General features: G+C 56.7%; 46 protein-coding genes, 1 tRNA gene and 5 pseudogenes (1 of these 52 running past the window's edge). 25 read left to right on the plus strand and 27 right to left on the minus strand.

The features are described 5' to 3' along the window. Positions 1–183: hypothetical protein (locus CKW23_RS26815; protein ID WP_095068318.1), on the plus strand; the 183-nt coding region annotated here is incomplete at its 5' end. An 853-nt stretch (positions 184–1,036) separates the two neighbouring features. Here CKW23_RS26815 and nadE read toward each other — a convergent pair. Next, positions 1,037–1,561, minus strand: a pseudogene (nadE, locus tag CKW23_RS21745) (NAD(+) synthase); the annotation flags it as partial. 27 nt (positions 1,562–1,588) lie between these two features. Then, positions 1,589–2,812, minus strand: coding sequence for a nicotinate phosphoribosyltransferase (gene pncB, locus CKW23_RS21750; RefSeq protein ID WP_025258314.1), 1,224 nt, complete (start codon positions 2,810–2,812; stop codon positions 1,589–1,591). Positions 2,813–3,375: 563 nt separating this feature from the next. On the opposite strand from pncB, the gene CKW23_RS21755 reads away from it, so the two are divergent. From CKW23_RS21755 to CKW23_RS21780, 6 genes are all read left to right on the plus strand, one after another. Continuing rightward, entirely contained in the window at positions 3,376–4,512 is a 1,137-nt protein-coding gene (locus CKW23_RS21755) for an ABC transporter substrate-binding protein (protein WP_025258315.1), read from the plus strand. Between the two features lie 164 nt (positions 4,513–4,676). Next, positions 4,677–5,591, plus strand: coding sequence for a branched-chain amino acid ABC transporter permease (locus CKW23_RS21760; protein WP_025258316.1), 915 nt, complete (start codon positions 4,677–4,679; stop codon positions 5,589–5,591). Between the two features lie 2 nt (positions 5,592–5,593). Further along, positions 5,594–6,895: a high-affinity branched-chain amino acid ABC transporter permease LivM gene (gene livM, locus CKW23_RS21765; RefSeq protein ID WP_025258317.1), complete on the plus strand. Its 1,302-nt coding sequence runs from the start codon at positions 5,594–5,596 to the stop codon at positions 6,893–6,895. Beyond that, positions 6,892–7,767 carry an ABC transporter ATP-binding protein gene (locus CKW23_RS21770; protein WP_025258318.1) on the plus strand — a complete coding sequence of 292 codons (876 nt, stop codon included), beginning with the start codon at positions 6,892–6,894 and terminating at the stop codon, positions 7,765–7,767. Before livM ends, CKW23_RS21770 begins: the two co-directional genes overlap by 4 nt. Continuing rightward, entirely contained in the window at positions 7,764–8,480 is a 717-nt protein-coding gene (locus tag CKW23_RS21775; protein ID WP_025258319.1) for an ABC transporter ATP-binding protein, read from the plus strand. The genes CKW23_RS21770 and CKW23_RS21775 overlap by 4 nt, the downstream gene beginning before the upstream one ends. Before the next feature lie 743 nt (positions 8,481–9,223). Beyond that, positions 9,224–9,988: an SDR family oxidoreductase gene (locus CKW23_RS21780; protein ID WP_025258320.1), complete on the plus strand. Its 765-nt coding sequence runs from the start codon at positions 9,224–9,226 to the stop codon at positions 9,986–9,988. Between the two features lie 3 nt (positions 9,989–9,991). On the opposite strand, the gene CKW23_RS21785 is transcribed toward CKW23_RS21780, so the two are convergent. From CKW23_RS21785 to CKW23_RS21810, 6 genes are all read right to left on the minus strand, one after another. Beyond that, complete coding sequence (locus tag CKW23_RS21785) at positions 9,992–11,122, minus strand: AGE family epimerase/isomerase (RefSeq protein WP_051427712.1); 1,131 nt, start codon at positions 11,120–11,122, stop codon at positions 9,992–9,994. Between the two features lie 112 nt (positions 11,123–11,234). Next, on the minus strand, positions 11,235–12,035 hold the full coding sequence (locus CKW23_RS21790; RefSeq protein WP_095068320.1) for a carbon-nitrogen hydrolase family protein: 801 nt from the start codon (positions 12,033–12,035) through the stop codon (positions 11,235–11,237). A gap of 18 nt (positions 12,036–12,053) precedes the next feature. Further along, positions 12,054–13,733 (minus strand): NAD(P)/FAD-dependent oxidoreductase, encoded by a 1,680-nt coding sequence (locus CKW23_RS21795; RefSeq protein WP_025258322.1) that lies wholly within the window; start codon positions 13,731–13,733, stop codon positions 12,054–12,056. A gap of 180 nt (positions 13,734–13,913) precedes the next feature. Then, a complete protein-coding gene (locus CKW23_RS21800; RefSeq protein WP_095068321.1) occupies positions 13,914–14,957 on the minus strand; it encodes a methyl-accepting chemotaxis protein in 1,044 nt (347 codons plus the stop codon). 302 nt (positions 14,958–15,259) lie between these two features. Continuing rightward, positions 15,260–15,721 (minus strand): Lrp/AsnC family transcriptional regulator, encoded by a 462-nt coding sequence (locus tag CKW23_RS21805; RefSeq protein WP_095068322.1) that lies wholly within the window; start codon positions 15,719–15,721, stop codon positions 15,260–15,262. A gap of 11 nt (positions 15,722–15,732) precedes the next feature. Continuing rightward, positions 15,733–16,800: an FUSC family protein gene (locus tag CKW23_RS21810; protein ID WP_025258325.1), complete on the minus strand. Its 1,068-nt coding sequence runs from the start codon at positions 16,798–16,800 to the stop codon at positions 15,733–15,735. A 144-nt stretch (positions 16,801–16,944) separates the two neighbouring features. On the opposite strand from CKW23_RS21810, the gene CKW23_RS21815 reads away from it, so the two are divergent. Together CKW23_RS21815 and CKW23_RS21820 are read left to right on the plus strand one after the other, a co-directional pair. Then, positions 16,945–18,183: an acyl-CoA thioesterase/BAAT N-terminal domain-containing protein gene (locus CKW23_RS21815; protein ID WP_177434665.1), complete on the plus strand. Its 1,239-nt coding sequence runs from the start codon at positions 16,945–16,947 to the stop codon at positions 18,181–18,183. A 111-nt stretch (positions 18,184–18,294) separates the two neighbouring features. Continuing rightward, on the plus strand, positions 18,295–19,185 hold the full coding sequence (locus tag CKW23_RS21820) for a glycosyltransferase (protein ID WP_025262627.1): 891 nt from the start codon (positions 18,295–18,297) through the stop codon (positions 19,183–19,185). On the opposite strand, the gene CKW23_RS21825 is transcribed toward CKW23_RS21820, so the two are convergent. Next, positions 19,175–20,377 (minus strand): O-antigen ligase family protein, encoded by a 1,203-nt coding sequence (locus CKW23_RS21825; RefSeq protein ID WP_095068323.1) that lies wholly within the window; start codon positions 20,375–20,377, stop codon positions 19,175–19,177. The genes CKW23_RS21820 and CKW23_RS21825 overlap by 11 nt on opposite strands. 364 nt (positions 20,378–20,741) lie before the next feature. On the opposite strand from CKW23_RS21825, the pseudogene CKW23_RS27300 reads away from it, so the two are divergent. The 3 genes and pseudogenes from CKW23_RS27300 to CKW23_RS21840 form a co-directional block, all read left to right on the plus strand. Next, positions 20,742–20,831 (plus strand): annotated as a pseudogene (locus CKW23_RS27300) (transcriptional regulator); the annotation flags it as partial. A 660-nt stretch (positions 20,832–21,491) separates the two neighbouring features. Then, the gene (locus tag CKW23_RS21835; protein ID WP_159918440.1) at positions 21,492–21,785 is read left to right on the plus strand and encodes a helix-turn-helix domain-containing protein; all 294 of its coding nucleotides are present in this window, start codon (positions 21,492–21,494) and stop codon (positions 21,783–21,785) included. Positions 21,786–21,927: 142 nt separating this feature from the next. Continuing rightward, positions 21,928–23,078, plus strand: a protein-coding gene (locus CKW23_RS21840) for an IS3 family transposase (protein WP_095068325.1) whose coding sequence is annotated in 2 segments (ribosomal slippage) — positions 21,928–22,165 and positions 22,165–23,078 — 1,152 coding nt in all. Because the reading frame shifts where the segments join, the coding sequence is not laid out codon by codon here. Positions 23,079–23,124: 46 nt separating this feature from the next. On the opposite strand, the pseudogene CKW23_RS21845 reads toward CKW23_RS21840, so the two are convergent. Next, a pseudogene (locus tag CKW23_RS21845) lies at positions 23,125–23,357 on the minus strand (site-specific integrase); the annotation flags it as partial. Between the two features lie 321 nt (positions 23,358–23,678). On the opposite strand from CKW23_RS21845, the gene CKW23_RS21850 reads away from it, so the two are divergent. The 5 genes from CKW23_RS21850 to CKW23_RS21880 all read left to right on the plus strand — a co-directional run bounded on the left by CKW23_RS21850 (position 23,679) and on the right by CKW23_RS21880 (position 30,161). Further along, the gene (locus CKW23_RS21850; RefSeq protein ID WP_095068326.1) at positions 23,679–25,100 is read left to right on the plus strand and encodes an integrase; all 1,422 of its coding nucleotides are present in this window, start codon (positions 23,679–23,681) and stop codon (positions 25,098–25,100) included. 478 nt (positions 25,101–25,578) lie between these two features. Next, on the plus strand, positions 25,579–25,794 hold the full coding sequence (locus CKW23_RS21855) for an AlpA family transcriptional regulator (RefSeq protein ID WP_095068327.1): 216 nt from the start codon (positions 25,579–25,581) through the stop codon (positions 25,792–25,794). A 726-nt stretch (positions 25,795–26,520) separates the two neighbouring features. Continuing rightward, positions 26,521–27,141, plus strand: a complete 621-nt coding sequence (locus CKW23_RS21865) for a hypothetical protein (protein ID WP_095068329.1) — start codon at positions 26,521–26,523, stop codon at positions 27,139–27,141. A 216-nt stretch (positions 27,142–27,357) separates the two neighbouring features. After that, on the plus strand, positions 27,358–28,395 hold the full coding sequence (locus CKW23_RS21875; protein ID WP_095068331.1) for a toprim domain-containing protein: 1,038 nt from the start codon (positions 27,358–27,360) through the stop codon (positions 28,393–28,395). Continuing rightward, on the plus strand, positions 28,392–30,161 hold the full coding sequence (locus CKW23_RS21880; protein WP_095068332.1) for a DUF927 domain-containing protein: 1,770 nt from the start codon (positions 28,392–28,394) through the stop codon (positions 30,159–30,161). The genes CKW23_RS21875 and CKW23_RS21880 overlap by 4 nt, the downstream gene beginning before the upstream one ends. Before the next feature lie 544 nt (positions 30,162–30,705). Here CKW23_RS21880 and CKW23_RS27305 read toward each other — a convergent pair. Beyond that, on the minus strand, positions 30,706–31,143 hold the full coding sequence (locus tag CKW23_RS27305; protein WP_095068333.1) for an ogr/Delta-like zinc finger family protein: 438 nt from the start codon (positions 31,141–31,143) through the stop codon (positions 30,706–30,708). 125 nt (positions 31,144–31,268) lie between these two features. Between CKW23_RS27305 and CKW23_RS21890 the strand changes: the two are divergent. The 5 genes and pseudogenes from CKW23_RS21890 to CKW23_RS21910 form a co-directional block, all read left to right on the plus strand. Next, positions 31,269–31,727, plus strand: a pseudogene (locus tag CKW23_RS21890) (GPO family capsid scaffolding protein); the annotation flags it as partial. Between the two features lie 182 nt (positions 31,728–31,909). Continuing rightward, on the plus strand, positions 31,910–32,617 hold the full coding sequence (locus tag CKW23_RS21895; RefSeq protein WP_095068335.1) for a hypothetical protein: 708 nt from the start codon (positions 31,910–31,912) through the stop codon (positions 32,615–32,617). Positions 32,618–32,737: 120 nt separating this feature from the next. Further along, a pseudogene (locus CKW23_RS21900) lies at positions 32,738–32,930 on the plus strand (site-specific integrase); the annotation flags it as partial. Between the two features lie 768 nt (positions 32,931–33,698). Continuing rightward, complete coding sequence (locus CKW23_RS21905) at positions 33,699–34,691, plus strand: hypothetical protein (protein ID WP_095068336.1); 993 nt, start codon at positions 33,699–33,701, stop codon at positions 34,689–34,691. A gap of 6 nt (positions 34,692–34,697) precedes the next feature. Further along, the gene (locus CKW23_RS21910) at positions 34,698–35,270 is read left to right on the plus strand and encodes a hypothetical protein (RefSeq protein WP_095068337.1); all 573 of its coding nucleotides are present in this window, start codon (positions 34,698–34,700) and stop codon (positions 35,268–35,270) included. Positions 35,271–35,592: 322 nt separating this feature from the next. Here the strand turns inward: CKW23_RS21910 and CKW23_RS21915 are convergent. The 5 genes from CKW23_RS21915 to rpsU all read right to left on the minus strand — a co-directional run bounded on the left by CKW23_RS21915 (position 35,593) and on the right by rpsU (position 43,556). Further along, positions 35,593–35,669: transfer RNA gene (locus tag CKW23_RS21915), tRNA-Ile, on the minus strand. Between the two features lie 15 nt (positions 35,670–35,684). Beyond that, positions 35,685–38,855, minus strand: coding sequence for a bifunctional diguanylate cyclase/phosphodiesterase (locus tag CKW23_RS21920; RefSeq protein WP_074568895.1), 3,171 nt, complete (start codon positions 38,853–38,855; stop codon positions 35,685–35,687). Positions 38,856–38,994: 139 nt separating this feature from the next. Then, the gene (rpoD, locus tag CKW23_RS21925) at positions 38,995–40,845 is read right to left on the minus strand and encodes an RNA polymerase sigma factor RpoD (RefSeq protein WP_025258329.1); all 1,851 of its coding nucleotides are present in this window, start codon (positions 40,843–40,845) and stop codon (positions 38,995–38,997) included. A gap of 67 nt (positions 40,846–40,912) precedes the next feature. Next, entirely contained in the window at positions 40,913–42,871 is a 1,959-nt protein-coding gene (gene dnaG / locus CKW23_RS21930) for a DNA primase (protein WP_025258330.1), read from the minus strand. Between the two features lie 469 nt (positions 42,872–43,340). Then, positions 43,341–43,556: a 30S ribosomal protein S21 gene (gene rpsU, locus CKW23_RS21935; RefSeq protein ID WP_002551877.1), complete on the minus strand. Its 216-nt coding sequence runs from the start codon at positions 43,554–43,556 to the stop codon at positions 43,341–43,343. Between the two features lie 198 nt (positions 43,557–43,754). On the opposite strand from rpsU, the gene tsaD reads away from it, so the two are divergent. Further along, entirely contained in the window at positions 43,755–44,780 is a 1,026-nt protein-coding gene (gene tsaD, locus CKW23_RS21940) for a tRNA (adenosine(37)-N6)-threonylcarbamoyltransferase complex transferase subunit TsaD (RefSeq protein WP_025258331.1), read from the plus strand. A gap of 39 nt (positions 44,781–44,819) precedes the next feature. Here tsaD and plsY read toward each other — a convergent pair whose 3' ends face one another. Beyond that, positions 44,820–45,389: a glycerol-3-phosphate 1-O-acyltransferase PlsY gene (gene plsY / locus CKW23_RS21945; protein WP_025258332.1), complete on the minus strand. Its 570-nt coding sequence runs from the start codon at positions 45,387–45,389 to the stop codon at positions 44,820–44,822. Positions 45,390–45,463: 74 nt separating this feature from the next. Between plsY and folB the strand changes: the two genes are divergently transcribed. Further along, positions 45,464–45,817 (plus strand): dihydroneopterin aldolase, encoded by a 354-nt coding sequence (folB, locus tag CKW23_RS21950; RefSeq protein WP_025258333.1) that lies wholly within the window; start codon positions 45,464–45,466, stop codon positions 45,815–45,817. Then, on the plus strand, positions 45,808–46,323 hold the full coding sequence (gene folK / locus CKW23_RS21955; protein ID WP_025258334.1) for a 2-amino-4-hydroxy-6-hydroxymethyldihydropteridine diphosphokinase: 516 nt from the start codon (positions 45,808–45,810) through the stop codon (positions 46,321–46,323). Before folB ends, folK begins: the two co-directional genes overlap by 10 nt. Positions 46,324–46,453: 130 nt before the next feature. Here the strand turns inward: folK and CKW23_RS21960 are convergent, their stop codons facing one another. The 10 genes from CKW23_RS21960 to CKW23_RS22005 all read right to left on the minus strand — a co-directional run. Continuing rightward, complete coding sequence (locus CKW23_RS21960) at positions 46,454–47,692, minus strand: multifunctional CCA addition/repair protein (RefSeq protein ID WP_095068338.1); 1,239 nt, start codon at positions 47,690–47,692, stop codon at positions 46,454–46,456. An 86-nt stretch (positions 47,693–47,778) separates the two neighbouring features. Further along, entirely contained in the window at positions 47,779–49,341 is a 1,563-nt protein-coding gene (locus tag CKW23_RS21965; RefSeq protein ID WP_025258336.1) for a SpoVR family protein, read from the minus strand. Further along, positions 49,338–50,609, minus strand: a complete 1,272-nt coding sequence (locus CKW23_RS21970; RefSeq protein WP_025258337.1) for a YeaH/YhbH family protein — start codon at positions 50,607–50,609, stop codon at positions 49,338–49,340. The genes CKW23_RS21965 and CKW23_RS21970 overlap by 4 nt, the downstream gene beginning before the upstream one ends. A 116-nt stretch (positions 50,610–50,725) precedes the next feature. Beyond that, entirely contained in the window at positions 50,726–52,648 is a 1,923-nt protein-coding gene (locus tag CKW23_RS21975; RefSeq protein ID WP_025258338.1) for a PrkA family serine protein kinase, read from the minus strand. A 335-nt stretch (positions 52,649–52,983) separates the two neighbouring features. Then, entirely contained in the window at positions 52,984–53,304 is a 321-nt protein-coding gene (gene glpE / locus CKW23_RS21980; protein WP_025258339.1) for a thiosulfate sulfurtransferase GlpE, read from the minus strand. Positions 53,305–53,327: 23 nt separating this feature from the next. Further along, positions 53,328–54,212, minus strand: a complete 885-nt coding sequence (locus CKW23_RS21985) for a symmetrical bis(5'-nucleosyl)-tetraphosphatase (protein ID WP_025258340.1) — start codon at positions 54,210–54,212, stop codon at positions 53,328–53,330. Next, the gene (apaG, locus tag CKW23_RS21990; RefSeq protein WP_025258341.1) at positions 54,212–54,592 is read right to left on the minus strand and encodes a Co2+/Mg2+ efflux protein ApaG; all 381 of its coding nucleotides are present in this window, start codon (positions 54,590–54,592) and stop codon (positions 54,212–54,214) included. Before apaG ends, CKW23_RS21985 begins: the two co-directional genes overlap by 1 nt. A gap of 120 nt (positions 54,593–54,712) precedes the next feature. Beyond that, positions 54,713–55,519, minus strand: a complete 807-nt coding sequence (rsmA, locus tag CKW23_RS21995) for a 16S rRNA (adenine(1518)-N(6)/adenine(1519)-N(6))-dimethyltransferase RsmA (protein ID WP_025258342.1) — start codon at positions 55,517–55,519, stop codon at positions 54,713–54,715. Then, on the minus strand, positions 55,516–56,505 hold the full coding sequence (gene pdxA, locus CKW23_RS22000) for a 4-hydroxythreonine-4-phosphate dehydrogenase PdxA (RefSeq protein ID WP_025258343.1): 990 nt from the start codon (positions 56,503–56,505) through the stop codon (positions 55,516–55,518). Before pdxA ends, rsmA begins: the two co-directional genes overlap by 4 nt. Continuing rightward, positions 56,502–57,671: the 3' portion of a peptidylprolyl isomerase gene (locus CKW23_RS22005; protein WP_177434666.1), read on the minus strand. It continues 153 nt past the right edge of the window; the window shows 1,170 of its 1,323 coding nt (coding positions 154–1,323); the start codon falls outside the window, past its right edge — the gene reads right to left on this strand; its stop codon occupies positions 56,502–56,504. Before CKW23_RS22005 ends, pdxA begins: the two co-directional genes overlap by 4 nt.

The following is a 57,671-nucleotide window of genomic DNA, read 5'->3' on the forward strand; positions in this document are numbered from 1 at the left end:
CTGATGCAGCGAGAGCTTGTCGCGGAAGTACATCCGCCGGATTTTTCCCAACATTTCCATGCTGATCACCCTGTGTTCTCCTGCTCAAAAAGTGAGCAGAAGCAGTTGAACACCTGGGTCAGTTTTCAGTCGGCAGAACAGCCTCTACTGGGTCAGTTTTCGGTCAGCGGCAACAGTGAGTAGTCAGCGTTGATCGGGATGTTCGTTTCTGGGGAGACAAGGTGCAGGGTCTGATGGGCTAGGGCATCACGAATGTCTTGAAGCGTAATTCGTGGCACTTCAGACACACGTAGGCCAGAGTCATACATCGCTTGCAGCAAGCACCGCTCACGCTCCGAGTGTGCTTTGAGGATCACTGCTTCCAGTTCTGCCATGCTGCCGGGCTGGATGATGCCTCGTGTGTCTGCACTACCCGGTCGAAGTGGGCCATGTTCATATGGGTTGTCTGCCCGAAGGGGAGGCGTAGTACCAAACGGCTTGCACAGGTGCTTGGAGAACAGGTGGTTGTATGTTGTGTCTCGTGATTGGACTGTCGTCGAGGCGAGACCGTCTGAGTCGAGCTTGGAGAGGTACGCTTCAAGGTGACCCAGTCCTACGCTCAGCAAGGCATCATCACGATCACATGTCCTGTACTCGGGCTTAGCATTCAAGTACGTCAGGAGGTAGGAAATTCGTCGACCGTATGAAAGGACGGTTGGGTCTGCGAGGATGGTGTTTCTGTAATGTCGGTTGAGGTAGGACGACACTAAAGGGAGAAGGCGCTCATCGTCAGCGAACAGAGCACTGCCTGTTACCTTCACTAGCGGCTCTATGGATTCAGGCTGAGCGAGGAATCGCTCTCGGAATGGGCCATGGGCCAAGACCGATTCAGTGAGGTCTAGCTCTTTGCGTCGAACTGCTACCACCTTCATTTCTTACTGCATCCATATCAGTTTCACAGCTACTGATGTTCAGTATCCTCTGATTGTAAGTTCTTAGGAAGCCTCTGAGACGGGGGGTTTAGAGGTGGTTGTGCAGTTTAGTGTAGGGGGGAAGATATGACGGCTTCGGCCGCATGATCAGTACCTACCACCAACCCCTGATAAGCCCCGGCGATGGTGTACTGCGCCACCATGCGGATGCGCGCCTTGGTGTTGCCGAGCACGAAGTCCACCGTGCCTGCGGGTTTGCCATCGAAGGCCCTGACTTCGGCGGCCAGTGCCTTGACGCTCTCGCCGATGTTGACGGTATGACGCTCGTCCGGATCGATGAAATCCACAGAAGCCTGGGCTTCGTGTTCGTCATGTTGCACCACATACGGCAGGCGTACGGCAACGAAGCGGTAGCTGTCGTCGCCGGTGCTGCTGCGCAGTTCCTTGACGGCGCGCTGGCACAGCAGGCCAGCGGTCAGTGAGTCGACGCCGCCGCTGATCCCCAGTACCAGCGTCTTGAGCCTTGCATTGAGCAGGCACTCCTTGATGAAGTCCACGCGGCGGGCCACTTCGGTCTGCAAAGCGTTGTGGTCGGCGAAAGGCGGCTGGACATTGAGCTGTTCAGCGATCTGCTGTTGTACGGCGTGCATGAGTCACTCCTCGTAAGTCGGGACAATTCAAACGGGTTTTTCAGGTGCAGTCAAAGCGGGCACCTTGAACACGTGTCGCAGGTACGAGACGAAGTTCGGGTCCTTGCATTGCGCCTTGCCTGGCTCATCGGAAATCTTTGCCACAGGTTGCCCGGCGCATGCGGTCATTTTCAGCACCATGTTCATCGGTGCAATGCCTGGAATGTCGGCGGTGAGGTTGGTGCCGATCCCGAAGCTGACATTGATGCGGCCGCGTAATGCCCGGAATATCTCGAGCGCCTTGGGCAGGCTCAGGCCGTCGGAGAACACCAGGGTCTTGCTCGTCGGGTCGATACCCAGCCTCTGATAGTGAGCAATGCATTTTTCAGCCCACTTCACCGGATCGCCCGAGTCGTGGCGCAGACCGTCGAACAGCTTGGCGAAATACAGATCGAAGTCGCTCAGGAAGGCATCGGTGGTGATGCAGTCGGTCAGGGCGATACCCAGCAGCCCGCGGTACTCGCGAACCCAGCAGTCCAGCGCGGCGATCTGGCTGTCGATCAGGCGCGGGCCGAGTTGCTGGTGCGCCATGATCCATTCATGAGCCATGGTGCCCAGCGGCTTGAGATCAAGCTCGCGTGCCAGATGCACATTACTGGTGCCGACGAACTGGCCGGGGAAGTCACGTTTGAGCACTTGCACGATTGCTTCCTGCACGCCGTAGGAGAAGCGACGGCGGGTGCCGAAGTCAGCAACTTTCAGTTCGGCCAGTTCATCCGTACTGGCGTTGCTGGTCAGCCACTCGAACTTGTCGTAGAGACGTTCACGCGCCTGACTGAGCATGATGTCCGGGTAACGATGACGATTACGGACTTCGCTGACGATGGCCAGCAAGGGGACTTCAAACAGGATTACATGCAGCCACGGACCATTAAGGCGAATGCACAGCTCATCGTTTTCGATGCTGGTCTTCACATAACGGGTATTGAAGCGGAACAGCCCCAGGAACCTGAGGAAGTCGGGTTTCAGAAAGGTGATGCGCTCCAGGAATGCCAGGTGTTCGTTGCTCAACGACAGCTCGCACAGCAATTCGATCTGATGCCTGATTTCGGTCAGGTAGGGCCGCAGGTCTTCGCCGTTTCGGCAGCGAAACTCCCACTCCACATCGGTATTGGGATAGTTATGCAGTACCGCCTGCATCATGGTGAGCTTGTAGAAATCGGTATCGAGCAGATTTTGCACGATGCGATTCGAGAAGGCGCTCCCGCTCATTGATTTGGATCTCCAGAGCAGCCGATAACGTTGGGCTCGCGAATGTCGTGTTCAGAGTGCTCGCGGCCTGCTGGGTTCCCATTGTCACCCTTAACTTGCCGGATGATCCAACTGTTCCCGCATTGCGTGCAGAAAAACCGGGACAGTGATGGGCGCCGGACATCTGCGGGTAACAGATCGGCATGCCTCATGGCGGGGCTTGCAGTCCGGGTTTGTGCATCATCGCCAGCGTTTTCCTGTGCTTCCACTAACCTCAAATGGTGCGTCTCGTAGCGTATGCGCACTGGGGGTGTGCACTTCGGTGACGTGACCGGTTACAGCCGGGTTGCACGTCGGGGAGTGTGTGGTTCGCCGTTTCTGTCTGTTCGGGTTGCGCCATGTTTTTCCATGGTTGCACCTTTTGCGTTGCAGGCGGTTGCACGGCCCTTTTCCAAGGATCGGTCAGTACCGAGACGGCTGCACAGACATTCCGGCTCGCCGAATGAAAAGTGATGGCACGCCCCTTGCTCTAAGCAACGCTTGTAGTTGCAGTGCTAATTAAAAAAACCTCAGGAGCACCACTCATGTCGCATACGTTTTACAGGAAAGGCTTTCTGGCAATCGCAGTGGCAACTGCATTGGGCGTGTCTTCGTTTGCTCAAGCTGACGTGAAGATTGGCGTTGCAGGCCCGATGACCGGTGCCAACGCATCGTTTGGCGAGCAGTATATGAAGGGCGCTCAGGCGGCTGCGGATGCGATCAACGCAGCAGGTGGCGTCAACGGGGAGAAGATTGTTCTGGTCCGTGGCGATGATGCCTGCGAGCCGAAGCAGGCCGTGGCTGTCGCCAACCGTCTGGTCGATCAGGACAAGGTTGTGGGAGTTGTGGGGCACTTCTGTTCCTCATCCACCATTCCGGCTTCTGAGGTCTACAGCGATGCAGGCGTGATTGCCATTACTCCGGGTTCCACCAACCCGGCTGTTACCGAGCGTGGCCTGAAAGAAATGTTCCGCATGTGCGGGCGTGACGATCAGCAAGGCGTGGTTGCCGGCGATTACATCGTCGATGTGCTCAAAGGCAAGAAAATCGCGGTTATCCACGACAAGGACACCTACGGTCAGGGGCTCGCCGATGCGACCCGTGCCCAGTTGGCCAAGCGTGGCGTGAAAGAGGTCCTGTACGAAGGCCTGACCCGTGGCGAGAAAGATTTCAGTGCTCTGGTTACCAAGATCCGTTCGGTGGGCGCCGATGTCGTCTACTTCGGTGGTCTGCACCCGGAGGCTGGCCCGCTGGTTCGTCAACTGCGCGAGCAAGGCCTCAAGGACGTCAAGTTCATGTCCGATGATGGCGTCGTGACTGATGAGCTGGTGAGGACCGCAGGCGGCCCACAGTACGTGGATGGCGTGTACATGACCTTCGGGGCTGACCCGCGCCTGCTGCCGGAGAGCAAGGCAGTGGTCGATGAGTTCCGCAAGTCCGGTTACGAGCCTGAAGGCTACACCCTGTATGCCTACGCTTCCGTACAGGTGCTGGCTGCCGGCTTCAACGGTGCCAAGTCCAACAAGGGCGATGCTGCGGCCGTATGGCTGAAAGCCAACCCGGTCAAGACGGTCATGGGCGAGAAGAGCTGGGATGCCAAGGGCGACCTGAAAGTCTCCGACTATGTGGTGTATCAGTGGGACGCGACCGGTAAATACAAGCAGCTTGAACAACAGAAGTGAGATAGATACAGCGCCTGACCTGCCTCTTCGGGCGGGGCAGGCATGGTAACGGGCTCGCGCCTCGGCGGGCCTGGACTCTTCTGTTGCCGCAGGACCTGCTCGTTTTGCCCTCAGGGCAGGGCGAGCAGTGCCTTGAGCGGCCTTCAAGTGTGTGAGCGTGCGTGATGGACGGTATTTTCCTGCAGCAAATGGTCAACGGGCTGACCCTCGGGTCTGTCTACGGCCTCATTGCCATCGGCTACACGATGGTCTACGGCATTATCGGCATGATCAACTTCGCCCATGGCGACGTTTACATGATCTCCGCCTACCTGGCCGCAATCGGCCTGGCGGTTCTGTCTTTCTTCGGTCTGGAGTCGTTTCCATTCCTGATTCTCGGGACGCTGATCTTCACCGTCGTGGTGACAGGTGTCTACGGCTTCGTCATTGAGCGGGTGGCTTACAAGCCGCTGCGCAACTCGACCCGGCTGGCACCGCTGATCAGCGCCATCGGTATTTCCCTGATCCTGCAGAACTACGCGCAGATCAGTCAGGGCGCCCGGCAGCAGGGTGTGCCCACGCTTCTTGAAGGCGCGTGGCGCTTCGAGGTCGGAACCGGCTTCGTGCAGATCACCTACACCAAGATCTTCATTCTGATCGCCGCTTTCGCCGGCATGGCGCTGCTGACCTACATCATCAAGTACACCAAGCTGGGCCGCATGTGCCGCGCCACGCAACAGGATCGCAAGATGGCGTCGATCCTGGGGATCAATACGGATCGGGTCATTTCCTACGTGTTCATCATCGGTGCTGCCATGGCCGCGCTGGCGGGTGTGCTGATCACCATGAACTACGGCACATTCGATTTCTATGCCGGCTTCGTCATCGGCATCAAGGCGTTCACTGCCGCAGTGCTGGGTGGTATCGGCTCGCTGCCGGGCGCGATGCTGGGAGGCTTGATCCTGGGGGTGGCCGAGTCGCAGTTCTCCGGCCTGATCAACTCCGATTACAAAGACGTGTTCAGTTTCGGCCTGTTGGTACTGATCCTGATTTTCCGTCCTCAAGGCCTGTTGGGTCGCCCACTCGTGGCGAAGGTATAAGTATGTCTGCTTCTGTCGCTAAACCTATCGATATCAAGAAAAGCCTGATCGACGCTGTGATTGCCGGGCTGCTGGCGCTGATCGTCTTCGGCCCGATCGTGGGCATCGTGCTCGACGGCTACAGCTTCAACCTGCAACCGACCCGTGTTGCCCTGCTGGTGGCGGTGGTCATGGCGGGTCGTTTCCTCATGAGCCTGTTCCTGCAGACGCCCAAGGGCATTCGCATCAGCCAGAGTTTCGAGAGCTCCGGTTCGGGCGTGCATGTGCTCAAGCCCGATCACAAGTCGAGCCTCTACTGGATCATCCCGCTGCTGATCGTGATCGCCATCGTGTTTCCGATCTTTGCCAACAAGTACCTGCTGACTGTGGTCATCCTCGGGCTGATCTACGTTCTGCTCGGGCTGGGGTTGAACATCGTGGTCGGTCTGGCCGGGCTGCTGGACCTGGGCTACGTGGCGTTTTATGCCATTGGTGCCTATGGCCTGGCTCTGGGTTACCAGTATCTGGGCCTGGGTTTCTGGTCGGCGTTGCCTCTGGCGGCGATTGCCGCTGCATTGGCCGGGTGCATTCTGGGGTTTCCGGTGTTGCGCATGCACGGCGACTATCTGGCCATCGTGACCCTGGGTTTCGGTGAGATCATCCGTCTGGTGCTCAACAACTGGCTGTCCTTTACCGGCGGCCCGAATGGCGTCCCCGTGCCAGCGCCCACCTTTTTTGGCTTGGAGTTCGGACGTCGTGCCAAAGAGGGCGGTATTCCGATTCACGAATATTTCGGCTTCGATTACAACCCGGACCTGAAATTCCTGTTCATCTATACCGTGCTGTTCATCGTGGTGCTGGCCGTGCTGTTCATCAAGCATCGCCTGACTCGCATGCCCATCGGCCGTGCCTGGGAAGCGCTACGCGAAGACGAGATTGCCTGTCGTTCGATGGGGCTCAATCATGTGCTCGTCAAGCTGTCGGCGTTCACCATCGGGGCTTCGACGGCCGGTCTGGCCGGTGTGTTTTTCGCCAGCTATCAGGGCTTCGTCAACCCGACTTCCTTCACCTTCTTCGAGTCGGCACTGATCCTGGCGATTGTGGTGCTGGGTGGCATGGGCTCGACGGTGGGGGTAGTGATTGCGGCTTTCGTGCTGACGGTCGCGCCCGAACTGCTGCGCAGTTTCTCCGAGTACCGGGTACTGCTGTTCGGAATCCTGATGGTATTGATGATGATCTGGCGGCCTCGGGGCCTGATCCGCATCAGCCGTACTGGTGTGATGCCGCGCAAGGGCATGCTGACCAAAGAAGGAGCGGCGTCATGAGCAATGAAGTCATTCTCTCGGTCGAGCATCTGATGATGCATTTTGGCGGCATCAAGGCGTTGAGCGATGTCAGCCTGCAAGTTCGTCGCAACTCGATCTTTGCCCTGATCGGCCCAAACGGCGCGGGCAAGACCACGGTCTTCAACTGCCTGACCGGTTTCTACAAAGCCACGGGCGGACGTATCGAGCTGCATACCCGTGGCAAGACCACCAATGTGATCAAGCTGCTGGGCGAGTCGTTTGCTGCGACAGACTTCGTCTCACCCAAGAGCTTCTTCAGCCGCCTGTACTACAAGATGTTCGGCGGTACCCATTTGGTCAACCGGGCCGGGCTGGCGCGCACGTTCCAGAACATTCGACTGTTCAAGGAAATGTCGGTAGTGGAAAACCTGTTGGTGGCCCAGCACATGTGGGTCAATCGCAGCCTGCTCAGCGGCATTCTCAATACCAAGGGCTATCGCAAGGCTGAGGAGGATGCACTCAATACGGCGTTCTACTGGCTGGAAGTGGTGGATCTGGTGGGCTGCGCCAACCGCCTCGCCGGTGAGTTGTCCTACGGTCAGCAGCGCCGCCTGGAAATTGCCCGGGCCATGTGCACACGGCCCCAGGTGATCTGCCTCGACGAGCCTGCCGCCGGCCTCAACCCTCAGGAAACCGAAGCCCTGAGCGGCATGATCCGCCTGCTGAGGGACGAACATGACATGACCATCGTGCTGATCGAGCACGACATGGGTATGGTCATGAATATTTCCGACGATATTGTGGTGCTGGACCACGGCAACGTGATTGCCGCTGGCAGACCGGAGCAGATCCGCAACGATCCTAAAGTGATCGCCGCTTATCTGGGCGCTGATGAAGAGGAATTGGTATGAGCAAGCCGATCCTCGAAATGAAAGAGATCGATGTGTATTACGGGCCGATCCAGGCTCTCAAGAAGGTTTCGCTGCATATCGATGAAGGCGAAACCGTGAGCCTGATCGGCTCCAACGGCGCGGGCAAGTCCACGCTGCTGATGTCGATCTTCGGCCAGCCGCGTGCTGCCAGCGGGCAGATCCTCTATCAGGGCATCGATATCACGCAGAAGTCGTCGCACTACATCGCTTCCAACGGCATTGCGCAGTCGCCGGAAGGGCGCAGGGTATTCCCTGACATGTCGGTCGAGGAAAACCTGTTGATGGGCACCATACCGATTGGCGACAAGCATTCGGCCGAAGACATGCAGCGCATGTTCGATCTGTTCCCCAGGCTCAAGGAGCGCCGTAACCAGCGCGCCATGACCATGTCCGGTGGCGAGCAGCAGATGCTGGCCATCGCCCGAGCCCTGATGAGCCGCCCGAAACTGTTGCTGCTCGACGAGCCGAGCCTCGGCCTGGCGCCGATCATCGTCAAACAGATCTTCTCGACCCTGCGCGAACTGGCGGCCACCGGTATGACGATCTTCCTGGTCGAGCAGAATGCCAACCACGCACTCAAGCTGTCCGACCGTGCGTATGTGATGGTCAACGGTGAAATCCGCCTGTCAGGCACCGGGCAGGAATTGCTGGTCAATGAAGAGGTCAGGAGCGCTTATCTGGGCGGGCACTGATTCAGTCAAAAAAACAGCAGCGTTTATCCATGCGCCCCGGGTGTCTTTCACTCGGGGCGCTGTTTTTTCAAATTGTGGAAAACAATTTTGACAGGCCACTCAAACGCGACATAAAGCCGCTGCAAACGGTTGTTTTGTCACGGTTTTGACTTGTTCAGGTTTACTGTGGAACTGGCTGTTAATAACTTGGGAGTATTTGGCTGTAGGCCTTTATATATAAGGGTTATAGCGGGGTGGTTGTTTTTTGATCAGTCATTTTTAGATGTTCTCTACAGGCTTTTGTCAACGCCTTGATACCTGGTTGTTCATACAGTTCGTGTGATGCGCAAGCCTGTGGATAAGTCTGTGGGCAAGCGTTGGAAATAGTCGGGTAAGCGGCATTGTTATTGGTCTGGAGGGCGGTGCAAGGTTTTGCTCACTTTTGTGGGGCCTGGGTGTCGGTTTCAAAGTCAAGGGAAAAACTTCTCCCGATGCGCTACAGCCCTTGAAATGCAAGCCATCCAGGGTTTTACACTTGCCCCCAGAGTTTGTGGGCCTGACTGTGGATAAGGTGGGCAAAACCCCTTGCAGGCCTTGTGATGCGTGGCTTTGCTGGTGTTGTTCGTTTTTTGTACAGTTATGGTTTTCTGTGGGCAGCTTTGTCCACATGCTTGATCCAGACGGCTCCGGGCGGGCATCCTGCCGGTCTTGCTGTGAACTTATTAACAGGCTGCGCTTTTATTGCGCCATGTCAGGAGAACGAAATGACTTCCACCGTATTCATCACGGGCGCTACTTCCGGGTTTGGCGAAGCTTGCGCCCGTCGCTTTGCCGAAGCGGGCTGGTCGCTGGTGCTGACCGGCCGCCGCCAGGAGCGTCTGGACGCCTTGAGCGCCGAGCTGTCAGCGCAAACCAAGGTGCATACACTGGTGCTGGATGTACGTGACCGCGCTGCCATGGAAAGCGCCATCGCTGGTTTGCCGGAAGAGTTCTCGACCATTCGGGGACTTATCAACAACGCAGGCCTGGCGCTGGGCATCGACCCTGCACCCAAGTGCGATCTGGATGACTGGGACACCATGATCGACACCAACATCAAAGGCCTGGTTTACACCACACGCCTGCTGCTGCCGCGTCTGATCGGCCATGGTCGTGGCGCGAGTATCGTCAACCTGGGTTCTGTTGCGGGCAACTACCCGTATCCGGGCGGCAATGTATATGGTGGCACCAAGGCATTCGTGGGGCAGTTCTCGCTGAACCTGCGCAATGACCTGATCGGCACGGGCGTACGTGTAACCAACCTGGAGCCGGGCCTGTGCGAAAGCGAGTTCTCGCTGGTGCGCTTCGGTGGTGATCAGGCCAAGTACGATGCGACCTATGCCGGTGCCGAGCCTATCCAGCCAGAGGACATCGCCGAGACGATCTTCTGGATCATGAACACTCCGGCGCACGTCAACATCAACAGCCTTGAGCTGATGCCCGTCAGCCAGACCTGGGCCGGTTTTGCGATCGACCGCAACCGCGGTTGATTCCTACAGGTGTTCGGCCAGGCCGATGTAGCAGGTGGCCAGGTGATAGGGCGTCGTTGAAGGCATATCGCTGCGACTGACCTGGCCATTGGTATCCAGGCATTCATGCCAGCCACCGGCATGCAGGAATCGCTGTTGCAGCGCTGTGAGTTGTTGATCCAGGCGGCTCAGGCCGTCAGGACGCAACGCCAGCGCCCGCAGATATTCGGCCTGTGCCCAGATTCTCTGGGTGCCATCACGTACAACACCGTCACATGTCAGCATCGCGGTCACCGCACCGGTTTGCTGATCGACGCCCTGAGTCTCTGCAAGCGCGAACGCCCGGTTCAACGAGGCATACAACGGAGTGCTGCGCAGTTCGGCAGAGGTGTGCAGCAAGAAAAACCACTCGAACTGGTGTCCCGGTTCATACCAGTTATCCACAGCCCCCAGCGGTTTCTCCAGCATCACACCCGTCGCCGGGTCGATGAAGCGGCGCTGCATGTGAGTGACCAGCCCATTCAGGGCCGATTGGGTCTTGGGATCCGGACGTACCGACAGCGTTGCCAGAAACGCCTCAGCCAGATGCATCAACGGGTTCTGCAAAGGCCCGCTGCCCAGCGTGGACCAGTCTTCATCCAGGCTCGCTTCGTAAAGACCGGCCCCATCGTCGAAACGCTCTGCGACAACGTTCAGCGCGGCATTGAGTGCCGACTCGGCCAGAGGCTCTTTTACCCTGGCCCAGTAATGGGCGAAGGCAAAGATGATGAAAGCATGGGTGTAGAGATCCTTGCGGCGGTCCAGCGGTTGGCCTTGTGGATCGATGCTGTAAAACCAGCCGCCGTGTTCCGCATCATGAAAGTGTTGCTGCATGGAGCGAAACAGCGCACCCGCGCGAGTCGCGGCGTCCGGAAAGTCCGGGTGACCGATCAGGCTGGAAAACAGGAACAACTGCCGGGCGCAGGCCATGGCTCTGTAGCGTTGTGGCGGCAGAGGATGGTGCTGCGCATCGAGCGCTTCATAAGGCAACGCCAGTTGCGCGTTCCAGCCAGGACCTTGCCAGAGCGGCACGACGACTTTGAAGAAGTGTTCCTGAAGGCGGGTGAGGCTGGAGGTCAATTCAGACCTTGAGGCAGAACTGGAAGCATGGGGCATCGGCTGGCGTCACGGCAGTGTCGAGATGCGCGACATGTTAGCAGGAGGCGCTCGGGATTTGCGCTCAGGCCGCCGCAGGAGCGAATTTATTCGCGAACAATCCCTTCAAAACTCAGGTCTTGGTCAGATAGCTGTACAACCCCGGCCGTCGATCATGGAAATAGGGCGTGATCGCCCGTGTGCCTTCCAGCAATGGTTTGTCCAGCTCACTGACCATCAGCGTTTCATCCCGCGCCGCCAGGGCCGGGCGGCTGCCGTCCGGTGCGCAAATACTGCTTTGTCCGCAGTAATGAATCTCGCCCTCGCGGCCACAGTAATTGGCATACACCACATAACACTGGTTCTCGAACGCCCGCGCTCGCACGGTAATGTCACAGATGAAATCGTAAGGCTCCATGTTTGCCGTCGGCACCACAATCAGTTCGGCACCGGCGAGCGCCAGGCGACGGGTGTTTTCGGGGAACTCCACGTCGTAGCAGATCAGCAGGCCGAGACGCCAGCCATCAAGCGCCACCACTGGAAAGTCATCGCTGCCCGCCGTGAACATCGACTTGTCCAGCTCACCGTACAGATGGGTTTTGCGATAGTTGGCCAGGCTCTGTCCGTGGCTGTCGATCAGTTGCGCCGCGTTGTAGATATGCCCGTCACTGCCGAGTTCGGGATAGCCATACACAATCGCGATACCGTGGTTCCGGGCAATGGTTGCGACACGAGAAGCTGCGAGCCCATCGGCCGGTTGCGCCAGTTTGCGAGCCGCTTCTGCTCCGATGTTGTAACCGGTCAGGAACATCTCCGGGCAGGCCAGCAGACTGGCTTTTTGCTCTGCCGCCGTCCGAGCCTGTTGCTCCAGCCGCAACAGGTTGGCGTCGATATCCAGTGGCATTGGCGGGCATTGATACAGTGCGATACGCATGGCTGTTTTCCTCCTGAATCAGTCCGCCAGGGCGATAGGGCCGATCTCGTGGAACACATCGCCGGGGCCCGGATTCTCTGGGGACGTCTTGCCACCAAAGTGAGTCATGATGCCCCACACGGCGTTCAATGACGTCTGCACTGCGCCCTCGACCCATGCGGGGGTCCAGGATATATCGTCGCCGGCCAGAAACATGCCGCGGTGTTCGGCGGGCATGTCCTGCTGCATGAAGTGCGAGTACATCCGCTGGTTATAGCGGTAATGGCCCGGCAGCGCACCTTTGAAGGCCCCGAGGAAATGCGGGTCGGCTTCCCATGAAATGGTGATCGGGTCACCGATGATGCGTGCGGAGATATCCACTTTCGGATAGATCTTCTTCAAGGCATCCAGCGCCAGTTTCACCCGCTTCTCGATAGGCTGCGGCAGCATCTTCAGGGCGTCGCTCATCCATGAATAGGACAGGCAGATCACCCCCGGTTTGTCGTCGCCGTTATCGAACAGGTAAGTGCCTCGGGTCAGCCGGTCGGTGAGGGTCATACTCATGAGGTCGCGGCCGGTTTCCGGATCTTTGTCTTTCCAGAACGGACGATCCACCATGACGAAGGTTTTCGAGGACTGCATGTAGCGGGTGCGATCCAGGGCCATCCACATCTTTTGCGAGAACAGCGACTCTTCACACTCGATCTGGGTGGTCAGCAACCAGCTCTGGCAGGTGGTCAGCACCGCCGAATAATGCCGCGTATCACCCCAGTTGTCGGTGACGGCCAGGTTTCCGTCCTCGGCCCGCGCAATGCGTTTGACCCCGGTGCGTGGCGCGCCGCGATGCAGTGACGACAGGCTGGTGCCTTCAGGCCAGTGGGCACAACGCTCCGGTACATGACGCCATATGCCCAGCGGAACCTGTTCCACTCCGCCCACGATCAGGTGCTGGTTCTCGTCGCAGTTGGTCATGATTACGCGGAAGATTTCCAGCATCGAGTTGGGGAAGTCCGAGTCCCAGCCGCCAGTACCAAAGCCCACCTGGCCGAATACCTCCCGGTGATAGAACGACAGCTTGGCGAAGGCTTTGGAGGTGGCGACGAAATCATAGAACGTGCGGTCGTCCCAGAGCGGAACCAACGTGTTCCACAGCGCCTTGAGGCGCGGCACATCGCGGTCGCGGATGGCCTGCTGGATATCGGCAAACTGCGAGCCGCACTCCAGAGCATCCGCCCATGCGTCGGCCACTTCCTGAAAGAGCGCAGGCAAGTCCGACAGCTTTTGTGCGTAGTAAGTCGTGCCTTCCAGATCAATGACGGTACTGCCTGAAGCAGCCGTCAGCGGGTTGGGGAATGGGCTGGACTCAAGACCCAGCTTGTCGACGTAGTGATAGAACGCGGTAGACGACACGGGAAAGCGCATGCCGCCCAGTTCCGCGATGATGCCTTCGGCACCCTCGAAAGCCTGTGAGCGCAGGCGGCCGCCCATTTTCGAGGCTTCATAAACCACAGGTTTGAGGCCCAGCTTCATCAGTTCATAAGCCGCCACCAGCCCAGCGATACCGGCACCAATGATCGCGACTTCCTTGCCGTGGTTTTCTGCCGGAATGCTGCCCAGACCTGCCGGATGCTCGATCCAGTCATCAAAGGGAAAAGGAAAGTCAGGGCCAAAAATGGTGATCGGCTTTTTGCCGTCTTGAGGATGACGATTGTTTTTCATGACAGACCTTGATTCGGCTACAGCGAAAACCACAGTCTAGATAAGCGCGAGCACGTTAATAAGACGCAAAGTGTCGTCGTTATGATTTGATTTTGTTCAATATGACGAGGGTGGCGGTCACTTTGTTGATTTGAGCTGCGCAAGCGAGCCAGTGATGTCTGGCTCGCGGGTGTGGCTGTGTCAGGATTCTATGGCGGGAAGTTGTTGCTCTATCACGCCAAGCCATCCCATGCCCGGCCAGGTTTCAAAGCCGGGTGTCAGTGCATAGCCTTGAATGGCGTTGTTCTGCTGAGTGCCGTAACCGCTTTTTTGTCCGGCCTTGGTTTGCAACTGGAGGGGCTCGCCGAGCAGGCTTTCTGTATCCGAACTGGCAATGATCCGGTGATTGGCATCGACCATCATGACCCGGCTGCGTGCGCGTTCTTCGTCACTCAGACGAACGCCGTCAATCACGGATTTGGCCTGGCTCTGCCAGTCGAAGAAAATGCCGATCACACCGACGACGGGGCTATGGGAACCGGCATTGCTGCGCACGGCTGCACTGAAGGCGCATGTCTGGGAGTTGTTCAATAACGGTTCTACCGCCACCTGCCCCGCGTAGTACTGGTCGCTGGAGCTGTGACGCAATGCGTTCTTGAACCAGGGCTCTTCGGCGACATTGGCCCCCATGACTTTCTCATAAGTGCCAGCACGGCCACAGGCAACCACTCGTCCTGTGGTGTCGGCGACCCATATGTCCAGGTAGACGGTATAGCTGTCCAGAATGATGCCCAGACGTTTGCTGGCATGAGCGCATGTCTGCGGTGTCTGAGTGGTCAGCATGTCGACCAGCGAGGCATCCGTTGCCCACCAGCGGACGTCACACGTTCGTTCGTACAGGTTGCGGTCGATGATTTCGATCATGTTCAGGGACAGGTCGGCCAGGCGCTGGCCGCGCATGTCGAAACACATGCTCTGGCCCAGTTCGATCAACTGATTGACCGAGGCTTGCAAGTCATGAGTCAGTGCACCGGCGATCTTTGAAACACGCTCGGAGATATTCTTGACCTCTTCAGCCACGACCGAGAAACCTTTGCCTGCGCTGCCGGCATGAGCCGCCTCGATCAGGGCATTGATTGCCAGCAAGCGTGTCTGTCGAGTGATGACTTGAATATCACTGACGCCCCGATTGGCTAACGCCTCTACTTCTTTGGACAGGATGACGATCCGCTCTGGCTCAATCATTTTCGTTCTACTTGAAAAATGTGGGAGTGGCGGCAGCGTTCTCGAAATTCGAGAAAATAAAACTGAAAAAGGGCCTGTTGGCCCCCTGTCATATAGTTGTCCCTGATTTATTGTTTGTTTATTGATGGCGTCCTTGATGTGTGCAAACTATCTGAAAAACATCAGTAGTGTCATCTTGCTTGTATTTAGTTTTAGTTATTACTCAGCAATGTCGTAATAAGGTAGGCAGGTGTCGTAATCAGGTTTTCAAGGAGACCCAGTTACCCACTTTTCAGACTGATCAGCCCATTACAGAAGTCCGATCAAACAGCGTGACCACGATCGATCTTGCTGCTGAGAATGATCGAGGTCGTGGTCTTTTCCACACCGTCGATACTGCCGATCAGGTCCAGCAACTGGTCCAGCTGTTCCGGCGAATCGGTGCGCAGCCAGGCGACATAATCGAACTCGCCACTGACGGCGCATAACTGCTGAACCTGCGCCAGGGTGCTGAGCCGACGCAGCACCTCTTTGCCCGAGCGAGGCTGGACGGTAATGCCCACGTAGGCCTGCAGGCCACCATCAACGACCCGCTGGCTCAGGCGTACGCCATAACCGGTGATGACCTTGGTACTTTCCAGGCGAGCGAGGCGTGAAGTGACGGTGGTACGGGCAATCCCCAGTTGCCGCGCCAGCATGGCCACGCTTTCCCGGGCATTGAGTTGCAGGGCTGCAATCAACTGGCGGTCGATATCGTCCAGAGCGAGAGGGCGGCTATCGGACACGGTGCTCTCCTTCAAAATTTCCAGCGCTTGGCGGTCCTGGACAAGCGCTCTTGCAAGCCGTCGAGGTTGTGCGCCAGTTGCTGAGTCATCAAGTGGTAACCGGTCAGCTCGGCAGGAATCGCAGCCTGGGTGGCAGTGTTTTCCGACGTGCGTGCCAGACGTTCGGTCGCACCGGTTTGTAGGGCGCGGGCCATGCCGATCAATTGCCTGCGGATCTGGCGGTAGTCGGCGTCCATGGAGGTTTTCAAAGTTGTGCCTGCGGCCTGATCGAGGTCGGCCGGGCGAATGTTTGAAAGGATCTCCAGCGTGCTCAGGCACATCCGGAAATGGCCCTGAATCGCATCCAGCTCGACCATGGAAATCTTCACTTCTTTGGACACCGACGGCAGCAGCGAGCGCAGTTGCAGCATCGTGGCGTTGAGTCTTGCGGTCAGCTTCAAGTGCTCATCGGCACTGATCGGCTCGCCCTGATGGATGCGCCCGTACACCTTGGCGCAATCGCGCAGGCCGCTGGCCAGGTTGTAGCGCCAGGAGAAGACTGCATACAGCGGCAAGGCAAAGGAGAAGGCCAGGGCCAGCGCGATACCGATCATGATATCCAGCGTTCGCCACAGACCATCACTGATCGGGTTGACCCCATGCCCGGCCACGATAAACAGAGTGATGGCCGACAGCAGCGCGGTGTAACCGCCCTTGCCGATGGCGTGATACGCGAAGAACCCGCACATCACGGACATGATCACGTAAGTCAGCAACGGGATTTCCAGATACCCCTGCTGCACCACCACAAACAGCCCAAGGCCTGCACCAATCAGCGTTCCGTATGCGCGCTCCACGGACTTCTTGCCGATATTGCCATGGTGCTGCAAACCGCCGATCACGATCAGCATCGTCACCGAAGCCCACTCGCCGTGGGGCATGTTCAGACCGGACGTCAGCAGGATCGACACCAGCAGCCCGACCACGATACGCGCAGCATGAATCAGACGCGCATGCCGGTAACGGCGATACGGATCAAGCACAGGGCGCAGAACAGGGCGTAGCCAGGAAGGGATGAAAACAGAGCGCGAATTCGTCATGCGTTAAATGGCCGCGAGGGTTGGGAAAGTGTCCATGCTTTGATGGTAGCGATCTCCAGTAAGCCACAACTGAAGGGGGAATTGTTTATTGCTTTGCCGCTTTGAGTCATTGTGACGGGTAGCAAGGACTCATGGAAAAAGCTGATGCCACATTTATCAATCACTCCGCTGGATGCTCTCCTGGACGAGCCGCGACGCATTTGTGTCGAAGGTCTGGCGGCGGGCCAACAGATAACCCTCACGGCAACGACCCGTCGTGGCGCAGGCCAGTCCTGGCAGAGCCATGCGACCTTTGTGGCCGATGCCCAAGGGATCGTCGATCTGCAGCGCGATGCGCCGATAGCGGGCGATTACGCAGAGGTATCGGCCATGGGGCTGCTCTGGAGCCAGCGTCCGCAACATGCCGCGAGCAAGGAAATCTTTCCGGACTCGGTGCTAGAACCGCTGTTGACCGAAGTCGCGCTGTCGGGCTGCGATCAATCCGTGACCATGATTCAGCGTCTCGCCGGGCCAGGCGTCAGCCGTCGCGATATTCGCGAGGGAGGATTGGTGGGCACATTATTCATGCCAGCAGGTGACGGACCGCATCCTGCCGTGATGGTCCTCAATGGCTCGGGTGGCGGCATCAACGAAGCGCGAGCGGCACTCTATGCGTCGCGAGGTTATGCCGCCCTGGCCCTGGGTTATTTCAAGGCACCCGGTCTGTCGGGCTACATCTCCAACACACCACTGGAATATTTCCAGCAGGCGCTGCTCTGGATTCGTCGCGAACTCAAACCGGAAAATGACTTCATCGCCCTGAGCGGCCAGTCCCGTGGTGGCGAACTGGTGTTGCTGCTTGGCAGCCTGTTTCCCGACCTGGTATCCGCCGTGATCGGCTATGTTCCCAGTGCCCTGGTTCATGGCGGACAAGCTGCTGCTGACCCCGCCATAGGGCGCGACGGCCCCGCCTGGCTGTATCGCGGCCAACCGCTGGATCACCTGTGGAACAACAATCGAACAGCCAATTGGGACGCCCGCGATGCCGGACGCCGCAATGCCGAATCCATTCTCACCGCACTCGACGATCCTGAAGCAGTCGCTCGCGTAGGCATCGCAGTCGAAAGAATCCGCGGCCCGGTCATTCTCCTGTCTGGCACCGACGATGCAGCATGGCCCTCCAGCCTGTTCGGGCGCATGGTCGAGCAGCGGCTGAAAGAACATCAACACCCATGGCCGGTAGAGCACCTGGATTTTCAGGATGCAGGGCATAGCATTCTGTTGCCTTACATACCGGCGACCTACAGTGATGATGGGAGTCCGAGTGCGAATGCACGGGCAAACGAACAGTCGTGGCAGGGTGTCAGGAGGTTCCTGGAAGGGGCGCTCGCTACGAAAAGATGAGCGATTCAAGTAGTATTGCCGCAACTATACCAATCAAGGTTTTCAAGCCTTGAGCCCGGCATTCACCCAGAAATACCGAATGCCGCACAGATTCGACCCAGGGGATTTTTTATGTCTGCTCAACGTCACGAGGTCAGTGACACACCGCTGGTGACCGTGATCATCGCTTCCTACAATCACGCTCGCTACATAGAAGACAGCATCAATAGCGTCATCAACCAGACCTACCCGAATATCGAACTTCTGGTTGTCGACGACGGCTCCAAGGACGAGAGCCCGGAGCTCCTGAAACAGCTTCAGGAAAAGCATGGTTTTGATTTGCGCTTTCAGGCCAACAAGGGCCTTGCCCGTACCCTCAATGACGCGATCGAGCGTGCGCGGGGCGAGTTGATTGTGCCGTTCGGCTCCGACGACATCATGTTTCCCCACCGTATTGCCACCCAGGTGGAATACATGAAGGACAAGCCCGAAGTGGGCATCTGCGCGGCCAATATCGAAACCATCGACCAGGACGGCAAGGTCATGGGCGAGCGGGAGCAGCGCAACCGCAATCTGGCATTCCGCCGTCTGGATTTCGACGACCTGTTCCTCAATCGCAAACCGGGACCGGCATCAGCCACCTTGATGTTTCGGCGCGAAGCGCTGGACAAGGTCGGCGGTTTCAACCCCGAGATTCGTCTGGAAGATATCTACATCGAGTTGTCGATTGCTCGTGCCGGTTACTTCATCGATATTCTTGGCGAGGTCTTGGCGCAGTATCGTGACCACCCCAGCAATACCTTCAAGAATGGCCGGTTCATGGTCGAGAATGTCTTGAAAACCTACGAAGTCTTTCGCGATCACCCGCAGTACGAGCAGGTGTGCATGAACTTCCGTAACTCCACGGTGCTCAAGTACGCCAACCGCGACAAGGTGCTGGCCCGGGAAATCCTGGCAGATATCCCGGTCAGGTACTGGAACAGGAAAACCCTGCGCGGTGTGTGGCGGCTGATTACTTCCTGAGTGCGCGTTCCTGCCGCCAGAGAATCAGCGACTGGGCGTAGATCAGCGCCATCGGCATCCAGATAAGGAACCAGTGTTCCTTGGGGCGTGACATGAAGGCATTGCCTTCAGTCAGCCCGGAGGCAAATCCGAACACCAGCCAGGTCGCCGCAATGGTCACGGCGGCGTGACTGCGGTAAACCCAGCAAAAGCGGATCGCCAAGCCATACAGCGTCATCCACAGAGCCAATCCCAGAATGCCGCCCGAATAGAGCACGCCCAACTCCATGTTGTGCGGGTCGGCAAGAGTGAAGTCCAGGCCCGGAATGACCACTGTCATCGATGTGCCGAAACCGTGGCCCAGCCACGGGTGTTCGCCGATCTGGCGCAGCGACTCCATCCATATCGCGGGCCGGTAGGACAGACCGCGTTGTGTGATTGCGTCGGGATGAATCAGCAGAACAGTGATCAGAACAGCAATAGCGACCCCAACGGCCAACAGGCTGCGACGTCGGTCGCCCACCAGTAACAGCCACCCCAGAGCCGCTGTCAGCCCAATCAGGGGCGTCCTTGATCCGGTTGCCATGATGGCTGCGCCCAGAAGCACCAGGCAGATAATCGGCACCGGGTTCCAGGCCTTGCGCGCCTGAAACCATGTGGCCAGCCAAAACGCAGCGAATGCGCCCAATACATGAGCGGTGAGCAACGGATTTTCGAGCACGCCGTAGCCATTGAGGCGGGCTTCACCGGCCTGCATCTCGAAAACTATAAAGTAGGTCAGGGACAGACCTGCGACCAGAACGGCAAAGAGTGCCGAAAGACGAGTGTACTGCTCCAGCCGGGAGGGGTAATGCAAGGCAATGATGCCGGTCGAAAACAACAACAACATGACGTACATCGGGCGTTTGAGCAGGCCTGGCAGATCATCCTCCGTCACGGCCCACGCAATGCTGATGAGGATATAGACGCTGAAGACACCGAATGCGATGAATAACGGGTTACAGATCAGGGTCTTCAGCAAGCGTGGCTGCAGGACCAGCGTCAGAAAGGTGGGGAAGGCCAGGAAAATATAAAAAAGCTTGTGGTAGAGCGCTCTATCCCAGATCCAGAAAATTCCTGTGAGAGTAATCAGCCAGCCTAGCGGTAGTAAGTATTTGGTGATCAGATTGCTCAAGCGTTGGTTTCTACTCTCTGGTGACACATCAACTGACATTTTTCGTGCCCATCTAAATAAACCCTGTAATTGTATGGGATACGCCTTCGATTGATCAGGGGTATCTTGCGGGCTGTTTTTTGGTGTTCCGAAAACGGTGGGCCGTAGTTTTGTGTCAAAAAATCCAGGCAGCTATTCGTCTGTATAGCAGACCTGCGGTATTCCATCCCTGTACCTGCCAGTCATCCTCAACGTGACCGGTGCCCGTAGCTTACACGTCACCGTGTGAAAAGGGCGTGTGGCTTTTATTCAAAATCATTCCAAGTTCATCATCTGTATGGAGAAATCTCCAACTCAGGAAGGTTGAGAGGCTTCCATGAGGCGATTCGAGCGTCTCTGGCGCTGGAGGTTCCCGGATGGCTCAGCAAGAGTGCTGGGAGCGCTGGACTGTGAGTTCTCGTTTATACCAGCTGTCATGGCTACGCTTGATGAAATCGAGGGGATGTTTGAGTGATGGCGACCCTGCTGCAGGTTGCAACGCCGGAGCGTCCTGATCGGAGGCTTATCGGCACTGGCCCTCGCTAAGACCAGACTCTTTGTCACATGGGCACGTTAACCATCTGTTGGCGTATCTCAGTGGCAGTTTTGCCCTGGGTCTCAACCATCGTGCCTGATGTCCGAATCCGGGTAATATCTGCATCGTTCAAACCCAGGCTGCACAGGCTATCAACCCAGCGTTGCAGACGCTCCGCAGCCGTATGCCTGTCGGGTCAAGAGTTGCACATGTCATCAGGAAACGGCCGGCTTTCCCAGGTGCCGGGTCGACGGTATTCAAACACCCCGCAATCACAACGACACCACCAGAGGGTGCCCTTGCCCGAGCGGCTTGGACGATACCAGGCAATTGCGGTTATCTTTCCGCGTCGCTTGCCGGTGTAATCGGCGGCGTTTTCGGGGCGGGGGGAGAGGTGGGGTAGGCGGTTGAGGATGGTTTGGCTCCTTGTGGTGTTCATGCATGTTTTCTATTCAGCAGCTACAGATTGATGGCGTAGGGCTGATGCCAATTGTCTAAGGCTAGCCCAGAAGCCAAGTGGGTTTGTTCGGAATAGGAAATACACTTCCTGTTCTGGCTTCTATGCAACGTGTTGAATGCTCATTTTTTGAGCAGCACCTGATGGACTACAACGTTGCCTTCGGCACAACCTTCAAGCGCTTGCGACGCCTGAAACGCATGACCCAGGAAGATTTCGGGGCTGTGGTGAGCGAGCGCTATGTCCGGATGCTGGAGAAGGGGGAGTACTCGCCAACCTTGGGGGCTGTTGCCGATCTCGCTCAGGTCTTGCAGATGAGTCCGGTTACGCTGATTGCGCTGGTGCAGGCGGAGTATTTGGGTTTGGATGCGGGGAATCTACTGGAAGAGGTGGTGAGGGATGTGCAGGTTTTTGGTGGGGGTGATTCAGCGAGGTGATGCAGAGGAGGGGCTTTAGCTTTCTCAACCCGGTTGCAAAGTGAGCGTTGGCTGTTGCACCTTTGGGCGTATTGCTGAACTGAATCGCCCCGGGTTTCGTAGACACCTCTTTGCCTTAAACTGGGGTCAATTAGGAGGTGCCATGAGCAACCCGCGTTACCCCGAAGAATTCAAAATCCAAGCGGTCAATCAGGTGATCGAAAAGAAGCTGCCTGTCGCTGATGTAGCGGCTCGTCTCGGCGTGTCGACGCATAGCCTCTATGCCTGGATAAAGCGCTACAGCAAACCTCAACAAGAACGGCAGCAGGATGATGATCAGCATGCTGAGCTGCGTCGTCTGCGAGCGGAACTCAAGCGGGTGACTGAAGAGCGAGACATATTAAAAAAGGCCGCCGCGTACTTTGCCAAGGAGTGCGGTTAAAGTACGCCTTTATCAAACAGCGCGCGGGCGACTATTCGATTCGACGGCTTTGCATGGCGCTGAAAGTCCATCCCAGTGGGTATTACGCCTGGTTGTCTGAGCCGCAATCTGCACGCGCCAAAGACGATCAGCGACTGCTGGGTTTGATCAAGCATTCATGGCTGGAGAGCGGCGGCGTTTATGGCTATCGCAAAATCCATGACGATCTGCGCGAGGTCGGTGAGGATTGTGGTCGTCATCGTGTGGCGAGGCTGATGCGTCTTGAAGTGCTACGCTCTCAGACAGGGTATCGACGTCGCCCTAGAAAGTACGGCGGTAAGCCAGCGGTCGTCTCCCCCAATTTACTGAAGCGCCAGTTTGATGTCGTAGAGCCCAACAAGGTTTGGGTCACCGATATCACCTACATTCGTACGTATGAAGGCTGGCTGTATTTGGCTGTGGTGCTGGATCTGTTTTCTCGCCAGGTCGTTGGCTGGTCCATGAAGTCGCAGATGACCAGTGATTTAGCCATTGATGCGTTATTGATGGCGGTTTGGAGACGTAAACCGAAGCAGGAGGTGATGGTTCACAGCGACCAAGGGAGCCAGTACAGCAGCTCCGATTGGCGCAGCTTTTTGAAGGCGAACAACTTGGTTGCCAGCATGAGCCGCCGAGGCAACTGCCATGACAACGCCGTGGCCGAAAGCTTTTTCCAGCTTCTAAAGCGGGAACGGATCAAGCGAAAAATTTATACCACGCGCCAAGATGCTCGTAGTGATGTGTTCGACTACATCGAGATGTTCTACAACGTAAAACGTCGTCATGGTTTCAACAATCAGCTGTCGCCAGTAGAGTTTGAAAAGCGTTACGTAATGAGCTTGCAAGGTGTCTAAAAAATCCGGGGCGATTCAGCTGCGCCTTGGTTGCTTCCGCTCTCTACTTTGTGGGCTTCTTGGTAGGGCTCACTTCACGCATTGCAGAAGCGCCTTTTCGAGCGTCAGTCGCTCGGAGCCGCTGCGCTGGATATACACACCCCTACCATTTCATCCTCGGTGCGTCGTGACCAATCCTCGGCGTCGCGTTTGGTGCGGAAGGTTTTGGTATTAGTTGGCCATCCGGTCTTGCGGATAACCCTTCTAGGTGCCGGCAGGGGTTTTGACGATTGTGGCCATCTGAAGGACTCCAAAGGCGTGCAAGCGAAGCCGCACTGTATTTGTACCTTCGGACCATAGGACTGATCCGGCTGCCACAAACCCAAAAAGACGAAAGCCGTGCAAAGCGCAGCTTCCTAAAACATGGTGGGCCCACACGGACTCGAACCGTGGACCAAAGGATTATGAGCGAGCTAAGGTGGCGTTTCTCAGTGTCGCTTACCGTTCCTGCTATTTCATAAAGTCCATTAAAAACAGGGAGTTTCAACGTTTATTTGTTTTCCAGTGTTTCAGTTAGTATCCTGGTTTTTCGTCCGAAACGGGGAAGGAACGGGGAACGCAATGGCAAAGCGTGCAAGGTTGACCGACCTGGAAGCTCATGCGGTCAAGACCAGGAAGTCAGAGCCGGTCGGTTCGCGGGGCAAGGGAACGTTGCTCCTAGAGCGCAAGGCATCCGGGGCTATTAACGCCTACTACCGTGAGAGAACGCCTACTAGCGATCAGCGTTTGCCGCTTGGCACCCTGGCCCGTAAACCACGACCAGAAACAGGCGAGCTCACGCTAGACGAACTGAGGTCTGATGCTATGCGCCTCGCTGGTGAGGTTGGGGCCGCCGGCGGCATTGGCAAGTATCTGGAGCGAGTTGCAGAGCATAGTGCGGCTATGGAGCAGGAGAAGCTTCGGCTGCAGCGCCAGGCTGAGGCTATGGCACGACGCGGTACCTTTGGCGAGCTGCTGGATAGCTATGTGAGCAAAATGGTGGGGGAGGGCAGAGTAAGCGCCAAAGAGATCGATAACATGTTTCGGCTGCATGTTAAGAACTACCATCCGGTACTGGTAGATCGTGCAGCCGCAGACATTGAGCCAGAAGACATACAGCTCATCCTGGCCGGTGTGCTGGGGCGCAAACCTAAAGGACGGGGGATCGGTCACAAAGCAGCGGGAACATCGGCCAATGGAATGCGGACGACGTGTGACAAACTCCGGCGCTATCTGCAAGCCGCCTTCAGTCACGCGGCTAAAGCTCACCTTGCTCCTGAGCGACTAGCCAATGAGGGCAAAGTCTTTTCGATCCGCTCCAACCCAGTCAGGGATATTCCTGTCACCCAAGGTACAGGGGCCGGTGATACCGAGTCGCTGACCCCATATGAGTTGGGAACGCTTCTGAGGCACCTCGATACACTTCCTGCCAGGCATGCGGCCATTGCCAAGGCAGCCATCTACCTGGGTGGTCAACGCCTTACCCAGCTATGCACGGTGCCGTGGGAGGCAGTCACTGAGGACACGCTCTGTCTTATGGATGGGAAGGGTCGCAAGCTCCAGGCCTGGGAGCATTTGCTACCGATCACCGAGCGAGTCGGCCAAATCCTCAAGCCACTCCTGGATGACCGAATTGGCCCAGGGCCTTTCTCGCTGACACTTGGGAAGTCCGCGAATCCAAACACCATCTCTGCCATATTTATCGATGCTGGCCGCTTCCTTTCCGCTACTGGTAAGGCCCGTGCACTTACCTGGAAGAATGTTCGCGTAACTGCTGAATCGCTCCTGGCGCACTTGGGGGTTGGCTCCGAGGTGCGGGCCTGGTTGCTGTCCCATGGCCGCAGTGGAGTGCAGGCAAAGCACTACGACCGGTATAGCTACTTGCCAGAGAAACGCGCCGCTCTGGAGCAGTGGGGTAGGTACCTGGATGGCCTGGCCAATGGTGATTCACCTGCTAATGTGGTGCTGCTAAGCCGTCGTCGAAAAAAATCAGACGAACGGTAGCTTGTGTCGCTGAAAAGATATTTTTCCCAAATAACCTTATATGATCCCAATAAAGAAAAATGAGGTCTAAAAGCCTTTTAAATCAGCTTCTTGGTAGGTTTTTCAAGTTCTCTTATTGATTGTTTTAGGCGAGAAACCGTAGATACCATGCGCTCACTGGATGAACACCGCGAACTGTTCTGAAACCCCTGGATTAGAGGGGGCAGATCAGAATGGATTCGTGAGTTTTGGTGTGTTGCAAGCAAGAAAGCCCCGGTATTTGCCGTACCGGGGCCCATTGGGCGAGGACGGTATCAGCGTCCTCCTGCGTACCACGACAAGCCAGTAAACGTTCCGAGAAGTGCAGCGGTTGCAGAGATTTTGACTTGGGTTGTTGACCCCGCGAGAACTGTATTGCTAGTGGTAGGGCGATGCAAATTTTCTGTATTCCATCCGTTACTCAGCTTCTTGGTTTCGCTAGCGCATAGAGAAATCGACGATGACCTCCGCCACTGACAATGCACCAGTTCCGAATGTTCCGCGTGCTGGTATCCGTGCCACCACCGAACAGCTATGCACCCTTTACCAGATCAGCCGCACCACCTTTTGGCGCTGGACGAAAGCCGACAACTTCCCCGTACCGATCCGTGCTGGTCGCGTCCTGCGCTGGGATGCAGAGGCCGTAGACGCCTTCCTAACTAATAGGAGGGGTTGAACCATGCCGATTCGCACAGCGACTACACCGAGGGTTGCAAAGTCGAGCGTGCGCCGCTATCGTTTATCTGTCGCTGTCAATTTAGCGACCGGGTTTGGCGACCCGATTACTGTTAGGCGCACAAGCGCCCCCATCACGATTGCAGGCGCTTTTTTTGTGCCTGCACATTCTGTTTATGGTGGCTGTGCGTGGGAGACCCTCGGGTCTGCCGGGTGCCTAACGTCCCGGTTCGCCAACCTGCGCACAGCTGCCGCCCTAAATCGTTTGGCGACGATCAGTGGCAGCTCCAACCCTACGTTAGGAGTACCGCCAATGACAGTCCTCATTCCGCCTGTAATCCGTGCACTCGCTCACCGCCGTATGGCCTTGAGTGCCCTCCGCGCAAATTCATCTCTCTCTGTACGTCTCAAGCGCTACAACGCCCACATGAACATTGTTCGTACCTTGGAAGGTCATGGGGGGTGCAATGAGCAAGCCACAAATCAACAACTCTTATGCCTTAGCTCCCAGGAGCTCATCTCGCTACGCTCGACTCTTTACCAGCGTGGGCTGTTCGCCCATACCCCGGAAGGGCAGTGTCCTGCACTCATTGACTGCACACCGCCGCTGCGGAAACCGGCTGGCTGATGAGCCGGAGCACTGGCCGCCATTGATGTGAGCTGTTGCGAAGCGGTTACAGGCGTATCAGACCTGTGACCTTTCTCCCCTCATTACGGGACGATTGAGATGAACACTTTTCAAGAGCGCGGTGATGCGCTTACGTGCTCGGCTTGCCTGAAAAAAGCCTTTGATGTGCTGAACCAGGATAAGCAAAGCACTCAAGACGGGTATGTGAAGCACGTTCGGACATACCGCCAGGTTGGCGACCAGGAACGCCTCCAACTGGGCGATTACGGCACTGCAATTGCCGGAGACAGTGGTACTGCCGTCACAGGCGAAAGCGGTACGGCAATGGTAGGGGATCGGGGCTCTGCGTTGGCTGGAATGTTCGGGACAGCCAGTGCTGGAGAGTGGGGGCATGCCGCCGTTGGTGACGGTGGCGTGGCCTATGCATTGGATTGCGGCATTGCCACTGCTGGGCGTTTGGGTGTAGCCACTGCTGGTGACTATGGTGCTGCCTCAGTCGGAGCGCAGGGAACGGCCAGTGCAGGAGTTGGGGGCACGGTTTGTGCCGGTGAGCAGGGCGAAATTCGCCTGAAGTACTGGGATAGCCAGGCACAGCGCTATCGCACCGCAACCGGCTATATCGGTGAAAGCGGTCTTGAGCCGAACACTCGCTACATACTGAATAGCAGGCATGCATTCGCGCGCTCCGACCAAGTAGGAGGGGGACGCGATGACCAGTAACAAGCCCGCCAATCTCCGTGCTCGAGTTGAGCTTGTTATCGCGTCGGCCAAGCAGCTTTGGACGCGATACCAAATCAGCCGGTCCATCTGGTGGCGTTGGACGAAAGCCCCATCTTTCCAAGCACCAGTTCGCATCGGGCACACGGCGCATTGGAACGTGAAAGAGGTGGATCGCTACTTGACCCGGCGCAAAGCCAAACAGGGAGCAAGGCAATAATGAAGAAACCAGGCCCTGTTGATTTGATCCGCCATGCCGCCCGGTACGCCCTGAATGCAGCCGAAACGCTACTGCCTGAGTGGCTACCAGAAGGCAAACGTAAAGGCCGCGAATGGGTGGCCACGAATATCGCTCGCGGTGATCGGCAAGCCGGTTCCTTCGGTGTGTCCCTAGACACTGGCCGTTGGAATGATTTTGCAGATAGCGCTGCCCATGGTGGCGACCTTGTGTCGCTCCTGGCCTATCTGCGCGGCTATGGGCAAACGGTTGCGGCCAGGGAAATTGATGAGCGGCTACGGCTCGGGCTGTACCAGCCAAAAGTCACTACCACGGACCTGGACAGCGAGCAACGCCGCCAGGTTGACCAAGATCAACGCCGACAGTTCGAGCTGGAGCATCGGGCGCTCAAGCTTCGTTCGCAGCGGCTCCAGGAAGAGAAGAACCGAGAGGCAGCTCGACAAGCAACGGAGCTGTGGCGCATGGCACGGCCAGCCGATGGGTTACATGCCTATCTGGTCGCCAAGGGGGTTCGGCCGCACCTTCTGCGACAGATGACTCAAGGACGTTTGATCGTGCCTTTGTGTGATGACGGGCGGCTTGTAAACCTACAGACCATCATGCCCAGCAGTGAAAAGCGGTTCCTGCCGGGTGGCCGGGTTCAAGGATGCTATTCACCCCTGGGCAAGTTCACCGCGGGCTCTCGTCTGTATGTATGTGAGGGCTGGGCCACCGGTGCGACGCTGCATCAGAACACGGGATGTCCTGTTGTCTGCGCGATGAATGCGGGCAACCTCAAAGCGGTAGCTCTGGCTATGCGCGAGCGGTACGGCGAGGACGTCGATCTCGTGATCGCAGGTGACGACGACCGACAGACACTCGGCAACCCAGGAAGGACTGCGGCCTGCAGCGCGGCTAGGGCAACGGGCGCTCAGGTGACTTTCCCGGAATGGCCTGATGACGCACCGCCAGATCTATCCGATTTCAACGACCTGTACCTCTGGCTATTCGGTCAGACCAAAGAGATCTGCAAGGTATGAGCATTACCGAAAAAAACCGTAACCTGAGCCTGGTTTGCGAGCCCACGGCACGCCTCATGGAAAGGATCGACCGACCAAGCTATGCAGTGTACGACGAGCCCACAGTGATCGATGGACGGCACTGCAAACCCGGCACCTGGTATCACGGCTTAAAACAAAGCGGCGCGGACGAAAAGGCCACACCATTCGACCACTGGATCTGTGCGCCGCTGCACGTCGAAGGTGAGACAGTCAGCACGGAAGACGGAGGCATCGGGCGCTTGCTGTCGTTCACGCACCGGTGGCGTCGGATTGAATGGGTCATGCCCATGGAGGCGTTAGCGGGTAAAGGTGATGAGGTGCTGAAAGTGCTGATGAGCAAGGGCTTAGTCATCGAGCACAGCCAGCGCCGACATATCGTCCCTTACCTGGCAAGCCACCACCTGCCCGACGTAGTGATATCGACTACGGGCAAACCCGGTTGGCATGAGTCGGGGGCCTTTGTGATGCCCTCACGGGTTATAGGCGGTGAGAACGTTCGCTTCCAGGACTCAGGCAAGGCCGCGAACATCTTCACGTCCAAGGGCTCTCCCTACGACTGGCAGAGCGATGTTGCGAAGCGGTGTACAGGCAATCCTGTACTAATCCTGTCTGTCTGCTGTGCCCTCGCTGGCCCATTGCTCGCCAAGGTGGGGGTCAACGGGGGCGGTGTACACCTGGTAGGCGACTCGTCGAGTGGTAAATCCCTGGCACAGCTCATTGCGGCCTCTGTGTGGGGCAATCCCGGCACCTTCGCCGCTTCTTGGGATGTGTCCAAGGGGGGCGTCGAGATCGAGGCGTCGTCACGTAACGATACCGTCTTGATCCTGGACGAGATCAAGCGGGCCGACCCGAAGCGTGTCCAGGAGATGGCCTATGCAATTGCCAACGGAATGGGCAAAGGGACCATGACCCGAGAGCGCGAGGGGCGGTCAAAATTGACCTGGCGGGTGTTGGCCTTGTCCAGTGGCGAGCGATCGCTGACGGACCACGCCGCCATTGGCGGCGGCGGTACTCACGCCGGTGCTGAGCTGCGCATGGTGGACGTGAATGCGGGCACTCGTACACACCGGGCGTTTGATGATGTGCACGGGATGACCGGCCAGGAGTTTCACCGCGTACTGAACGAGGCAGTAAGCCGCAACTACGGACACATCGGCCCGTTGTTTGTCGAATCACTGATCCAATCGCCTGAGGATTGGTACGAAACATTCAGCAAGGTGCGTAACGAGTTTGCCACGGAGAGTTCACAAGCAGGCAGGGTTGCAGATCGGTTTGCAATCATGGCTCTGGCGGGTGAACTGGCGATACTCCGCGAGTTCCTTCCCTGGGAAAGCGGGAGTGCTATCAAGGCGTGCCGCCAGTTGTTCCATGAGTGGGTGGCCACGGTCGGTGATGGCAACGCCGAGGATAGGCAAATTTTGCGCGGTATTTCAGACTTTCTAGAGCGTTTCGGTGACAGCAAGTTCTCAGATTTCGATTATAAATATGGCCATACAGCCATAAAAGAACGTGCGGGGTACTTTGAAATGGAGGACGAAAAACGTCTGTACTACTTCAACCACAGTTCGATAAAGGAGGCTGCGAGTGGATTCTCAATTGACCGAATTATCCGTGCTTTGGTGAACGCAGAGGCACTGGCGAAAATGGACAACGAAACAGGTAGAAGTAGGCATCAGAAAAGCCACAGACTTCCTGGCGGTGGTAAAGGCCGTTTTTACGTCATTGATCCCGACAAACTGATTTAACCGTTTCCAGCACTGTTCATCAATGAGCGCCCTGCGACTATCAGTCGTGGGGCGTTTTTGTCTCTCGTGAATAGACAGGCGATAAGTAGGATCAATAGCGCACCACTTCACTGGTGACGATGGAGTCGCACACGCTGGTGAAGCAAAAGCGCTCGCCAAGGTGGTGGGATCTCACCGTCCGAATTCCCCCCAAGACCGTATCGCCTGCCCCCCGAAAATCGTAGGCAGAGCGTCGGCACCGCTCGTGGCACTCTTCGGACAACTTAACGTATCCGCCGCGCTGAAAAATCAGGGGAACATGGGGAACATGGAAATAAACTAGAAAATCCGGGCATCAAGCTGTTCCCTCTAAATATAGATATATGGGAATGGGGGAACACATCTATTTAATTATAAGTAGTCTTTCCAGGCCTTCGATTTTTTGGCTGTTCCCCCCGAAAAAAGGTGGGGAACAGAAAAATGCTCTGTAAGCCATATAGTTCAAGGCTTTCAGTGATCGCACCCAATTCCCCGCGAAAAAGCTTCAGTGTGTTTGTGTGTGTATTTACGACTCGCTTGACATGGTTTCAATGATTTGTTCTCGATCGGACGCGAGGGTAAGCAGCCCACCCGCTTGGCGAGCCGCTTTTGCTTCATCTGTGCGCAAGACGGATAGGGGGTAATCGTGTTGGTTTGTGGTCACTTGTTCAAAACCCTGTTCATCGTTTTGAACGCCAGTGCCAGGCTCGACGTTCAAGCCTTGCAAGTGCTGGAATAACATTATTTGCTCAGGCTCAGATAAAGCTTTCAATACGCTCATTGTTCTATGTTGCGACGGATAGGTAGAAGGCTTGAGCGTATGTGAATATTGAAAGTTTGATATAAACGAGTGACAACACTTCGGATTGGTGCAATGACAGAATATCTTGGTGTGAACAATTGATACTTTTTCAAAGTCGAATATGTACGCTTTTCCGCCACATTCATTGCAGTAAATTCGCATAGCACTCCCTTTAAATACGTATATATGAGCTGTAATATGTTAATATTAACATATGCGAACGACTTCTTGAGTGCTTTAGCTTGGGTCGCTCTCTATTATAAAGCTTATACTTTAGGGAGGCACTTATGCCCCGATCTCTTGTATCTTCTTGGAAGCGTGTAGCCACTAGCGGCCCTACTATTGACGGTCGTGAAATAAAAGCTCAAGAACTGCGCGATTGTGCAGAGACTTACAGCACATTGAAATATACCGCTGTAATTTGGGCTGAGCATGACCGTTGCCATGGGGCGCATGGAACTGTTCATGCGGTGCGCCTGATTGAAAACGATCCTTCGTTTTCCAAAGGCCAAGTGGGGCTTGAGGTGCAGATGAAGCCAAACTATCGATTATTGAGGCTTAATAAGGAGGGCGAGAAATTGTTTAGCAGCGTGGAAATTACACCTAACTTCGCAAACTCAGGTCGTGCCTACATGACGGGACTGGCTGTAACCAATGAGCCAGCCAGCATCGGAACACAAGAGCTTCACTTCTCTAACAGGGCCAGAGCAACGACCTACAGGACCGCGCCTATTCCTATGAGGACGGGCATCACCAGCAAACTGTTGAGACAGAGCCTGGCAAAAGTGCGCAAAGAACTCGACAAGCACATGAGTGCAATAGAAAAGCGCCAGGCTCAGCCCTCGAAATTTAAACGCCTTCGGTGAGCTTTCATCGGTAGATTTGATGTGCGGTTAATTTTTCAATAATCTTATAGGAAGTATTGTAGATGCAACATACCGATCTAAGCAAAATAAACCTCCCTGCTAACTTACAAGGGTCTATTGATTCTTTTGAGCAAGAGAAAAAACAATACGTCACCTTGCAAGCTCAGCTTATGGACTTGACTCAGGATAATCAACGACTAACTCAAAAGGCCAATGAACTTGAAGGGCAGGCCAAACGAACTGATGTCGCTTGGAAGTTGCAGGCGAAAAAAATTGGCACAGACCAAGAGCACATTAACAACGAGATAGAGCGCGCTGAACAACTACGCAAGGAAGCGGGGCGACTACGTGCAACCGTTGAAAGTCGTAAGTCCCTTGCTGATAACTTGGGATTGCAGCTAGCAGAGTTACGAATCAGGCTGTGTGTCAAGCCGTCCATTATTAATTCCGATTATCAGATAGTAGCTCTGAGAAGCATTTTGCAGCAAAAAAATATTACCCAGCAGCTCTTTGAGTTATTTACTTTTGCTCGTGCGGTGCATTGTGCAAATGAGCACAGCGGAAAGGTGGAAGGCAAATATAAAGGAATGGACGCTAATGAAGGAGCTTGGCTGTTGCTCAAACGCGAAGCGGAAAAGTATTTTGACGTATTTAAGGACAACCAAATAACTAAAACCATTGTTGGCCTGCCTTCAGCTATTGCTGGCGAGCCGGTTGCACATAGTCCCGTGGACTTGATGAAGTTGAAACGGCAGCTTGGTGTTCTTTGATCCGGATTTTAAGCTTGTAATCTTCTATGGCCCGTTCGCGGGCCTTTTTTTGATCTATGCGTTTGGATTACTTGTAAGTAGGCGATCTGTATGACGAGCGGTGTTGAGGTGCGTGGCAATAATGACCGCTGCATCCGTGATCGTCTTTTCAAGACGTACCTGGAGCACGCTGGGGTCAGATACCGGGAGCCTGGCCAGTGTCGGCACACCTACACAAATCAGTTGCGAAGCACTGGCATTGCTTCGGGTGAATGGATCGCTGAATAACGGGTACACCGACGCGAACATGATCAGGCAGCACTACGGCACCTGAATCAATAAGGATGGACCGGACGTGATCAGAATGCTGAACAGCGCCTTAGGGGTGCAGATAGCTCGGCACACACGTTTTTTAAGCCGGAGTGAGGCTTAGGCACGTCGGAGCCTAATTGCTGGAGGCGTGACGGTTTGTGCAATGGTACTGGTCAGTCAAAAATGGCTGGACCTCCCCTCCCCCTTGGCGCGCAGGCTTTTGGTCAGGGCGCGGCGCGCTGATCAAGCACGGCGCTGAATGAGCTGTGCAGTTTTAAAAAATCGCCAAATGTCCCTATTCCTGCTGGGTTTCACCCTTGAAACAGTATGCGTTAAAGCCCTCTTTCTAGTGCAATAGCTTGTCATTTTTTTTCAAAACCTTGCACAAAGTGAAATGCCCTGTCGCCTGCGAAACCCCACGGCCTGCCTGGGCGGGACGGGTGGTTACACTACACCGGAGCTTGCAAAAAAAACGGACACAGAGCGCGTCGGCGGGAGGGGGATAAGTGTTTTTTCGCGCCGTTTTTTATTCTCGAGCAATTTTGGCCGGTTTCGCACCTTAGTAAGGTTAGGCTCTGTTACTCGATCCGGTACATGACCACTGGGTTGCCGCAGGTGATAAAGGGTGCCATGATTGAGCCATCACAGGATGTGGGATGGTAGTAATATGGGAAGACTCAGCGTCTATATCAAAACTTTTTCAGTGCAGCTCATATCGGCCAGCGGCGATTGTGAGTCTGCCGCTCACGGCTTTCTTAAATAAAATACCTAAAAGGCACAGGTAATCTGTATGTCCAAACGTATTGCTACGTTTTTTGATATGAAGCTGTATGCTCGGGGGCGTTCAAGAGCAGAGGGTAATATTGCCGACTTTCCTGCGACTCCAAAGTCTATGAAGGAAATCCGAGAAATAGTTGAGGCGCTCATTGACGGTGGTGATAACTTCCTGAGTAAAGGTCATAGTGACAAAGCTGACAAGTACTATATTGCTCACACAGATACCGTGAGCGGATATTGGGTGATTTTGATTAATCGATGCGATCCTAGCGCTCCTGACTCTGTTTACAGCAATCCGGAGTCTAAGCAACGCAAAGTAAATGAAAAGCTCCCTGGGCAAGGTGCTGAGTTTTCTGCGCATCTAATATTGGATACGAAGCCAGTTAAAGGTGAAGATTACTACTTCTGTATAATTGAGTCTGCATCTGGATCTGGCTTGGGGAGCAGCGCTATCTCCAACTACTTCGCGCACATGATCCGTCACTGCAAGAAGCAAAAACCTGACCTATTTAGAATTCCTAATATAGATGGCTCTTGCAATAAGAAAGGTGAGCAGAACAAGGTTCACCATGTTCATGAGGTAGAGTTGCAAGGGCATATATCTGATACTTTTAAAAACGATCTGCAAAGCGGAGCGCTAGCTGGTATAGAATTAATAAGTCATAAAGAAGTTGGCGGTAAGTGGGATAACGCAGGTTTCGTGAAAGAAAAACATCGTGTTATTAAGCTTTCATTGGAGAAAGACCTGATAGGTGATGCTGTAAAAACTGTTAAAGATGTTCTTAAAAAAGCAAAAACCGGCGGTCTAGATCAAATGCGCGTTAGCTTTAAGGATGGCTCTGGCTCTCCGAATAATGCTCTGCTTTCGGTCGACACCGGCCAATTGGCAACTGATGGGCGATACGTAAAGCGATATTACGTTTCATCCGCTAATGCGGTTAGCTCGGCGAGTATTGAAGAAGTTAATCATGCTATAGTTAAGGAAGTCCTTAAAAGCTTGGAGTGACTTAAAATGCTGAAGCAAATGTTACAGCCGCTTTCGTATCTTGCGATACGTCATCCGCAGAAGTGGAAGGTGGACTGGCTTTTCCCAGTAATAATATCTTTGCTTTGCACATGGTTCTCTGCTGATGAGGGATGGCGCTCTGATATTTACAGGGCCTCCGGTCCCGTCAGTCTACTATTAGGCTTTCTTTCATGCCTGCCAGGTTTTTATATTGCCGCCCTGGCAGCAATTGCTACCTTTGGTCGTAATGACATCGATAACGTGCTGCCTGAACCAACTCCAACTGTAAAATTAAATACTCGTGGAGAAAACATTTTAGTAAAGCTCACTCGTCGTAGGTTTTTGGCAATGCTGTTCGCATTCTTGACATGTGAAAGTATTGTTCTGGTATTGCTCTCTGTCGCACTAATGTCTAGTGGGGCAACAATTGCCAGTGTTGGACTATTGGGCGGCTTGGCAGGAGTACTTCTTTCGCTAGCAATGACATTTATTTATTTTACATTACTGATGCAAATGTTAACCGCAACGTTCTGGGGACTATATTATCTAGGTTTTAAGCTTCATGAGCCTCAGTTGTAACTGGCTCGACGCGATAAAAATTTACAATCTCGCTTTTCTAGACGGCGGCAGTATTACTTGTGCATTGTTCTGTGGCCCAAGTTTTCCTAGGGAAGGAGTGATGCAGCGCGAGGTCAAGCCCATCTCAGTGAGCGGATTGAAACCGCGACGGTGTGCGCGATCTGAGCTGCCGCCTGGCCTTGGCCCCTATCCTTTGCGCTGAGAAGCGTGTCGGTGCTGACGATTATCGAGTGATGTGGACGAAACGGGGACGAAACGGGGAAAATTCTGGCTATAAAAGCACAATGGCCTACGTTTTTTAGACGTAAGCCATTGATTTCATTGGTGGGCCCACACGGACTTGAACCGTGGACCAAAGGATTATGAGTCCTCTGCTCTAACCAACTGAGCTATGGGCCCTCAGTAGGCCGCGGATTATAACGGCGGTTTCGCGGCTGTGCTATCCGAAAAATCCGAAAGATTCATAAGAAGAAATCTGGAGCAGAATTCCTCGGGTGGCAAGGGGAGGCTGACGATGTAGCCCTGGATCTGTTCGCAGCCTTGTTCGGTCAGGAATTTCTGTTGTTCGGGGTTCTCCACGCCTTCGGCGATGATGGTGAGTTGCATGCTGCGGCCTAGGGCGATGATGGCGCGGACGATGGCGGCGTCGTGGGTGTCTTCCGGGAGGCCGCGGACGAAGGACTGGTCGATTTTCAGGATGTCCAGAGGCAGGCGCTTGAGGTAGCTCAGGGATGAGTAGCCGGTGCCGAAGTCGTCGATGGCCAGCTGGACGCCAAGTTTTTTCAGTTTGTGGAGCACCGACAGGGCTTCTTCTGTCTGGCTCATGATGAAGTTTTCGGTGATTTCCAGTTGCAGACAGCCGGGCTCCAGGCCGTTGTCTGCGAGCAGTTGTTCGATGCGTTTGAGCAGATTGGGCTGGCGTAGCTGGGCGCCGGCCAGGTTGACCGAGAGCGGGCCGAAAGGCGCGTAGTTCTTGCGCCATTCGTACATCTGACGACAGGCGTGTTCCAGAACCCAGTCGCCTATCTGCAGGATCATGCCGTTCTCTTCCGCCAGCGGTATGAAATGCTCGGGCGGCACTTCGCCAAAGGTCGGGTGGCTCCAGCGTATCAGGGCTTCGGCGCCTACCAGTCTGTTGGTCAGCAGGCTGGTCTTGGGCTGGTAGGACAGGCTCAGTTCGTTGCGTTCGATGGCTCTGCGCAGTTCCTGTTCAAGGGCGATCCGTTCGCTGGCCTGGGAGGTCAGGTCGCGGGTGTAGCTTTCGATCCGGTTGCGGCCCTTGGCCTTGGAGCGGTACATCGCCGCATCGGCGTTCTTGACCAGCGTGGCGACGTCGGTGCCGTCGGTGGGGAACAGGCAACTGCCGATGCTGGCGCTCATGAAGAACTCGTGCTCGCCAGCCTGGAAGGGCGCCGTGAAGCAGGCCAGGAGTTTGCTGCCGATGGTTTGTGCATCGCCGGGTTGCAGCAGGCCGGGCAGCAGAACGATGAATTCATCGCCGCCCAGGCGCGCCACGGTGTCGATGTCGCGCAGCGTCTCCTTGAGGCGTTGTGCGATGCCTTTGAGGAGCAGGTCGCCCACGGGGTGCCCGAGGCTGTCGTTGATGTGTTTGAAGCGATCCAGATCGATAAACAACACGGCACCGAGGCTGCCCGATTCTTCGCTGTGCAACAGGGCAGAGTGCAGGCGGTTTTCAAACAGGGTGCGGTTGGGCAGGCCGGTCAGGGGGTCGTGATGGGCCTGATAGTCCAGGCGCGCCTGGGCGTGCTTGAGACTGGAAATGTCGGCAAAGACGGCGACGAAGTGGGTGATGAAGCGATCCTTGTTGCGCACGGCGCTGATCGTTAGCCAGCAGGGGTAAAGCTCGCCATTCTTGCGGCGGTTGCATATTTCTCCTTGCCAGTGTCCTTCTGCGCTCAGTTGATGCCACATGGCCGCATAGAATGCGCTGTCATGCTGGCCCGAGGCGAGCAGGCGGGGTGTCTGGCCCAGGGCCTCATCCTCGCCGTAGCCGGTGATTTCGCTGAACGCCCGGTTGACGGCGTTGATGCGCTGGCGCGTATCGGTGATCAGTACGCCTTCGGCGGTACTCTCGAAGACGGTGGCGGCCAGGTGCAGTTTTTCCTGCATCTGCTGGCGCTCGGTAATGTCCCGGGCCAGGGTCATGATGCATTCTTCCCCGGCGATGAGCAGGGGATGCGATGACATTTCGCAAAGCCTGACCTGTCCGTCCAGGTGCCGGATCTGGCCGCGAAAATCCCGTACCACGCCATTTTGCTGCAGTTGCTTGATCAGTTGCTGGCGTTCATTAGGGTCGACCCATATCTGCAGGTCGAGGCCTGAACGTTCAAGGCACTGGCTTTCGCTGTAGCCGGTCATCCGGCAGAAACCTTCATTGACCTCCAGCAGCAGGCCGTCGCTGGTCCGGGCGATAAGCAGGCCGTCGGGTGATGAATGGAAGGCCTTGGCGAACTTCTCTTCAGAGAGTTGCAACTGCTGCTGGGCCTGCTTGAGAGGTGTGATATCGCTGATGGTGAGCAATACGGCTGGCGTTGCGCTCATCTCGAAGGGTTCGGCTGACATCAGGCAGGAAAAGGTGCGCCCGTCCTTGCGCCGCAGAGGCATTTCCAGGTTGCGGATCCGGTCCTGTTGCAGGCGCTCCAGCAGGCCGGGACCGACTCCCGGCACTGCCCACAGGTTGATTTGCGTAGCGGTTTTGCCGATGACTTCTTCGCTGCTCATGCCGATCTGGGTCACGAAGGCTTTGTTGACCTCGAGAATGATGCCGTCGGACAGGCGGGCGATGATCAGGATGTCCGGGCATTGGGCAAACACCGAGGCGAATTTCCCTTCGGACAGGCGCAGGGCTTCCTCGGTCAGCTTGCTGTCGCTGATGTCGATCATCAGGCCACGGATGACGGGATCCGGCCCGCGCTTGATGAGGCTGACGATGTCCCTGATCCAGAGTATCCGCCCTTCGGCATTGCGGACCCGGTAGTCGAGGCTGTGATCGTTGCCGCTTAAGGCCTGTTGCTTGCAGAAGGTTTCGGCAGCATTCAGGTCTTCGGGGTGCACGATGCTGCGCCAGAAGCCAGGTTGCAGCCATTTCGACAGTGGATAACCCAGCAGGCTTTCTGCCTGCGGCGAGACGTAGTTGTAGGTCATCTTTTCCGGGTTGGCTTCCCAGGCCACGGCGGAAAGGCTTTCTACCAGCCCCCGGTAATGATGTTCGCTGCCACGAAGTTTCTGCTCCAGCTCAATGCCACGAGAAATCTCCAGGCTGAGCTTTCGGTTATTACGGATAACCACTGCAAGAGCAGCCGAAAGTAGTAATAAGCCCGGCAGGCCATAAAGTAGAAAGTTTTCCCAATGCACCGGTTCGTTGTTTATCCAGCTGTGAACTTCGGGCTGTTGCAGGCTCGTCAGCGTGCTGTCCGACGCGAGTAGCAAGGCTTTGGAGTCCTGCTGGGCGAGCCATGAGCCTGGGTTCTGTGTTTGATGAAGCCGGGCAGGCAAGTCTTGGGTGTTGGCGTTTGCTATGGAGCCGATCAGACAAAAGAGTGTGATGGCCGACAGTCGTAACATGGCAGCCTCATAGCGGCGGATGGTAATGAGACGAGTGTAGACGGCGTTGGGGAAGGGGTGAAAAAACTACTAACCGGAAAGTGTTATTCCAGAAAAGCAAAACCCCCGGCGGGCCGGGGGTTTTGACTTGCGTGTGCTGTTACTCGTCAAGGAACGAGCGCAGGTGCTCGCTTCTTGTCGGGTGACGCAGCTTGCGCAGTGCCTTGGCTTCGATCTGACGAATCCGCTCGCGGGTTACGTCAAACTGCTTACCAACCTCTTCCAGCGTGTGGTCGGTATTCATGTCGATGCCGAAACGCATACGCAGAACCTTGGCTTCACGGGCGGTAAGGCCCGACAGCACTTCGCGTGTGGCTTCTTTCAGGCTTTCAACAGTGGCGACATCGATTGGCGACTGCATGGTCGAGTCTTCGATGAAGTCACCCAGATGCGAGTCTTCGTCGTCACCGATCGGGGTTTCCATGGAGATCGGCTCTTTGGCGATCTTCAGTACCTTGCGGATCTTGTCCTCAGGCATTTCCATGCGCTCGCCCAGCTCTTCCGGAGTCGGTTCACGACCCATTTCCTGCAGCATCTGGCGGGAAATGCGGTTGAGCTTGTTGATCGTCTCGATCATGTGCACCGGAATACGGATGGTGCGTGCCTGGTCGGCGATCGAGCGAGTGATCGCCTGACGGATCCACCAGGTTGCATAGGTCGAGAACTTGTAGCCACGACGGTATTCGAACTTGTCCACCGCTTTCATCAGGCCGATGTTGCCTTCCTGGATCAGGTCGAGGAATTGCAGGCCGCGGTTGGTGTACTTCTTGGCGATGGAGATCACCAGACGCAAGTTCGCTTCGACCATCTCTTTCTTCGCGCGGCGGGCCTTGGCCTCACCGATCGACATGCGACGGTTGATGTCCTTGATCTCGGCAATCTTCAGGCCGGTTTCTTCTTCGAGCGCGGTCAGCTTCTGCTGGCAACGCTGGATGTCCGGCTGCAGACGGGCAATGGCTTCGGCGTACTTGCTCTTGCCTTTGGCCAGTGCGTCGGTCCAGCTTTCGTCAACTTCGTTGCCCGGGAACTGGCGCAGGAAGTCGGCACGTGGCATGCGGGCGTCACGCACACAGAGTTGCATGATCGCGCGCTCTTGAGCACGGAGACGATCAAGTGCACTGCGAACGCGCTCTACCAGGCCTTCAAACTGTTTTGGAACCAGTTTGATCGGCATGAACAGTTCAGCCAGGGCAACCAGTTCAGCGATGGAATTCTTGTCTTCACGACCGAATTTCTTGAGCGCCTTGCGGGTGATTTCCATCTGGTCGGCAACGGCGCCAAAGCGCTGCTGGGCAATGACCGGATCAGGACCGCTTTCGGCTTCTTCTTCATCGTCGGAAGCGTCGCCCGATTCTTCCTCGTCATCGTCGCTGTCGTCAGCCTTGGCTGCTTTTGCGTCGATAGGCGGTGGGACTTCGGCCGGCGGTGCAATGCCGTCGTCCGGGTCGATGTAACCGCTCAGAACGTCGGACAGGCGGCCGCCTTCGCTCGTGACACGCTCGTATTCGGAGAGAATATGATCAACCGTGCCAGGGAAGTGCGCGATGGCGCTCATCACTTCACGGATGCCTTCCTCGATACGTTTGGCGATTTCGATTTCGCCTTCACGGGTCAGGAGTTCAACGGTACCCATTTCGCGCATGTACATACGCACGGGATCGGTAGTACGACCGATGTCGGTTTCAACCGCTGCCAATGCTGCGGCCGCTTCTTCTGCGGCGGCTTCATCGGTATCGGCATCGGCCAGCATCAGGGCGTCTGCGTCCGGAGCACTCTCGTGTACCGGGATCCCCATGTCATTGATCATGCGGATGATGTCTTCCACCTGCTCAGGATCTGAAATATCCTCAGGCAAGTGGTCGTTGACCTCTGCGTAAGTCAGATACTTCTGCTCACGACCCAGGGTGATCAACTCTTTGATACGAGACTGCTGTTGCGCTTTTCCGGACATAACACCCTATCCACTGAAGGTCTTGGCGGGCAAAAAACAAGCCGAGGATTATACCCGAGCTATGACCTCACGCGCCAGTTGAGGTCGGGTTTTGTGCAGAAACATTGCGACTAAGGAGCCGAAGCAGTTGAGTTTTCTCTTCTGCCGTGAGGCCTACCTGGCGATCCTTGATGATCAACTGATCAATGTTCCGCTCACGTTGGTTTGCCGATAGCCTAGTTATAGTGTCGAAAAACTGTTGTTCAAGGTTATCGGCCTCGATCAACCATTCCTTTTCTGCCAATGCGCGCAGCAATCGGCCCTGTTCCGTGCCATGCCAACGCGCTATCAATTGTAACGACCGAAGATTCGGATTCTTTTGCCTGGCCTCGATCAAGGCGACCAGTAACTGCGCCTGTGCGTGGTCTTCTGCCGCGAAATGGCTCGCATTTTCGACTTTCTCGGCCAGTTCCGGGTGATGCAGCAGGGTTCTCAGTGCCGCTTGCAACGGCGGTTCTACGGCCGTTGGTACGCGTGGTGCACGAGGCTCGAACTCCTGACGCTTACCCCCTTTGCCCCAGGACTTTTTGTTGTCCCATTTTTTCTGATTCTGACCACCGGCTTTCTTGGGCGTCCATTGCGGCTGCTCTTCGTGGCCGCCGTGCTGCTGGTAGTCCGCGAAATCCGGCATTGCGTCGTAATCGACGTACGGATCGTAGCTGGGAGGCACATCTGCGGGTGCACTTTGTACCAACTGGCTGACGGCTTCGTTGTTGAGACCGGTGATTTCGCTGAGGCGCTGACGCATCAGCGTGCGCAGATTGGCGCCGGGAACCTTGTCGATCAGCGGTGCGGCGAGGGTGGCCATATGGGCCTTGCCTTCGAGGGAGCGCGGGTCGGATTCCTTGGTCAACTGCTCGAAAAAATAGTCGGCCAGCGGCTGGGCATGCTGATTGATGCGTGCCTTGAAAGCATCGGTGCCTTCGGAGCGCACCAGAGTGTCCGGGTCTTCGCCTTCGGGCAGGAACAGAAAGCGGGCGCGGCGTCCGTCCTGCAGGCTCGACAGGGTGGCTTCCAGTGCGCGCCATGCGGCATTGCGGCCAGCCTGGTCGCCGTCGAAGCAGAACAGCACGTTGGGTACGACCCTGAACAGCCGTTTCAAGTGCTCTTCGCTGGTTGCGGTGCCAAGTGTCGCGACGGCATTGCGCAGGCCTTGCTGGGCCAGGGCGATGACGTCCATGTAGCCCTCGACGACGATGATTTCGTCTAGGTTGCGATTGTGTTTGCGTGCCTCGAACAGGCCGTACAGCTCCTGGCCCTTGTGAAAGACAGGGGTTTCAGGGGAGTTCAGGTACTTGGGCTTGTCGTCGCCCAGTACCCGGCCACCAAAGGCAATGACGCGGCCTCGTGAGTCGCGGATCGGAAACATGACTCGGTCGCGAAAACGGTCGTAGCGCTTGCCGGTTTCCGCGTTCTCGATCAGCAGGCCGGCATCGATCATGACCTTTTGCTGAAGCGTGTCGCTGCTCAGGTGCTTGTAGAGGTTGTCCCAGCCGGGCGGGGCGAACCCCATGCCGAAGTCCCGGGCGATCTCGCCGGACAGGCCGCGACCCTTAAGGTAGTCCACGGCGGCCTTGCGCATCGGGTGGCTTTTCAGGGCCTGACGATAGAACTCGGCGGCGGCTGCCAGCAGCGGGTACAGCGGGGAGTCGGTCGGCTGGCGCGGCTTCTGGCCTTTGACGTTCTGTTCCCGGGGGACTTCCATGCCAGCTGCTTTGGCAAGCTCCTCGACCGCCTGGGGAAAGTCCAGGTTGTCGTGGTCCATGACGAAGCCAAGCGCGTTACCGCCTGCACCACAGCCGAAGCAGTAATAGAACTGCTTGTCCGGGCTGACGCTGAAAGAGGGTGTTTTCTCTTTGTGGAACGGGCAGCAGGCGCTGAAATTCTTCCCGGTTTTCTTCAATTGCACGCGCGAGCTGACAACATCGACGATGTCGGTGCGGTTCAGGAGGTCGTCAATGAAGCTTTGGGGAATCAGCCCGGCCATGGCGTTCTCGTCATCAGGCGTATTACGAAATTATCGTGGCGAATCTGTAAGCGTGCGCGAACATTTCAGCCGCCTTTGTCAGCAAGAATAGCGAGATGCGGGCGGGTATCGGCATCCGATAATCGGGCCTGCAGCCTTGAAAGGAAATAAGTGTGCAGCGATTTCATGTGAATTCGACTTCAGCCTTGAGCTTTGGTGTTCACTGAGGGATCGCAAGAGACGCTGCCTTGGCTGAGCTTCTTGCGAAGTCATCAAGGCATGCTCGTCATGCTCATTGATCAAGCCTGCCCGAAGGACAGATCAATCAACGTTGCCTGAAGCAGGCTGGACGTGCTTTGACGGATTTGTCTTGGTCGCGTGTGCGGCTTCGACAGCCTCTGTCAATGAAGCGTGAGGCTAGTGCTCCAACTGCCGACAGCCCGGCTTTGATGGCCGGGCAAGGCAGAAGCTTGCGACGTAAGGCTGTAAATTAATACAGACGAACGGCGCGGCGCTGTTCGCGCTGGACTTTCTTGGCGTGACGCTTGACAGCAGCAGCTGCCTTACGCTTACGCTCGGAAGTCGGCTTCTCGTAAAATTCGCGGCTACGAACTTCAGCCAGAACACCGGCTTTTTCGCAGGAGCGCTTGAAACGACGCAGAGCTACGTCGAAGGGTTCGTTCTCTTTAACTTTGACGGCTGGCATCCAGAGCTACCTTCATTCATTACCGGGGTCAACGCCTCGTGCAAACACTGCACAAAAGTACGTCGGTTTTTAAGGGTTGCGGATGTTAACCCCTCATTGAGAGGAATGCAAAGCCTCTGATCGAAAACCGCTGGTCGGAGCCTTTTGCGACGACTATCATGCGCGCCTTCAAATCTGCCCCCTACAAGGCGCAAACCCATGTTAGTACTGGGATTAGAAACTTCCTGCGACGAAACCGGCGTCGCGCTTTACGACAGCGAACGCGGTTTGCTGGCGGATGCATTGTTCAGTCAGATCGACCTGCATCGTGCTTATGGTGGCGTGGTACCAGAACTGGCATCGCGCGATCACGTCAAGCGCATGCTGCCACTCATTCGCCAGACGCTGGCTGAAGCGGACTGTGTCGCGACCGATATCGATGCCATTGCCTACACGGCCGGGCCGGGTCTGGTCGGCGCCTTGCTGGTCGGTGCGTCATGTGCCCAGGCCCTGGCATTTGCCTGGGATATTCCGGCCCTTGGTGTTCATCACATGGAAGGTCATCTGCTGGCGCCGATGCTTGAAGAGCAGCCGCCACAGTTTCCGTTCGTCGCCTTGCTGGTGTCCGGCGGGCATACGCAACTGGTCCGGGTCGACGGTATCGGTCGCTATGAGCTGTTGGGCGAAACCCTGGATGACGCCGCAGGCGAGGCTTTCGACAAGACCGCCAAGATGATGGGCCTGCAATATCCGGGTGGTCCCGAGATTTCCCGTCTGGCGACTCGCGGTGTAGCGGGGCGTTTTGTATTTCCGCGTCCGATGACCGACCGTCCCGGCCTGGAATTCAGCTTCAGTGGTCTGAAAACCTCTGCCCTCAATGCCTGGCAGCAGTGCCAGAGCGCTGGAGACGACAGCGAGCAAACCCGTTGCGACATCTCTCTGGCCTTCCAGCAGGCGGTAGTGGAGACTTTGACCATCAAGTGCAAGCGGGCACTCAAGCAGACCGGCCTCAAAAGCCTGGTCATCGCCGGTGGCGTCAGTGCCAACAAGGCGTTGCGAGAGTCGCTGGAGAGCATGCTGGCGGACCTGCGTGGTCATGTTTACTACGCTCGTCCCGAGTTCTGCACCGATAACGGCGCGATGATCGCATTTGCCGGTTGTCAGCGTCTGCAGGCGGGCCAGAAGGAAGATTTGAGTATCAGTGTGCAGGCACGCTGGCCGATGGAGCAGTTGTCGGGTATCTGAGGGCGGCATGTCGAAGGTGAGCCGTTTTCATGCGTACCTTCAGAAATGCCGTTCGCGCCCGGCGAGCAGGTCGCGTAGATTGCCGCGATGACGCCAGACGATCAGCAGGGTCAGGACACTCATGGGCAATAATGCCCGGGGTTCCTGCCAGGCCAGCAGTGGTAGGGTCAATGGTGTGGCGATCAGCGCGGCGAGCGAGCTGGTGCGGGTCAGGTAGAACGTCAGCAGCCAGGTCGTGATGGCCAGCGCTGCTGCGGGAGGGTAGAGCCCCAGCAGCATGCCGGCGGCGGTTGCAACGCCTTTGCCGCCCTTGAAGCGAAAGTACAACGGAAACAGATGGCCCAGTACGGCGCAAAGGCCTATCCAGGCCTGGTCTCGCGGGTCAAGGCCGCCAAGGTTGGCAAGCAGTACGGGGAGCAGGCCTTTACAGAGGTCGCCTATCAGGGTCAGGACGGCAGCTTTTTTACCGGCCAGACGCAGCATGTTGGTCGCGCCTGCATTGCCCGAGCCACTGGCACGTGGGTCCGGGCTGCCATTGAGGCGGCTGAGCAGGATGGCGAAGGACAGTGAGCCGAGCAGGTAGGCGAAAATAGCCAGTAACCAAAACATGCTAACCATTCCGGGCGAGGATGCCCTGATTCTAACGGGGCATCGCGCCCTTGTCGTGCAGTGGAGAGTAGTGCTTGGACAGAGTTTTCATTGACGGTCTTGAGGTCGATACGGTGATCGGCGCTTATGACTGGGAACGTGGCATCCGCCAGTGCTTGCGGCTGGACCTGAGTTTTGCCTGGGATAACCGGCCTGCCGCAGCGGGTGACGACCTGAGCAAGGCCTTGGACTATGCGAGTGTTTCCGCTCGCATCCAGGCTTTTGCCGAGCAGGCGCAGTTCCAGTTGGTGGAGACTTTTGCCGAGCGTCTGGCCGAAGTGCTGATGAGTGAGTTTCATATTCCCTGGCTGCGTCTGAGGCTGACCAAGCCGGGCGCTGTCGCCGCTGCCAAGGGCGTGGGCGTGGAGATCGAGCGCGGATGTCGCTGACTCGGGTTTTTCTTGGGCTCGGCAGTAATATCGAGCGCGAAAGGCATTTGCATGCCGGGCTGGATGCGCTCGATTCCTTCCTGAGCGATCTGACCTGCTCACCGGTCTTCGAAAGCCAGCCGGTGGGGATCAAGAGTGGTCCGTTCTTCAATCTGGTCGTCTCGGCCCTGACCGACCTGCCGCTTCTGGATCTGGGTCGCCGTTTGAAGATGATCGAAGCCGATAGCGGCCGTTATGCACCGGATCGCAAAGGGTTGCCGCTGGATATCGATGTGCTTCTGTATGGTGAGCTGGTCGGTAATTTCGACGGTTTGATCCTGCCGCGTGCAGAAATCCTCAAGAACGCCTTTGTGTTGTGGCCCTTGTCGCTGATCGCGGCGGATCGCTTGCATCCGGGTGTTGGCGTGCCTTTCGGCACGCTCTGGGCTGATGCTCAGATCGATCAGCAGCTCTTGCCTGTAGCGTTCGAGTGGCGCGGAATACAGCTGACGCCAGAAGAGGTGTAGGAGCAATCGGGCGGCGCTCCGCTCATTCGCGAGACGTCATTGAGGGCGATAGGTTTTCTTCAGCTCACGGGCCTCTGGCGAATGAATTCGCTCCCACGGAAAATCCATTTAATTCATGATCTTGTGGGATTCATTCCCGAAGTGCAGTGTGCTCGGCCTTGTACACCTTGAGCGCATCCAGCCTTTCGTTTTTCAGCGCATTGCCCAGGTCCTGTCCCTTCAAGCCCTTTTCCACCAGCGGCTGGACCGCAACAGTTCGGGCCGCATGGGCTGCGCCGCGCAGGTAGTCAGCCTGTGGATAATTACGCTCCTCGAAACCGTCGCGCCCACGAGCGTCCATCTCGCAAGCCACAATGAATTCCTCAAAGCGTTGCGGGCGACGGTAGACGTCGAAGCTGTGCAGTAGCTCCAGCAGGGTCAGGGGTTTCAGCTCAAGGGCGCGATGTCCATGAGTGTGATACTGGCCAACCAGTAGCGCCAGTTCCTGACATTCCTTCGGCACCTTGAAGCGCTCGTTGACCGCTTTTATCAGGCGCAGGCCCCTGTGTTCGTGGGCGATATGCCGAGGCCATTCGGCTTCGGGAGTCAGCCCTTTACCCAGATCATGCAGCAGGCAGGCCCAGCGTACGCTCAGTGGCTGTTGATGAAGGGCGGATTGCCCCAGCACGCTGAGTACATGCTTGCCTGTGTCGATTTCGGGGTGATGGGCGGCAGGCTGCGGTACGCCGAACAGCGCCTCGACTTCGGGAATCAGTTCCTTGAGAGCGCCACAGTCATGCAGCACCTGAATGAAAACCTGAGGCTGATTTTCCATCAGCGCCCGGGAGATTTCCTTCCAGCTGCGCTCGGGTGTCAGGGCCTTGAGTTCACCGGATTCGCTGAGCTGGCGCATCAGTTTCAGTGTTTCGGGCGCGATGCTGAAACCCAAAGGTGCATAGCGGGCTGCGAAACGGGCGACACGCAATACTCTGAGCGGATCTTCGACGAACGCAGGTGAAACGTGGCGCAAGACTCGGGCTTCGATATCGTGCTGTCCGCCATAGGGATCGGTCAGATTACCGTCCTTGTCTTCGGCTATGGCATTGATGGTCAGATCGCGGCGGATCAGGTCCTGTTCGAGTGTGACGTCAGGGCTGGCGTGAAAGATGAAGCCGCCGTAACCAACGCCGTTCTTGCGCTCGGTGCGAGCCAGTGCGTATTCCTCACCCGTCAGAGGATGAAGAAAGACCGGAAAATCAGTACCCACCGGACGATAACCTTTGACCAGCATTTCATCGGCGCTGGCACCTACGACGACCCAGTCGGTATCGGTAACGGGTTGACCCAGCAGGCGGTCGCGTACAGCGCCACCAACTTTATAAATCTGCATAAAAAACCTCCATAAGCACGACAGGATAAACCTGAGTCGTCCCTACGGAGGTTAAAAGTTAAAAACATTCTCTGCGGTTATGTTCTTCAGAGATGAACAACTGCCAGGTCGAGCCTCGGATAGTCTCCCTCGGCATGTTCGCCGCGTGGTGGGACATGGTGGGTTTTCATCACCTGATCGCCTTGCAGGGTTTCCAGATGGATATCGAAGCCCCACAGACGGTGCAGGTGTTTGAGCACTTCGTCCGTTGAATCGCCCAGTGGTTTGCGGTTGTGTTGTTGATGGCGCAGCGTCAGTGAACGGTCGCCACGGCGGTCGATGCTGTAGATCTGCACGTTGGGTTCGCGATTGCCCAGGTTGTATTGAGCGGCCAGCGTTTCCCGAATGGTCCGATAACCGGCTTCGTCATGGATGGCGGGCACCAGCAGGTCGTCTTTCTGGTCGTCATCCATGATGCTGAACAGCTTGAGGTCACGAATGACCTTGGGCGACAGGTACTGGAGGATGAAACTCTCGTCCTTGAAGCTGGACATGGCGAATTTGATCGCCGTCAGCCAGTCCGTGCCAGCAATTTCCGGGAACCAGTGGCGATCCTCGTCGGTTGGGTGCTCACACATGCGCCGAATGTCCTGATACATGGCAAAACCCAGGGTGTACGGGTTGATGCCGCTGTAATAGGGGCTGTCGAAGCCAGGCTGATAGACCACGCTGGTGTGCGATTGCAGGAACTCCAGCATGAAGCCATCGGTGACCAGCCCTTCGTCGTACAGATCGTTCATCAGCGTGTAGTGCCAGAACGTCGCCCAGCCTTCGTTCATCACCTGAGTCTGGCGCTGCGGATAGAAATACTGGGCAATCTTGCGCACGATGCGCACTACTTCGCGCTGCCAGGGTTCCAGCAGCGGCGCATGCTTCTCGATGAAGTACAGGATGTTTTCCTGTGGCTCGGCAGGGAAACGGGCGTTGTCCTCCTTGCTGCTCTTGTCGGCACCTTTCGGAATGGTGCGCCACAGGTCGTTGATCTGCCGTTGCAGGTGTTCTTCGCGATCCTTTTGTCGGCGTCGCTCTTCTTCGGCTGAAATCGGGTAGGGCCGCTTGTAGCGGTCGACACCATAGTTCATCAGGGCATGACAGGAGTCGAGCAGGTCTTCCACTGCATCGATGCCATGGCGCTCTTCGCATTGCATGATGTACTGCTTGGCGAAGACCAGGTAGTCAATGATCGAACTGGCATCGGTCCAGGTGCGGAACAGGTAGTTGCCCTTGAAGAAGCTGTTATGCCCGTAGCAGGCGTGGGCAACCACAAGTGCCTGCATGCAGATGGTGTTTTCTTCCATCAGATAGGCAATGCACGGGTCCGAGTTGATCACGATCTCGTAGGCCAGACCCATCTGCCCGCGAGTGTAGGATTTCTCGGTGCTCAGGAAATGCTTGCCGTATGACCAGTGGTGATAGCCCAGCGGCATTCCCACCGAGGCATAGGCGTCCATCATCTGTTCGGCCGTGATGACCTCGATCTGATTTGGGTAGGTATCCAGGGCATAGCGCTCGGCGATACGGCTGATTTCGCGGTCGTAGGCCTGGATCAGTTCAAATGTCCACTCGGACCCCGTGGAAAGGGGTTGGCGCTTCTGCTCTCTAGCGGTCATGTCACTAACCTGCGCTGGAAGAGTTCACGGAATACCGGATAGATATCGCCGGCAGAGACCAGCTGTTGCTGGGCAAAGGTGTCGGCAAATTCTTCACCGATGCGTTCGTATTCGAACCATAGTGCCTGATGCTCTCGGGGCGTGATCTCCACATAGGTGTAGTACTGCACGAACGGCATGATCTGCTTGGTGAGGATTTCGCGGCAGATCGGTGAGTCGTCGTTCCAGTTGTCGCCATCGGAAGCCTGGGCGGCATAGATGTTCCATTCGTTGCTCGGATAGCGCTCGGCCATGATCTCCTGCATCAGTTTCAGGGCGCTGGAAACGATGGTGCCGCCGGTTTCCCGTGAATAGAAGAACTCTTCTTCGTCCACTTCCCGGGCGCTGGTGTGGTGGCGGATGAACACCACTTCGATCTTGTCGTAGTTACGCTTGAGAAACAGGTACAGCAGGATGAAAAATCGCTTGGCGACATCCTTGGTTGCCTGAGTCATGGAGCCAGAGACGTCCATCAGACAGAACATCACCGCCTTGGAGCTTGGGTTGGGTTGCTTGACCAGCAGGTTGTACTTGAGGTCGAAAGTATCCAAGTAAGGCACGCGGCGAATACGTGCTTTCAAACGATCTATTTCGACTTCCAGTTCCTGGATGTCGCCGAAGTTGTCCGGCTCTTCGCGCTTGAGACGCTCCAGCTCGGTCACCGTTTCCTTGAGCTTGGCGCGGCTGCTGCCGGAAAGTGCGATACGGCGCGCATGGGCCGAGCGCAGGGTCCGGATGATATTGATGCGCGAGGGATTGCCCTCGTTGCTGATGCCTGCGCGTACGGTCTTGAAGGTGTCGGTGCCGGTCAGGTTGCGTTTAACGAGGTTGGGAAGCTCCAGGTCCTCGAACATGAATTCGAGAAATTCTTCCTGAGTGATCTGGAAGACGAACTCGTCCATGCCTTCGCCGGAATTGCTGGCCTTGCCAGGTCCTTTGCCACCGCCGCCACCTTGCGGACGGGCGATGTGCTCGCCGCTGGAGAATTCCTTGTTGCCGGGATGGACAACCGTCTGTTTGCCACCACGGCCATGATGAAGCACCGGCTCGTCGATATCGCGGCCAGGAATGCTGATTTGTTCGCCGTGTTCCATATCGGTAATGGAGCGACGGCTGACGGCTTCTTCCACTGCTTTTTTGATGTGATCACGGTAACGCCGCAGAAACCGCTGGCGATTCACCGTGCTCTTGTTCTTGCCATTGAGGCGTCGGTCGATCACATAACTCATAGGCCCTCCGGGCAGCCGCAAGTAGAAAGCAGCTTCAAGCCACAAGCTGGCGACGGTCGTATCTGTCGAACCGGCCGTTCCAGCCTGTTGCCTGATGCTTGTAGCTTACCGCTGCATCACTGCGACTTGCGCACGCGCAGATACCACTCGGAGAGTAGACGCACCTGTTTGTCGGTATAGCCCCGCTCGACCATTCGGGTGACGAAGTCGTTGTGTTTCTGTTGATCCTCTTTGCTGGCTTTGGCGTTGAAGCTGATGACTGGCAGCAGGTCTTCGGTGTTGGAGAACATTTTCTTCTCGATCACCACGCGCAGTTTCTCGTAGCTGAGCCAGGTCGGGTTCTTGCCGTTGTTGTTGGCACGGGCACGCAACACGAAGTTGACGATTTCGTTGCGGAAATCTTTCGGGTTGCTGATGCCGGCAGGTTTCTCGATCTTTTCCAGTTCTTCGTTCAGGGCAACGCGGTTGAGAATCTCGCCGGTTTCCGGATCGCGGTATTCCTGGTCCTGAATCCAGAAGTCTGCGTAAAGCACGTAGCGGTCGAAGATGTTCTGGCCGTATTCGCTGTAGGACTCCAGATACGCGGTCTGGATTTCCTTGCCGATGAACTCGATGTAGCGCGGCGCCAGATACTCCTTGATGAAGCGCAGGTAGCGTTCGCGGGTTTCGGCCGGGAACTGTTCCTGTTCGATCTGCTGTTCGAGCACGTAGAGCAGGTGCACCGGGTTGGCGGCGATCTCGTGGGGATCGAAGTTGAAGACCTTGGACAGAATCTTGAACGCGAAACGGGTTGAAAGGCCGTTCATGCCTTCGTCGACACCCGCACTGTCGCGGTACTCCTGGATCGACTTGGCCTTGGGATCGGTGTCTTTCAGGTTTTCGCCGTCATACACGCGCATCTTGGAGTAGATGTTGGAGTTTTCCGGCTCCTTGAGGCGCGACAAGGTGGTGAACTGCGCCAGCATCTTCAGAGTGTCCGGCGCGCAGTGCGCCTTGGCCAGGGAACTGTTGAACAGCAGCTTGTCGTAGATCTTGATCTCGTCGCTGATACGCAGGCAATAAGGCACCTTCACGATGTAGATCCGGTCGATGAAGGCTTCATTGTTCTTGTTGTTACGGAAGCTGTGCCATTCCGATTCGTTGGAGTGGGCCAGCAGGATGCCCGTGAACGGAATCGCGCCCAGGCCTTCGGTACTGTTGTAGTTGCCTTCCTGGGTCGCAGTCAGCAACGGGTGCAGAACCTTGATGGGCGCCTTGAACATCTCGACGAATTCCATCAGGCCCTGGTTGGCCCGGCACAGAGCACCCGAGTAGCTGTAGGCGTCGGCGTCGTTTTGCGAGAACTCTTCCAGCTTGCGGATATCGACTTTACCTACCAGTGCAGAAATATCCTGGTTGTTCTCGTCCCCCGGCTCGGTTTTCGCCACGCCGATCTGGTTGAGAATCGATGGATAGAGTTTCACCACTTTGAACTGGCTGATGTCGCCCCCGAACTCAGCCAGACGCTTTGTCGCCCATGGCGACATGATGGTATTGAGGTAACGCCGCGGGATACCGAAGTCTTCTTCGAGAATCGCGCCGTCCTCGGTTGCATTGAACAACCCCAGTGGCGACTCGAATACGGGTGAACCCTTGATGGCGTAGAAGGGGACTTTTTCGATCAGTTGCTTGAGCTTTTCAGCCAGAGACGATTTGCCGCCACCTACCGGGCCAAGCAGGTAGAGAATCTGTTTCTTCTCTTCCAGGCCTTGGGCTGCATGGCGGAAATACGACACGATCTGGTCGATGCATTCTTCCATGCCATGGAAGTCGGCAAAGGCCGGATAACGCCGGATCACCTTGTTGGAAAAGATCCGCGACAACCGTGAGTTGGTGGAGGTGTCCACCAGCTCCGGCTCGCCAATGGCCAGCAGAAGGCGTTCTGCGGCAGAGGCGTAGGTGCTGCGATCCTGTTTGCAGAGCTCCAGATACTCCTGTAACGAGAGCTCTTCCTGACGTGTGGTTTCAAAGCGTTGTTGGAAGTGGCTAAAAATACTCATGACGTCACCTCGCTCGATACGTTGAGCCGGCGGCGGATCGTCAGTCGATGCTGGTAGCAGCTGAGTATCCAGATGCCGTTTACCCCCCAGAACACCATAAAAGTAACTACCGATGACCCACGCGCCGGTGTACCGGCTCTCCCCTGATTACGGATGGCCTGAGGCTAAGGATAGTTCGGATTCGGAAAGATAAAGAAGGGATGAGCAAGAAGTGGGGCTGACCGTTCGTCAGTTTGGGCGCGAACCCGCGCAGGACGCGGGATCGGCTTGATAAAAATATTTTTTCAGAGTGTGCCGGGTGTTTATGCGTGTCTGCACCAGCATCCGTTCTGTCGTTAACCCTGCGCCGTTTCGTTTGGAAAGGTGGTGCGCCACAATTCAAAGCCGCCGTCGAGGCTGTACACCTCGGAGAAGCCCTGGCCCACGAGGTAGGCGGCGGCACTCTGGCTGGAGTTGCCGTGGTAGCAGACCACTACCAGCGGTTTGTCCAGATCGGCCTTGGCGATGAAGTCGGCGATCGAGTGATTGTCCAGGTGGTGAGAGTCGGTGATGTGATTGCTGGCGAAAGCCTGCGGGTCGCGCACGTCTACCAGTACGGCACCCTGCTCGCGAAGGGCTTGGGCCTGTTCAGGGGGAATGCGTTTGAATTCGGTCATGGCTGGACTCCTGAGCTGATCTTTTAACGCCGGGCCTCGCTGGCCTCTGGCTGGGGAATGAGGGTCGTTGCCGGGCGCGTGGCGGCATTGCCGACAGCATCGCAATCGCAGCGATGACGTTCAAGGGTATCGACGTTCATCAGGGTCATGGCACCGCCCCATACACACCCGCTGTCCAGCGCATAAACGCCGGGTTCATCGCAATTGCCTTCAAGGGCTGCCCAGTGGCCGAAGATGATCTTCAGGTCACGGGTCTTGCGAGTCGGATGCTTGAACCATGGCTCATAGCCAGGCAAGGCGGTTTCGATGCCTTCCTTGCTCTTGAGGTCGAGCTTGCCTTCGCGGGTGCAGAAACGCATGCGGGTGAAGTAATTGGTGATCACCCGCAGCCGCGTCACGCCTTGCAGGTCGTTGTCCCACTTGACGGGTTCATTGCCGTACATGCCATCCAGGAAGGGGTCGTACAGGTTGTCGTCCTGCAGGGCCTGCTCGACTTCGCTGGCGTATTTGAGGGCTTTCTTCAGTGACCACTGCGGCGGAATACCCGCATGGGTCATGGCGATATTGCGCTGTTCATCGTAGTGCATCAGCTTTTGCCGACGCACCCAGTCCAGCAGGTCGTTGCCGTCGGGCGCCTCAATGATTTCGCGCAGGGTGTCGGCCTTTTTCAGGCGCTCGATGTTCCGCGAGGCGGCCAGCAGATGCAGGTCATGATTGCCCAGTACGCAGACCACGGATTCGCGGATGCTGTAAAGAAAGCGCAACGTCTCCAGCGACTGTGGGCCGCGGTTGACCAGATCGCCTACCAGCCATAGCTGATCCTTTTCAGGATCGAACCGGACATCCCCCAGCAGGCACTTCAGGGGCTCAAGGCAGCCTTGCAGGTCGCCAACGGCATACACAGCCATCAGTGAAGTGAGCCAGGGACGGCGAGACGGAAGGGCGCAATCACCGCATCGAAGCGTTTACCGTCCTCGGCGAGCATCTGATACGAGCCTTGCATGTTGCCGACTTTCGTCGTCATCACCGTGCCGCTGCTGTAGGTATGGCTCTGGCCAGCCTTGATCAGCGGTTGCTGGCCCACGACGCCCTCGCCACGCACTTCCTCGACATGGCCGTCACCGTCGGTGATGACCCAGTGCCGTGACAGCAGTCTGGCCGGCAGCTCGCCGTTATTCTGGACGGTGACGGTGTAAGCGAAGGCGAAGCGATTCTGCTCGGGTTGCGATTGTTCTGCGAGGAAGCGCGTGACGACGCTGACGTCGACCTGATAACGGGAATCGGACATGCGGTAGACCTTGAAAGCTATAGCAGCGGAAAAAACTGGAGCATTCGATAGACAGGTCAGTCTAGGACAAGTAAACGGAAAATGACTAACGGCACATAGCCATTTACTTGCCCCTTCAGATTATTCCACCCCTGCCTTTTCGCTGAGTTTGTCCGCCAGGCGGACAAATGCAGCAAGATCCAGTTGCTCGGGACGCAGGCTGCCATCGACACCGGCAGCCGCAATGTCATCTGCGCTCAGTAACAGTTTGAGGGTATTGCGCAGGGTCTTGCGGCGCTGGTTGAAGGCTTCGCGTACCACGCGCTCCAGCAGGCGATGGTCCCTGGCCGGATGAGGCAGTGTTTCATGGGGCACCAGGCGGACGATGGCCGAGTCCACTTTCGGGGGCGGATTGAACGCTCCCGGACCTACGTTAAACAGGTGTTCCACGCGGCAATGGTACTGAACCATGATCGACAGACGGCCCCAGTCACCGCCACCCGGTCCGGCCGCGAGGCGCTCGACCACTTCCTTCTGCAGCATGAAGTGCATGTCGCGGATCAGTCCTGCGTTTTGCAGCAGATGAAAGATCAGCGGCGTGGAGATGTTGTAGGGCAGGTTGCCCACGACACGCAGGCTGTTGGGCGCAGCGCCCAGGCTGTTGAAGTCGAACTTCAGGGCATCGCCCTGATGCAGGTTGAAGTTCGGCTTGCCTGCGAACTGGCTGTTGAGGATCGGGATCAGGTCCTTGTCCAGCTCGACCACATCCAGATGTGCGCCGCTGTTGAGCAGGCCTTCGGTCAGGGCGCCCTGGCCCGGGCCGATTTCCAGCAGGCGGTCTTCAGGCTTGGCGCGGATGGCGCGCAGGATCTTGTCGATAACGCCTGCGTCATGCAGGAAGTTCTGCCCGAAGCGCTTGCGCGCCCGGTGTTGGTATTGCTCGGTCATGAATGCGTCTCGGCCATCTGGTAGGCGGTTTGCAGGGCTACTTTCAGGCTGCCGGTGTCGATGTTTCCGCTGCCAGCCAGATCCAGCGCAGTGCCATGATCGACGGAGGTGCGGATGATCGGCAGGCCGAGCGTGATATTGACTGCCGCGCCGAAACCTTTGTATTTCAGCACGGGCAGGCCCTGGTCGTGATACATCGCCAGCACTGCGTCGCAATGCTCCAGATATTTGGGGGTAAACAGAGTGTCCGCAGGCAGCGGGCCTCGCAGGTCGATGCCCTCGCTGCGCAGACGCTCCAGGGTTGGTTCGATGATGTCGATTTCTTCGCGACCCAGGTGTCCGCCTTCTCCCGCATGGGGGTTGAGGCCGCAGACCAGAATGCGTGGTCGTGCGATGCCGAACTTGTTGACCAGATCGGCATGCAGGATGCGCGTGACGCGCTCAAGGCGTTCCGGTGTGATGGCATCGGCAATGTCGCGCAACGGAAGGTGAGTGGTCACCAGTGCCACGCGCAGATCACCCGTAGCCAGCATCATCACCACCTGTTCGGTGTGAGTCAGCTCGGCAAGAAACTCGGTATGCCCGGAAAAGGCGATGCCGCCTTCGTTGATCACACCCTTGTGGACAGGGGCGGTGATCATCCCGGCGAACAGCCCGTCGACACAGCCTTGGGCGGCGCGGGTCAGGGTCTGCAGCACGAAAGCCGCATTGGCCGTGTCCAGCGTGCCGGTTACCACCCTGGCTTGCAGCGGGGTATCCCAGACATACAGGCTGCCAGCAGGTGCCGGTTGCTCGGGAAAGGCATCGGGAGTGACGGCAATCAGGTTGACGGTCACGCCCAACTGCGTGGCCCGCTCCAGGAGCAGGTCACGGTTGGTAATGGCAATCAGGGGATGTGACTGAGGCTGCGTGGCGAGCAGCAGGCAAAGGTCAGGACCAATGCCGGCCGGCTCGCCGGGTGTCAGTGCGAAACGCTTTGGTTTCACTGTGTAGCCTGGGCCGCGCCGGGAAGCTTGATCTCGACGTAGGCTTCGTCACGGATCTGGCGCAGCCAGGTTTGCAGCTCTTCGTCGTACTTGCGGTTACGCAGTACGAGCAGGGCTTGCTGGTCACGGGCCTGGCTGGTGGCGTCAGTGGCGCGACGGCCAAGAACTTCCAGAATGTGCCAGCCGTAGGCTGTCTTGAACGGCTTGGACAATGTGCCTTGCGGCGTATCGTTCATGGCTGCACGGAATTCCGGAACCAGCGAGTTGGGGTCAACCCAGTTCAGGTCGCCGCCGTTGAGCGCCGAGCCCGGATCTTCCGAGAAGCTCTTGGCCAGTTCGCTGAAGTTCTCGCCAGCTTCGATACGGTCATAAAGCTTGGTCGCCAGACGACGTGTCTCTTCTTCGCTGCGGATTTCGCTTGGCTTGATCAGGATGTGACGCACATGCACTTCGTCGCGCATCTGGGTCTGGCCTTCGCCGCCGCGTTTTTCCAGCAGCTTGAGGATGATGAAGCCGCCCGGTGTGCGTGCAGGAGGGGTTACTTCACCCGGACGCATGGAGCTGAGCATGTCCCCGAAAGGTGGTGGCAACTGAGCAGCCTTGCGCCAGCCCATGTCGCCACCTTCCAGTGCGCTTTCGCTTGCAGACCGTGCAACGGCCAGTTGAGCGAAGTCGGCGCCTTTCTGCAGTTGACCGTAGATATCCTGAGCCTGACGGGCAGCCGCCTGGATCGCATCCGACGAAGCGCTGTCCGGTGTCGCGATCAGGATATTGGCCAGATGGAACTCCTCGGACAACTGAGCCTTGCCCAGGTCGGAAGCCAGGAAGTTCTTCACTTCCTGCTCGGAAACCTGGATGCGTTCGGCCACACGACGCTGGCGCACGCGGCTGATGACCATCTCGCGACGAACCTGCTCGCGGGCATCGTTGTAGGACAGGCCGTCATGAGCCAGGGCAGCACGGAACTGCTGGACACTCATGTTGTTGCGCTGGGCGATGGTCTCGATGGCCTGGTTCAGCTCTTCATCGGTAATGCGAATGCCGGAGCGTTCGCCGATCTGCAACTGAAGGTTTTCCAGGATCAGACGATCGAGTACCTGCGACTGCAGCGCTTCGGCCGGCGGAGTGCCGGCTCCGCGCTTGGCAATGGTCTGCTGGACTTCGCG

The sequence above is a fragment of the Pseudomonas sp. Irchel 3A18 genome, from assembly GCF_900187465.1.
Lineage (GTDB): Bacteria > Pseudomonadota > Gammaproteobacteria > Pseudomonadales > Pseudomonadaceae > Aquipseudomonas > Aquipseudomonas cichorii.

Excerpts from the sequence above, each read along its gene's own strand:
- pncB (WP_025258314.1), bottom strand. The coding sequence starts at position 2,812 with ATGAGCGGGAGCGCCTTCTCGAATCGCATCGTGCAAAATCTGCTCGAT.
- CKW23_RS21755 (WP_025258315.1), top strand. The coding sequence starts at position 3,376 with ATGTCGCATACGTTTTACAGGAAAGGCTTTCTGGCAATCGCAGTGGCA.
- CKW23_RS21760 (WP_025258316.1), top strand. The coding sequence starts at position 4,677 with ATGGACGGTATTTTCCTGCAGCAAATGGTCAACGGGCTGACCCTCGGG.
- livM (WP_025258317.1), top strand. The coding sequence starts at position 5,594 with ATGTCTGCTTCTGTCGCTAAACCTATCGATATCAAGAAAAGCCTGATC.
- CKW23_RS21770 (WP_025258318.1), top strand. The coding sequence starts at position 6,892 with ATGAGCAATGAAGTCATTCTCTCGGTCGAGCATCTGATGATGCATTTT.
- CKW23_RS21775 (WP_025258319.1), top strand. The coding sequence starts at position 7,764 with ATGAGCAAGCCGATCCTCGAAATGAAAGAGATCGATGTGTATTACGGG.
- CKW23_RS21780 (WP_025258320.1), top strand. The coding sequence starts at position 9,224 with ATGACTTCCACCGTATTCATCACGGGCGCTACTTCCGGGTTTGGCGAA.
- CKW23_RS21785 (WP_051427712.1), bottom strand. The coding sequence starts at position 11,122 with ATGCCCCATGCTTCCAGTTCTGCCTCAAGGTCTGAATTGACCTCCAGC.
- CKW23_RS21790 (WP_095068320.1), bottom strand. The coding sequence starts at position 12,035 with ATGCGTATCGCACTGTATCAATGCCCGCCAATGCCACTGGATATCGAC.
- CKW23_RS21795 (WP_025258322.1), bottom strand. The coding sequence starts at position 13,733 with ATGAAAAACAATCGTCATCCTCAAGACGGCAAAAAGCCGATCACCATT.
- CKW23_RS21800 (WP_095068321.1), bottom strand. The coding sequence starts at position 14,957 with ATGATTGAGCCAGAGCGGATCGTCATCCTGTCCAAAGAAGTAGAGGCG.
- CKW23_RS21810 (WP_025258325.1), bottom strand. The coding sequence starts at position 16,800 with ATGACGAATTCGCGCTCTGTTTTCATCCCTTCCTGGCTACGCCCTGTT.
- CKW23_RS21815 (WP_177434665.1), top strand. The coding sequence starts at position 16,945 with ATGCCACATTTATCAATCACTCCGCTGGATGCTCTCCTGGACGAGCCG.
- CKW23_RS21820 (WP_025262627.1), top strand. The coding sequence starts at position 18,295 with ATGTCTGCTCAACGTCACGAGGTCAGTGACACACCGCTGGTGACCGTG.
- CKW23_RS21825 (WP_095068323.1), bottom strand. The coding sequence starts at position 20,377 with ATGTCAGTTGATGTGTCACCAGAGAGTAGAAACCAACGCTTGAGCAAT.
- CKW23_RS21835 (WP_159918440.1), top strand. The coding sequence starts at position 21,492 with ATGGACTACAACGTTGCCTTCGGCACAACCTTCAAGCGCTTGCGACGC.
- CKW23_RS21850 (WP_095068326.1), top strand. The coding sequence starts at position 23,679 with ATGGCAAAGCGTGCAAGGTTGACCGACCTGGAAGCTCATGCGGTCAAG.
- CKW23_RS21855 (WP_095068327.1), top strand. The coding sequence starts at position 25,579 with ATGACCTCCGCCACTGACAATGCACCAGTTCCGAATGTTCCGCGTGCT.
- CKW23_RS21865 (WP_095068329.1), top strand. The coding sequence starts at position 26,521 with ATGAACACTTTTCAAGAGCGCGGTGATGCGCTTACGTGCTCGGCTTGC.
- CKW23_RS21875 (WP_095068331.1), top strand. The coding sequence starts at position 27,358 with ATGAAGAAACCAGGCCCTGTTGATTTGATCCGCCATGCCGCCCGGTAC.
- CKW23_RS21880 (WP_095068332.1), top strand. The coding sequence starts at position 28,392 with ATGAGCATTACCGAAAAAAACCGTAACCTGAGCCTGGTTTGCGAGCCC.
- CKW23_RS27305 (WP_095068333.1), bottom strand. The coding sequence starts at position 31,143 with ATGCGAATTTACTGCAATGAATGTGGCGGAAAAGCGTACATATTCGAC.
- CKW23_RS21895 (WP_095068335.1), top strand. The coding sequence starts at position 31,910 with ATGCAACATACCGATCTAAGCAAAATAAACCTCCCTGCTAACTTACAA.
- CKW23_RS21905 (WP_095068336.1), top strand. The coding sequence starts at position 33,699 with ATGTCCAAACGTATTGCTACGTTTTTTGATATGAAGCTGTATGCTCGG.
- CKW23_RS21910 (WP_095068337.1), top strand. The coding sequence starts at position 34,698 with ATGCTGAAGCAAATGTTACAGCCGCTTTCGTATCTTGCGATACGTCAT.
- CKW23_RS21920 (WP_074568895.1), bottom strand. The coding sequence starts at position 38,855 with ATGTTACGACTGTCGGCCATCACACTCTTTTGTCTGATCGGCTCCATA.
- rpoD (WP_025258329.1), bottom strand. The coding sequence starts at position 40,845 with ATGTCCGGAAAAGCGCAACAGCAGTCTCGTATCAAAGAGTTGATCACC.
- dnaG (WP_025258330.1), bottom strand. The coding sequence starts at position 42,871 with ATGGCCGGGCTGATTCCCCAAAGCTTCATTGACGACCTCCTGAACCGC.
- rpsU (WP_002551877.1), bottom strand. The coding sequence starts at position 43,556 with ATGCCAGCCGTCAAAGTTAAAGAGAACGAACCCTTCGACGTAGCTCTG.
- tsaD (WP_025258331.1), top strand. The coding sequence starts at position 43,755 with ATGTTAGTACTGGGATTAGAAACTTCCTGCGACGAAACCGGCGTCGCG.
- plsY (WP_025258332.1), bottom strand. The coding sequence starts at position 45,389 with ATGTTTTGGTTACTGGCTATTTTCGCCTACCTGCTCGGCTCACTGTCC.
- folK (WP_025258334.1), top strand. The coding sequence starts at position 45,808 with ATGTCGCTGACTCGGGTTTTTCTTGGGCTCGGCAGTAATATCGAGCGC.
- CKW23_RS21960 (WP_095068338.1), bottom strand. The coding sequence starts at position 47,692 with ATGCAGATTTATAAAGTTGGTGGCGCTGTACGCGACCGCCTGCTGGGT.
- CKW23_RS21965 (WP_025258336.1), bottom strand. The coding sequence starts at position 49,341 with ATGACCGCTAGAGAGCAGAAGCGCCAACCCCTTTCCACGGGGTCCGAG.
- CKW23_RS21970 (WP_025258337.1), bottom strand. The coding sequence starts at position 50,609 with ATGAGTTATGTGATCGACCGACGCCTCAATGGCAAGAACAAGAGCACG.
- CKW23_RS21975 (WP_025258338.1), bottom strand. The coding sequence starts at position 52,648 with ATGAGTATTTTTAGCCACTTCCAACAACGCTTTGAAACCACACGTCAG.
- glpE (WP_025258339.1), bottom strand. The coding sequence starts at position 53,304 with ATGACCGAATTCAAACGCATTCCCCCTGAACAGGCCCAAGCCCTTCGC.
- CKW23_RS21985 (WP_025258340.1), bottom strand. The coding sequence starts at position 54,212 with ATGGCTGTGTATGCCGTTGGCGACCTGCAAGGCTGCCTTGAGCCCCTG.
- apaG (WP_025258341.1), bottom strand. The coding sequence starts at position 54,592 with ATGTCCGATTCCCGTTATCAGGTCGACGTCAGCGTCGTCACGCGCTTC.
- rsmA (WP_025258342.1), bottom strand. The coding sequence starts at position 55,519 with ATGACCGAGCAATACCAACACCGGGCGCGCAAGCGCTTCGGGCAGAAC.